At 64.3% G+C, this 55424-nt stretch carries 53 protein-coding genes and 1 pseudogene (2 of these 54 only partly in view); 34 read left to right on the top strand and 20 right to left on the bottom strand.

Features of this window, described 5'->3' with window-relative positions:
- Positions 1 to 505, top strand: the 3' portion of a protein-coding gene (locus tag ABID59_RS26055; protein ID WP_187434642.1) for a hypothetical protein. The gene continues 32 nt to the left of window position 1, outside the view; 505 of the gene's 537 nt are visible here — the last part of the coding sequence; its start codon lies beyond the left edge, outside the window; the stop codon is at positions 503 to 505.
- Between the two features lie 27 nt (positions 506 to 532).
- On the opposite strand, the gene ABID59_RS26050 is transcribed toward ABID59_RS26055, so the two are convergent.
- Both ABID59_RS26050 and ABID59_RS26045 read right to left on the bottom strand, forming a co-directional pair.
- Positions 533 to 2008: an FAD-binding oxidoreductase gene (locus ABID59_RS26050; RefSeq protein ID WP_354085280.1), complete on the bottom strand. Its 1476-nt coding sequence runs from the start codon at positions 2006 to 2008 to the stop codon at positions 533 to 535.
- 965 nt (positions 2009 to 2973) lie between these two features.
- Entirely contained in the window at positions 2974 to 4170 is a 1197-nt protein-coding gene (locus ABID59_RS26045; protein WP_354085279.1) for a patatin-like phospholipase family protein, read from the bottom strand.
- Positions 4171 to 4390: 220 nt separating this feature from the next.
- On the opposite strand from ABID59_RS26045, the gene ABID59_RS26040 reads away from it, so the two are divergent.
- The 3 genes from ABID59_RS26040 to ABID59_RS26030 all read left to right on the top strand — a co-directional run bounded on the left by ABID59_RS26040 (position 4391) and on the right by ABID59_RS26030 (position 7729).
- On the top strand, positions 4391 to 5173 hold the full coding sequence (locus ABID59_RS26040) for an acetoacetate decarboxylase (RefSeq protein WP_148749441.1): 783 nt from the start codon (positions 4391 to 4393) through the stop codon (positions 5171 to 5173).
- A 110-nt stretch (positions 5174 to 5283) separates the two neighbouring features.
- Positions 5284 to 6303: a transporter gene (locus tag ABID59_RS26035; RefSeq protein ID WP_354085278.1), complete on the top strand. Its 1020-nt coding sequence runs from the start codon at positions 5284 to 5286 to the stop codon at positions 6301 to 6303.
- A gap of 22 nt (positions 6304 to 6325) precedes the next feature.
- Entirely contained in the window at positions 6326 to 7729 is a 1404-nt protein-coding gene (locus tag ABID59_RS26030) for a carbohydrate porin (RefSeq protein ID WP_354085277.1), read from the top strand.
- Here ABID59_RS26030 and ABID59_RS26025 read toward each other — a convergent pair.
- The 3 genes from ABID59_RS26025 to ABID59_RS26015 form a co-directional block, all read right to left on the bottom strand.
- Complete coding sequence (locus ABID59_RS26025) at positions 7726 to 9021, bottom strand: MFS transporter (RefSeq protein ID WP_354085276.1); 1296 nt, start codon at positions 9019 to 9021, stop codon at positions 7726 to 7728. The genes ABID59_RS26030 and ABID59_RS26025 overlap by 4 nt on opposite strands.
- Positions 9022 to 9135: 114 nt before the next feature.
- Positions 9136 to 10332, bottom strand: a complete 1197-nt coding sequence (locus ABID59_RS26020; RefSeq protein ID WP_354085275.1) for an acetyl-CoA C-acyltransferase — start codon at positions 10330 to 10332, stop codon at positions 9136 to 9138.
- Between the two features lie 129 nt (positions 10333 to 10461).
- Complete coding sequence (locus tag ABID59_RS26015; protein WP_354034014.1) at positions 10462 to 11232, bottom strand: enoyl-CoA hydratase; 771 nt, start codon at positions 11230 to 11232, stop codon at positions 10462 to 10464.
- A gap of 154 nt (positions 11233 to 11386) precedes the next feature.
- Between ABID59_RS26015 and ABID59_RS26010 the strand changes: the two genes are divergently transcribed.
- A complete protein-coding gene (locus tag ABID59_RS26010) occupies positions 11387 to 11926 on the top strand; it encodes a PaaI family thioesterase (protein WP_354034016.1) in 540 nt (179 codons plus the stop codon).
- Positions 11927 to 11985: 59 nt separating this feature from the next.
- The gene (locus ABID59_RS26005; protein ID WP_354085274.1) at positions 11986 to 12606 is read left to right on the top strand and encodes a TetR/AcrR family transcriptional regulator; all 621 of its coding nucleotides are present in this window, start codon (positions 11986 to 11988) and stop codon (positions 12604 to 12606) included.
- Between the two features lie 114 nt (positions 12607 to 12720).
- Here the strand turns inward: ABID59_RS26005 and ABID59_RS26000 are convergent, their stop codons facing one another.
- The gene (locus ABID59_RS26000) at positions 12721 to 13629 is read right to left on the bottom strand and encodes a LysR family transcriptional regulator (RefSeq protein WP_148749447.1); all 909 of its coding nucleotides are present in this window, start codon (positions 13627 to 13629) and stop codon (positions 12721 to 12723) included.
- A 98-nt stretch (positions 13630 to 13727) separates the two neighbouring features.
- Here ABID59_RS26000 and ABID59_RS25995 point away from each other — a divergent pair, with 98 nt between their 5' ends.
- The 8 genes from ABID59_RS25995 to ABID59_RS25960 all read left to right on the top strand — a co-directional run bounded on the left by ABID59_RS25995 (position 13728) and on the right by ABID59_RS25960 (position 22961).
- Entirely contained in the window at positions 13728 to 15224 is a 1497-nt protein-coding gene (locus ABID59_RS25995; RefSeq protein WP_148749448.1) for a CoA-acylating methylmalonate-semialdehyde dehydrogenase, read from the top strand.
- 149 nt (positions 15225 to 15373) lie between these two features.
- Positions 15374 to 16519 carry an isobutyryl-CoA dehydrogenase gene (locus ABID59_RS25990; protein WP_354085273.1) on the top strand — a complete coding sequence of 382 codons (1146 nt, stop codon included), beginning with the start codon at positions 15374 to 15376 and terminating at the stop codon, positions 16517 to 16519.
- Positions 16516 to 17583 carry an enoyl-CoA hydratase/isomerase family protein gene (locus ABID59_RS25985; protein ID WP_354085272.1) on the top strand — a complete coding sequence of 356 codons (1068 nt, stop codon included), beginning with the start codon at positions 16516 to 16518 and terminating at the stop codon, positions 17581 to 17583. The genes ABID59_RS25990 and ABID59_RS25985 overlap by 4 nt, the downstream gene beginning before the upstream one ends.
- Positions 17580 to 18500 (top strand): 3-hydroxyisobutyrate dehydrogenase, encoded by a 921-nt coding sequence (gene mmsB, locus ABID59_RS25980; protein ID WP_354085403.1) that lies wholly within the window; start codon positions 17580 to 17582, stop codon positions 18498 to 18500. Before ABID59_RS25985 ends, mmsB begins: the two co-directional genes overlap by 4 nt.
- Complete coding sequence (locus ABID59_RS25975; RefSeq protein WP_354085271.1) at positions 18500 to 20215, top strand: AMP-binding protein; 1716 nt, start codon at positions 18500 to 18502, stop codon at positions 20213 to 20215. The genes mmsB and ABID59_RS25975 overlap by 1 nt, the downstream gene beginning before the upstream one ends.
- A 6-nt stretch (positions 20216 to 20221) precedes the next feature.
- The gene (locus tag ABID59_RS25970; RefSeq protein WP_354085270.1) at positions 20222 to 20701 is read left to right on the top strand and encodes a MaoC family dehydratase; all 480 of its coding nucleotides are present in this window, start codon (positions 20222 to 20224) and stop codon (positions 20699 to 20701) included.
- 119 nt (positions 20702 to 20820) lie between these two features.
- Positions 20821 to 21738, top strand: coding sequence for an SDR family NAD(P)-dependent oxidoreductase (locus tag ABID59_RS25965; protein WP_354085269.1), 918 nt, complete (start codon positions 20821 to 20823; stop codon positions 21736 to 21738).
- A complete protein-coding gene (locus ABID59_RS25960) occupies positions 21735 to 22961 on the top strand; it encodes a BaiN/RdsA family NAD(P)/FAD-dependent oxidoreductase (protein WP_354085402.1) in 1227 nt (408 codons plus the stop codon). The genes ABID59_RS25965 and ABID59_RS25960 overlap by 4 nt, the downstream gene beginning before the upstream one ends.
- Here ABID59_RS25960 and ABID59_RS25955 read toward each other — a convergent pair.
- Positions 22956 to 24173 (bottom strand): MFS transporter, encoded by a 1218-nt coding sequence (locus tag ABID59_RS25955; protein ID WP_354085268.1) that lies wholly within the window; start codon positions 24171 to 24173, stop codon positions 22956 to 22958. The genes ABID59_RS25960 and ABID59_RS25955 overlap by 6 nt on opposite strands.
- A gap of 93 nt (positions 24174 to 24266) precedes the next feature.
- Here ABID59_RS25955 and ABID59_RS25950 point away from each other — a divergent pair, with 93 nt between their 5' ends.
- Positions 24267 to 25169, top strand: a complete 903-nt coding sequence (locus tag ABID59_RS25950; RefSeq protein WP_354085267.1) for a LysR family transcriptional regulator — start codon at positions 24267 to 24269, stop codon at positions 25167 to 25169.
- Here ABID59_RS25950 and ABID59_RS25945 read toward each other — a convergent pair.
- From ABID59_RS25945 to ABID59_RS25935, 3 genes are read right to left on the bottom strand one after another with little or no spacing between them, the layout of a single operon-like run.
- Entirely contained in the window at positions 25166 to 26245 is a 1080-nt protein-coding gene (locus ABID59_RS25945) for a D-TA family PLP-dependent enzyme (protein WP_354085266.1), read from the bottom strand. The genes ABID59_RS25950 and ABID59_RS25945 overlap by 4 nt on opposite strands.
- A 3-nt stretch (positions 26246 to 26248) precedes the next feature.
- Complete coding sequence (locus ABID59_RS25940; protein WP_354085265.1) at positions 26249 to 28060, bottom strand: ABC-F family ATP-binding cassette domain-containing protein; 1812 nt, start codon at positions 28058 to 28060, stop codon at positions 26249 to 26251.
- Positions 28061 to 28062: 2 nt separating this feature from the next.
- The gene (locus ABID59_RS25935) at positions 28063 to 28566 is read right to left on the bottom strand and encodes a YaiI/YqxD family protein (RefSeq protein WP_354085401.1); all 504 of its coding nucleotides are present in this window, start codon (positions 28564 to 28566) and stop codon (positions 28063 to 28065) included.
- A 106-nt stretch (positions 28567 to 28672) separates the two neighbouring features.
- On the opposite strand from ABID59_RS25935, the pseudogene ABID59_RS25930 reads away from it, so the two are divergent.
- Positions 28673 to 29475: pseudogene (locus ABID59_RS25930) on the top strand (hypothetical protein).
- A 158-nt stretch (positions 29476 to 29633) separates the two neighbouring features.
- Here ABID59_RS25930 and ABID59_RS25925 read toward each other — a convergent pair.
- Positions 29634 to 32003, bottom strand: coding sequence for a xanthine dehydrogenase family protein molybdopterin-binding subunit (locus ABID59_RS25925; protein ID WP_354085264.1), 2370 nt, complete (start codon positions 32001 to 32003; stop codon positions 29634 to 29636).
- A 210-nt stretch (positions 32004 to 32213) separates the two neighbouring features.
- Here ABID59_RS25925 and ABID59_RS25920 point away from each other — a divergent pair, with 210 nt between their 5' ends.
- Both ABID59_RS25920 and ABID59_RS25915 read left to right on the top strand, forming a co-directional pair.
- Entirely contained in the window at positions 32214 to 33287 is a 1074-nt protein-coding gene (locus tag ABID59_RS25920; protein WP_354085263.1) for a Ppx/GppA phosphatase family protein, read from the top strand.
- A gap of 1 nt (position 33288) precedes the next feature.
- Entirely contained in the window at positions 33289 to 33975 is a 687-nt protein-coding gene (locus ABID59_RS25915) for an RlmE family RNA methyltransferase (protein WP_354085262.1), read from the top strand.
- A 106-nt stretch (positions 33976 to 34081) separates the two neighbouring features.
- On the opposite strand, the gene ABID59_RS25910 is transcribed toward ABID59_RS25915, so the two are convergent.
- Positions 34082 to 35572: an MFS transporter gene (locus ABID59_RS25910; RefSeq protein ID WP_148749466.1), complete on the bottom strand. Its 1491-nt coding sequence runs from the start codon at positions 35570 to 35572 to the stop codon at positions 34082 to 34084.
- A 372-nt stretch (positions 35573 to 35944) separates the two neighbouring features.
- Here ABID59_RS25910 and guaB point away from each other — a divergent pair, with 372 nt between their 5' ends.
- The 3 genes from guaB to ABID59_RS25895 all read left to right on the top strand — a co-directional run bounded on the left by guaB (position 35945) and on the right by ABID59_RS25895 (position 39182).
- Complete coding sequence (guaB, locus tag ABID59_RS25905) at positions 35945 to 37438, top strand: IMP dehydrogenase (protein ID WP_354085261.1); 1494 nt, start codon at positions 35945 to 35947, stop codon at positions 37436 to 37438.
- Positions 37439 to 37693: 255 nt separating this feature from the next.
- Complete coding sequence (gene curA / locus ABID59_RS25900) at positions 37694 to 38731, top strand: NADPH-dependent curcumin/dihydrocurcumin reductase (RefSeq protein ID WP_354085260.1); 1038 nt, start codon at positions 37694 to 37696, stop codon at positions 38729 to 38731.
- A 151-nt stretch (positions 38732 to 38882) separates the two neighbouring features.
- On the top strand, positions 38883 to 39182 hold the full coding sequence (locus tag ABID59_RS25895; RefSeq protein ID WP_354085259.1) for a hypothetical protein: 300 nt from the start codon (positions 38883 to 38885) through the stop codon (positions 39180 to 39182).
- Positions 39183 to 39191: 9 nt separating this feature from the next.
- Here the strand turns inward: ABID59_RS25895 and ABID59_RS25890 are convergent, their stop codons facing one another.
- A complete protein-coding gene (locus ABID59_RS25890; RefSeq protein WP_354085258.1) occupies positions 39192 to 40034 on the bottom strand; it encodes a metallophosphoesterase family protein in 843 nt (280 codons plus the stop codon).
- A gap of 282 nt (positions 40035 to 40316) precedes the next feature.
- Here ABID59_RS25890 and ABID59_RS25885 point away from each other — a divergent pair, with 282 nt between their 5' ends.
- Both ABID59_RS25885 and ABID59_RS25880 read left to right on the top strand, forming a co-directional pair.
- Positions 40317 to 40739, top strand: a complete 423-nt coding sequence (locus ABID59_RS25885) for an MAPEG family protein (protein WP_354085257.1) — start codon at positions 40317 to 40319, stop codon at positions 40737 to 40739.
- Positions 40740 to 40773: 34 nt separating this feature from the next.
- Entirely contained in the window at positions 40774 to 42075 is a 1302-nt protein-coding gene (locus ABID59_RS25880; RefSeq protein ID WP_354085256.1) for an RsmB/NOP family class I SAM-dependent RNA methyltransferase, read from the top strand.
- Positions 42076 to 42290: 215 nt separating this feature from the next.
- Here the strand turns inward: ABID59_RS25880 and ABID59_RS25875 are convergent, their stop codons facing one another.
- The 3 genes from ABID59_RS25875 to ABID59_RS25865 form a co-directional block, all read right to left on the bottom strand.
- Positions 42291 to 42500 (bottom strand): cold-shock protein, encoded by a 210-nt coding sequence (locus tag ABID59_RS25875; protein ID WP_148749473.1) that lies wholly within the window; start codon positions 42498 to 42500, stop codon positions 42291 to 42293.
- A 254-nt stretch (positions 42501 to 42754) separates the two neighbouring features.
- Positions 42755 to 43087 carry a DHCW motif cupin fold protein gene (locus ABID59_RS25870; RefSeq protein WP_354085255.1) on the bottom strand — a complete coding sequence of 111 codons (333 nt, stop codon included), beginning with the start codon at positions 43085 to 43087 and terminating at the stop codon, positions 42755 to 42757.
- A 157-nt stretch (positions 43088 to 43244) separates the two neighbouring features.
- Positions 43245 to 43616, bottom strand: coding sequence for a nuclear transport factor 2 family protein (locus ABID59_RS25865; RefSeq protein WP_148754210.1), 372 nt, complete (start codon positions 43614 to 43616; stop codon positions 43245 to 43247).
- A 151-nt stretch (positions 43617 to 43767) separates the two neighbouring features.
- Between ABID59_RS25865 and guaA the strand changes: the two genes are divergently transcribed.
- From guaA to ABID59_RS25835, 6 genes are all read left to right on the top strand, one after another.
- The gene (gene guaA, locus ABID59_RS25860) at positions 43768 to 45366 is read left to right on the top strand and encodes a glutamine-hydrolyzing GMP synthase (protein WP_354085400.1); all 1599 of its coding nucleotides are present in this window, start codon (positions 43768 to 43770) and stop codon (positions 45364 to 45366) included.
- Positions 45367 to 45409: 43 nt separating this feature from the next.
- Positions 45410 to 45877: a DUF262 domain-containing protein gene (locus tag ABID59_RS25855; protein WP_354085254.1), complete on the top strand. Its 468-nt coding sequence runs from the start codon at positions 45410 to 45412 to the stop codon at positions 45875 to 45877.
- A gap of 109 nt (positions 45878 to 45986) precedes the next feature.
- Positions 45987 to 47195: an RNA-binding domain-containing protein gene (locus ABID59_RS25850; RefSeq protein WP_354085253.1), complete on the top strand. Its 1209-nt coding sequence runs from the start codon at positions 45987 to 45989 to the stop codon at positions 47193 to 47195.
- Positions 47196 to 47752: 557 nt separating this feature from the next.
- On the top strand, positions 47753 to 48085 hold the full coding sequence (locus ABID59_RS25845; RefSeq protein WP_148754215.1) for a hypothetical protein: 333 nt from the start codon (positions 47753 to 47755) through the stop codon (positions 48083 to 48085).
- A 94-nt stretch (positions 48086 to 48179) separates the two neighbouring features.
- Positions 48180 to 48497, top strand: a complete 318-nt coding sequence (locus ABID59_RS25840) for a hypothetical protein (RefSeq protein WP_354085252.1) — start codon at positions 48180 to 48182, stop codon at positions 48495 to 48497.
- Positions 48498 to 48700: 203 nt separating this feature from the next.
- Positions 48701 to 49582: an AraC family transcriptional regulator gene (locus tag ABID59_RS25835; protein ID WP_354085251.1), complete on the top strand. Its 882-nt coding sequence runs from the start codon at positions 48701 to 48703 to the stop codon at positions 49580 to 49582.
- Between the two features lie 188 nt (positions 49583 to 49770).
- Here the strand turns inward: ABID59_RS25835 and ABID59_RS25830 are convergent, their stop codons facing one another.
- From ABID59_RS25830 to ABID59_RS25825, 3 genes are read right to left on the bottom strand one after another with little or no spacing between them, the layout of a single operon-like run.
- Positions 49771 to 50442 carry an isoprenylcysteine carboxylmethyltransferase family protein gene (locus tag ABID59_RS25830; protein WP_354085250.1) on the bottom strand — a complete coding sequence of 224 codons (672 nt, stop codon included), beginning with the start codon at positions 50440 to 50442 and terminating at the stop codon, positions 49771 to 49773.
- A 31-nt stretch (positions 50443 to 50473) separates the two neighbouring features.
- Positions 50474 to 50626 (bottom strand): GFA family protein, encoded by a 153-nt coding sequence (locus tag ABID59_RS37465; RefSeq protein ID WP_488226228.1) that lies wholly within the window; start codon positions 50624 to 50626, stop codon positions 50474 to 50476.
- Positions 50627 to 50669: 43 nt separating this feature from the next.
- Entirely contained in the window at positions 50670 to 51809 is a 1140-nt protein-coding gene (locus ABID59_RS25825; RefSeq protein WP_354085249.1) for an FAD-dependent oxidoreductase, read from the bottom strand.
- A 76-nt stretch (positions 51810 to 51885) separates the two neighbouring features.
- Here ABID59_RS25825 and ABID59_RS25820 point away from each other — a divergent pair, with 76 nt between their 5' ends.
- The 3 genes from ABID59_RS25820 to ABID59_RS25810 all read left to right on the top strand — a co-directional run bounded on the left by ABID59_RS25820 (position 51886) and on the right by ABID59_RS25810 (position 53689).
- On the top strand, positions 51886 to 52602 hold the full coding sequence (locus ABID59_RS25820) for a TetR/AcrR family transcriptional regulator (protein ID WP_148754220.1): 717 nt from the start codon (positions 51886 to 51888) through the stop codon (positions 52600 to 52602).
- A gap of 62 nt (positions 52603 to 52664) precedes the next feature.
- Entirely contained in the window at positions 52665 to 53327 is a 663-nt protein-coding gene (locus ABID59_RS25815; RefSeq protein WP_354085248.1) for an SRPBCC family protein, read from the top strand.
- On the top strand, positions 53327 to 53689 hold the full coding sequence (locus ABID59_RS25810) for an ArsR/SmtB family transcription factor (protein ID WP_148754222.1): 363 nt from the start codon (positions 53327 to 53329) through the stop codon (positions 53687 to 53689). Before ABID59_RS25815 ends, ABID59_RS25810 begins: the two co-directional genes overlap by 1 nt.
- A gap of 36 nt (positions 53690 to 53725) precedes the next feature.
- On the opposite strand, the gene ABID59_RS25805 is transcribed toward ABID59_RS25810, so the two are convergent.
- Positions 53726 to 54235: a peptide deformylase gene (locus tag ABID59_RS25805; RefSeq protein ID WP_148754223.1), complete on the bottom strand. Its 510-nt coding sequence runs from the start codon at positions 54233 to 54235 to the stop codon at positions 53726 to 53728.
- A 77-nt stretch (positions 54236 to 54312) separates the two neighbouring features.
- Between ABID59_RS25805 and ABID59_RS25800 the strand changes: the two genes are divergently transcribed.
- A complete protein-coding gene (locus ABID59_RS25800; RefSeq protein WP_148754224.1) occupies positions 54313 to 54897 on the top strand; it encodes a TetR/AcrR family transcriptional regulator in 585 nt (194 codons plus the stop codon).
- Between the two features lie 126 nt (positions 54898 to 55023).
- Positions 55024 to 55424 carry the 5' portion of a DUF308 domain-containing protein gene (locus tag ABID59_RS25795; protein ID WP_148754225.1) on the top strand. It continues 178 nt past the right edge of the window, so only the first 401 of its 579 coding nucleotides appear in the window; the start codon lies at positions 55024 to 55026; its stop codon lies beyond the right edge, outside the window.

The following is a 55424-nucleotide window of genomic DNA, read 5'->3' as shown; positions in this document are numbered from 1 at the left end:
CTTTGCCGTTAGCTCCATCGCCTCGGAAGCGCGACCGTACCACCTTCAACAAGCTTCCGAATGCAATGTGACCATGCCCTGCGACTTCTCGTATTCGCAAACGCGCCGCGAGCGAGTGTCCAGGAGCTCACTGCAGGCGTACCGTTCGATGCGACTGACAGTGACTGACGCCGGTGGCGCCGCCGCGGCGGCGAATGTCTCCGGCGCGCAAATCGTCGGCGGCAGGCCGGCCGGTTGCCCGTCGTCCTTCTGCGGCTGCGGCGCGGCCCTGCGCGTGTTTGGTCATATCGTGCCGGAATTGAATCTCGCGGCCAATTGGCTGCGCTTTCCGCGGACATCGCCGGCGCCGGGAATGGTTGCGGCGCGACACGGCCACGTCTTCGTCCTGGAGCAGCCGCTGGGAGGCGACATGTGGATGGCCTATGACGCCAATTCGGGCGGCCATGCCACGCGCATGCACGCGCGTTCGCTACGGGGCTACACCGTCGTCAACCCGCGCGGCTGAAATGACAGGGAGGGTGCCCGGCCTTCATCACAGCCGCAGCACCTTCCCCGGATTCATGATGTTCTGCGGGTCGAGCGCGCGCTTGATGGTGCGCATGATGTCGAGCTCGGTCTTGGAGCGGTAGTGGCTGAGCTCGTCGAGCTTTTCGATGCCGATGCCGTGCTCGGCCGAGATCGAGCCGCCCATGGAGGTGATGAGATCGTTCACGGCGCGCGTGATCGCGGCGGTGTATTGGTTCAGGGCCTGCTGATCCATACCCTTCGGCCCCATGAACGAAAAATGCAGATTGCCGTCACCGATGTGGCCCAGCGGATAGGGGCGAATGGACGGGAGAATATCGAGCGCGGCCTTGAGCCCCTTGTCGATGAACTCCGGAATTTTGGAGATCGCCACCGACACGTCGTAGCTGAGCCCCGGACCCTCGGCGCGTGAGGCCTCGGCCATGGCCTCCCGGATGCGCCACATGTTGCGCGATTGACCGACGGTCTGCGCGATCGCCGCGTCGAGCACGCGACCGGCCTCGAGCTGGTCGGCGAGAAACTGCTCCAGCTTCTCGGACATGCCATCGGCCCCGTCCTGCCGCGGGCGCGAGGACGACCATTCAAGCAGCAGGTACCACGGCGTATCCGCCTTGAGTGGATCCTGGACGCCGGGGATGTGGCGCATCACGAGGTCGACGGCCGCACGGCTCAGCAGCTCGCAGGACCCGACATTGTCCTCGGAGGCCGCATGCGCGTCGGACAGGATCTCCAGCGCCGCGCGCGGATCGCGGACAGCCAGCCACGCCGTGCAGACGTCCTTCGGCGCCGGCCATAGCTTGAGGACGGCCTTGGTGATGATGCCGAGCGTTCCCTCGGCGCCCATGAAGAGGTGCTTGAGGTCGTAGCCGGTGTTGTCCTTCTTCAGCGCACGCAATCCGTTCCAGACCTCGCCGTTCGGCAGGACGACCTCGAGCCCGAGCGCGAGGTTGCGCGCGTTGCCATAGCGCAGCACCTGCACGCCGCCGGCGTTGGTCGAGAGATTGCCGCCGATCATGCAGGAGCCCTGGGCGCCAAGGCTCAACGGCAGGAACCTGTCGTGCTCGGCCGCGGTCTCCTGAAGCGTCTGCAAAACGCAGCCGGCCTCGACCGTCATCGCATAGCCGACGGGATCGACGTCCAGCACGCGGTTCATGCGGCCGAGCGACAGCACGATGCCGGTGTGTGCAGGCCAGGGCGTGGCGGCGCCCATCAGCCCGGTGTTGCCACCCTGCGGCACGATCGCGACGCCGTGCTCATGGCAAAGCCGGACCACTTTCGAGACTTCCTCGGTGCTGCCAGGACGTATGACGGCCCCGGCGCCACCAGCCAGCAGCCCCCGCCAGTCCGTGACGAACGGCTGCTTGCCGTGCTCGTCTTCGATAATGCCCTTCGCGCCCACGATCGCGCGCAACGCGTCGCGTAGCTGGGCGGTCAAAGGCGCGGTCGGAATGGCGGGTACGGGCGACGGGAAGGCAGTCGGCATTTTGTTTCCCCTGGCGCATCTTGGTGTGCACTGCGCGCGCGAAGCGCTTGGACCGCATTGTCCACGTTTGGGCCGCGAAGTCTATCGGCAACACTTGAACGATTTCAGCAAGGCGGGTTGTCACATGCCCGCGCCCGTCGGGCAAAACACCCTGTCAATCCCTCCGTGCAAAAACATTCTTGTTTACCGAAATTCGGTTATAGCGCATATTGCGTCCATCCCGCCCGCCACAAGGGGCGTTTCGCGATCGTCACGAGACGCGGGCAGGGAGGCGGTGGCCGCGACTGCGTCGGCGCGCATTCCAGGCTGCAGGGCGAGGCTCCTTCAGGGGTGTTCCGTGAGCAGCATGAGCGCGGCACGACACGGCGCTGACAGCGTCTTCGTCCGGCCCGGATGGCGAGCGCACGCCAGCCATCGGGGCGAGGGGCGGAGATGTGCGCGGACGGCAAAATCGTGTGGTCCTGGCGCCCGGAGCCTGTGCGTCAAGTCTTGTGGTGAAGTGCGCTGTCCAACCGGGCTCGCAGATCAGTCATCCGCAAGGTGACGGGGGCAATAGTGCATCGCTCCCCGGGGAGAGCGCGACATAAGCCGTAAAGCCATTCGCGCAGGGAAGGCCGGGCGTTCCGGCGTCACCTGTTGTCCACCCCGTGCGCGTTTTTCCGCACACGGGACGCGGGTGCCAGCCGGCGCCCGGCCTTCCCTGCGCCCTTTCCATCAGAAGGGCGCGCAGATGAGAGCAAAGCTCGGGCGAAATGAGCCGCGAGGATGCGAAGGTGTGTCTGCAAGCGAAAATGCGAATTGGGTGAGCGCAACGATGCGTCATACTCCGTCATTGCGAGCGCAACGAAGCAATCCAGACTGTCTCCGAGGAAAGACGCTGGATTGCTTCGCTGCGCTCGCAATGACGATGGGAGGCAGCTCTCGTTCCACGCTCGATCAGGCTCGCAATGACGAGGAGAATAGGACTACGACGCGCTCTCCGTCTCCCGGTGCACGTCGTGCACGACGAGGCCCATGCCTTCGTCGGGCATCTTGATCCAGTCGCGGCGCTTCAGGGTGCGCTTGGTGTCCTCGTAGCCGCTCGTCCAGTGCTCGCGCATCGAGGTGCCAGAGAATTCGTGGTCCTTGGCGTCGCCCTCATAGGCCTTCTGCTGATAGATCAAATGCAGGATCGCGATCTCCGGCATGTTGCGCAGGCTCGTCTTGAGGCTGCGATCCTCGTCGGACAATTGCTCGTCCGGAATCTTCGCGAGCGCCTTGTAGAGCAGCACCTTGAGATTATGCGTGCGGCGGTAGACGTCGGTATTGTGGCGGGTGCGCGAGGAATACATGATGTCCTTGTGGCGGGCCATCACATCCTGGATCGAGCGCGGCAGCACGCCGCGCGCGCTGAACAGGTCGACCTGGAACACCAGCGAATTGAGCGCGTCCTCCTGGTCGAGCAGATGCTGCAGCGGCGTGTTGGAGACGATGCCGCCGTCCCAGAAATGATCGGTGCCGATCCGCACCATCGGCAGCGCCGGAGGCAGCGCGCCGGACGCCATGATGTGCTCCGGCTCGATCTCGTCATGGGCGTTGTCGAAATAGATGAAGTTGCCCGAGAGCACGTTGACCGCGCCGACCGCGAAGCGGATCTTCTTCTCGTTGATGAGGTCGAAGTCGACCAGCTCCAGCAAGGTCGCCTTGAGTGCCGCCGTGTCGTAGTAGCTCGTCGCTGTTCTGGCGCCGACGGCGCTGAACCAGGGATTGACCTGGTGCGGGGTGAAGAAGCCCGGCTGGCCCATCGCGGACGTCATCCAGGAGCTGTAGAGGTTGCGCCACTGGCGGAAAATGTCGCCGTCGGGTGTGTAGTGCCAGATCTTGCGATTGGTGATGCGCTCCCAGAACACGCGCAGCGCATCGAGCCGCTTCTCCGGCCTGTTGCCGGCGATGATCGCCGAGTTGATCGCGCCGATCGAGACCCCGGTGACCCAGTCGGGCTCGATGCCGGCCTCGTGCAGCGCCTGGTAGACGCCGGCCTGGTAGGCGCCGAGCGCGCCGCCGCCTTGCAGGACCAGCGCGACGCGGTCGCAGCGCTCCGGCCGCCAGCCCCGTGCGGGCGGCTGGCGGGTCTGATGTGTCTGTTGCGACGTCTGTGTCGCCTGCGACGTCCGGGCGTCCATGATGATGCCTCCTGCCTTCATTGGACGATTGCGGCCGGTGGTGACGGCGTGATGACAAAGCCGGCCGATGCATCTTTTGCATGCAGGTCAGTTGGGGCGGGAATGGCAGGAGGTCGTGCGGCTGACGGAAATCGGTCACATCGCAGTCAATGACGGCGGCTAGCAATTTGCGTAAAGTCGGAACTTGCCGGACATCACAGCATCACCAGAGGAGACAGCGATGCGCAGGGAAGATTTGCTGAGGCTTCCGTCCATGCCGGCCGCCGGGCCGAGCTATCCGGCCGGGCCGTACCGCTTCGTCAACCGCGAATTCCTCGTCATCACCTACGAGACCGATCCGGACCTGATCCGTGCCGGCCTGCCTGAGCCGCTGGAGCCGATCGACCAGCCGATCGTGCACTACGAATGGATCAAGATGCCGGACTCCTCCGGCTTCGGCAGCTACACCGAGTCCGGCCTCGTGATTCCAGCGCGGCTGCACGGCGAGGAGGTCAACTTCGTCTCGCAGATGTATCTCGACGATGATCCGCCGATCGCGGCCGGCCGCGAGATCTGGGGCTTTCCCAAGAAGTACGCCCATCCAAAACTCGAGATCGTCAAGGACACGCTGACGGGCACGCTTGAATATGCCGGCCAGCTCGTCGCCATGGGCACGATGGGCTACAAGCACGAGAGCATGGCCGGCAACGGCGATCTTACCCGCGCCACGCTGTCGAAGACGCAGATCAATCTGAAGATGATCCCGGGCGTCGACGGAAATCTCGAGGTCTGTCAGCTCGTCGCCATCAACCTGATCGACATCGTGCCGAAGGGCTCCTGGATGGGTCCCGGCCGGCTGCATTTGGTGCCGCACGTCAACGCCCCGGTCGCGGATTTTCCGGTCCGCCGCTGTATTGGCGCGCATCACTACATCGCCGACCTGACGCTGCCGTTCGGCCGCGTGGTGCACGATTACATCAAGGAAGCGGAGACTGAGGCTGCGACGGGGTTGGCGGCGGAGTAGGGCGGCGCGCCATCATCAAACTGTAACACTGGCGTAATTGACTGCACCGGAGGACCCGGAGGAGGCCAGTAACGGCCCCCGGGCATGGGCTGCAATGATTTGGGGTCAGCATGGCCGAGCCGGCAAAGCTTGTCAGCGCGACATCGGATGTCGCGCCTGTCATTCCTGGACTGGTGTGGGCGTTTCGTTTGCATGGTGACGGCAGCGCCGAGGCGCTGCCGATCGATCAGCCGATCGAGTTCAGCCATGATGGCCGGCTCTGGCTGCATTTCAATTTGACAGATGGTCGCGTGCGGCCGTGGATCGCGGTATCACAGCTGCCGCCCCTGGCGCGCGACCTGTTGTTGTCGAGCGACACGTTCCAACAGCTTCACGTCATCGACCATTGCGTCTACGGCGTGTTCTCCGATCTCGTCCGCGACATCGATGCTGCTACGGAAGAGACCGCGTTTCTGCGCTTCGCCATGACCGAGCATCTCTTGGTCTCGGGCCGCCATCAGGCGCTGTGCTCGGCGGATGCGACGCGGCGTGTGCTCGAGGGCGGCTACCGCGTCGACAATGTCGCGCATCTCCTGGAAAAGATCGTCGACGAGGTCGCCGACACGCTCGACAGGATGGCCGACAAGCTCGGCCAGGAGATCGACGGCATCGAGGAACGCATTCTCGCCGACGACGCCAAGCCGGAGATGCGCCGCACGCTCGGAAGGTTGCGCCGGACCTGCGTGCGGCTGCACCGCCAGCTCACCGGCCTGCGCGTGCTGTTTCATCGGCTCGACCAGAAGAACACCGATCATCTGTCGCCCGGCTTGCGCATCCAGGCCGGCAAGCTCGCCCAGCGGCTCGACGGTCTCGACCACGACATCGTCGAGCTCCGGGAGCGCAGCCGCCTGCTCGAGGAGGAGCTGCGCTTCAAGAACGAGGAGGAGAGCAACAAGCACCTCCACACGCTCTCGATCGTGACGACGCTGCTGCTGCCGCCGACGCTGATCACCGGCATCTTCGGCATGAACACCAAGGGCCTGCCGCTCACCGACGTGGACGAGGGCTTCCTCTGGGCGGCGGCGCTGATGGTGAGCTCGATCGGCCTTGCCTACCTGTTCATGCGGCGCACCGGCATCTTCAAAAAGTAGCGCATGCAAGCCGGTGTCAGCCGTGAGTGGGATTGCCCAGACATTTGCGTTGCGACGTTCGGTCGTGATCGCGGCGATGTTGCTCGCGAGCACCGGCGCGTTCGCCGGCGCCAAGGATGAGAGCGCTGCCGACTGGCTGTTCCCAAAATGGTTCAACGAGTGGCATGACGGTCTCGCAAACAAGGGGCTCAATTTCGGCGCGACCTACATTGCCGACAACATCGGCAATGTCTCGGGCGGGGTCTCGCGCGGCGCCATCCATTTCGGCCGGCTCGATCTCTCGGTCGACGCCGATCTCGACAAGCTCGTCGGCTGGACCGGCGGCCGCATCTTTGCCAATGGCTACATCATCTACGGCCGCGGGCTCAGCCGGAATTACATCCATAATCTCGCTACCATCAGCGAGATCGAGGCACTGCCTGACCAGCGGCTCTACAACGCCTATTTCGAGCAAAGCTTCTTCAACGACCGGCTGAACATCAGGGCCGGCCAGCAGGCGGCCGACGTCGAGTTCTTCGACAGCCAGACCGATGACCTCTTCATCAACGGCACCTTTGGCTGGCCCGCGATCAAGGCGTCAAACCTCCCGGCCGGAGGCCCGGCGCCGCCGATTGCGGTGCCCGGTATTCGCGTCAAGGCTCAGGTCGCGGACAACGTCACCGTCTTCGGTGCTGTGTTCAACGGCAATCCAGCCGCGCCCGGCGGCGGAGATCCGCAGACGCGCGACAATCATGGTCTGGCGTTTCGCGTCAACGATCCGCCCTGGCTGATCGGACAGGTCCACTTCGACTATCATGTCGACATCGGCGGAAGCACGCTTGCCGGCAATGTCACACCCGGAGGCTGGTATCATTTCGGCGATTTCGACAGTCAGCGCTTCACGGCGGACGGCTTCTCGCTTGCAGACCCGACCGGATCCGACATTCCGGCGAAGCTTCGCGGCAATTACGGAATCTATGCGGTCGTCGAGCAGGCCCTGTGGCGGCCGCCGGGGACAGAAACCGAAAAGACCGTGTCGGCCTCGATCCCCGGCGTCACCGCCTTCGGCCGCGTCGCCTACAGCCCGCCCGACCGCAATCTGATCGATCTCTATCTCGATGGCGGCGTCGGCTTTGTCGGCTTTACGCCCGGCCGTCCGCTCGACCGGTTCGGGGTCGGGGTGGCCTATATGCGGATTTCGGGCGCAGCACGAAGCCTCGACGTCGATACGCAGTTTTTCAACGGCATCCAGAGCCCGGTGCGCAGCAGCGAGGCCTTGCTCGAAATCATCTACGAGGCGCACATCAGGCCGGGCTGGCTGATCGCGCCTTACTTCCAATATGTATTCAGACCGTCGGGCGGCATCCCCAACCCGAACGATCCGACCGGCGTGTCGCGGATCGGTGACGCCGCTGTATTCGGCGTCACCACCACGATCAAGTACTAGGCCATCGCGGGTTTTGCTTGCGGCTTCGGCTGCCGCGACAGTGCCAGCACGATCAGCGAGGCGAACACGCAGAGCGCGCCGGCCACGAAGAAGGCGGGCAGGTAGCTTTGCAGCAGCGTCCGCGACAGGCCCGCGCCGAAGGCGGCGGTGCCGGCGCCGAGCTGATGGCCGGCAAAGATCCAGCCGAACACCAGATTGGCGCGTTCGGGCCCGAATTTCTGCGCGGTCAGCCGCACCGTCGGCGGCACGGTCGCGATCCAGTCGAGGCCGTAGAACATCGCGAAGATCGACAGGCCATAGAACGAGAAATCGCTGAACGGCAGGAAGATCAGTGAGAGCCCGCGCAGGCCGTAGTACCAGAACAGCAGGAAGCGGTTGTCATAGCGGTCCGACAGCCAGCCCGACATGATGGTGCCGAAGAAATCGAAAATGCCCATCGCCGCCAGCAGGCTCGCCGCCTGCACCTGCGGGATGCCGAAATCGAGGCACATCGGAATCAGATGCACTTGCACGAGGCCGTTGGTCGAGGCGCCGCAGACGAAGAACGTTGCAAACAGGATCCAGAACGCGCTCGACTTCGAGGCGTCGCGCAGCGTGCCGAGCGCAACACCCGTGATCGAGCCGTGGTTTACCGGAGGCGCGGCCAGCGGCTCGGTGCCTTCGTCGCCGAAGGGGCGCAGGCCCAGATCGCTCGGGCGGTCGCGCATCACGAGCAGCACCGCCAATGCGGAAACGCCGAGCATGATGCAGACGAAGCCGAGCGCAAGGCGCCAGCCGAAGCGTTCGGTGAGGCTTGCGAGCAGAGGCAGGAACACGAGCTGGCCGGTGGCGACACTCGCGGTCATGATGCCGACGACGAGGCCGCGCCGCGCGGCGAACCAGCGCGTCGCGATGGTGGCGCCGAGCACCAGCGCGGTCATGCCGGTGCCAATGCCGATGACAACGCCCCACAACGCCACGAGCTGCCAGACCTGCGTCATGCCGAGCGAGAGCACCAGCGCCGAGACGACGATGAGCTGGGCGGTCAGCGTGACGTTACGCAGGCCGTAGCGGTTGAGCAGGGCGGCCGCGAACGGCGCCATCAGCCCGAACAGGATGAAGCGGATCGAGAGCGCGGAGGAGATCTCTGCAGTGCTCCAGCCGAACTCCTTCTGAAGCGGAACGATGAACACGCCGGGTGCGCCGACCGTGCCGGCGCTGATCAGCGCGGCGAAGAAGGTCACGCCGACCATCACCCAGCCATAGTGGATGTTGTGACGGCCGAGTGCGGCCGAAAGCCAGTTCGAAATCATCGCCCCTCAATCCAGCTTGGCGGGTTTCGGAGGACCCGCGTCATAGTTGTAATCTGGCACGGAAACGGGAGGTCTGAAATGACAGACTTCCCTCAATTCAGGACGTCGCGGCCGCTAGTGCGCGAGACGTTCCACCGCGATCGCAGTGGCCTCGCCGCCGCCGATGCAGAGTGCCGCAACGCCGCGCTTGAGGTTGTTGGCCTCGAGCGCATGCAGCAGCGTCACGATCAGTCGTGCGCCGGTGGCGCCGATCGGATGGCCGAGCGCACAGGCGCCGCCATTGATGTTGAGCTTGTCGCGCGGGATGCCGAGATCGCGCTGCGCTGCCATCGCGACCACCGCAAACGCTTCGTTGATCTCAAAGAGATCGACATCGCCTGCGCTCCAGCCGACCTTGTCGAGTAGCTTGCGGATCGCCGGGATCGGCGCAGTGGTGAACCATTGCGGCTCCTGGCTGTGGGTGGCATGCCCCTTGATCACGGCGAGTGCGGGCAGGCCGTTACGATCGGCGAGCGAGCGCTTCGTCAGCACCAGTGCGGCGGCGCCATCGGCATTGGCGGAGGAGGCCGCGGGCGTGATCGTGCCGTTGGCACGGAACGCCGGCTTCAATCCGGGAATCTTGGCCGGGTCGACCTTCAGTGGGTGCTCGTCATTGGCAATCACGCGCGGTCCGGCCTTCTCGGTCAGCGTGATCGGTGCGATCTCCGCCTTGAAGGCACCACCCTCGACCGCCTTGCGCGCGCGACTCAGCGTCTCCATCGCATAAGCGTCCTGGTCCCTGCGGGTGAACTGATAGGCCTCGGCCGTCGCCTCGCCGAAATCGCCCATGGAGCGGCCGGTCTCGTAGGCGTCTTCCAGGCCGTCCATCATCATGTGGTCGATGATGCGGTCGTGGCCGGCGCGATAGCCGCCGCGCGCCTTCGCCAGAAGATACGGCGCGTTGCTCATGCTCTCCATGCCGCCGGAGACGACGATCTCGGCCGAGCCGGCGCGGATGATGTCGTGCGCCAGCATGGTCGCCTTCATGCCGGAGCCGCAGACCTTGTTGACCGTGGTCGCCCCGGTGGCGTCAGGGAGACCTGCGCTCCGTGCCGCCTGGCGCGCCGGTGCCTGGCCCTGGCCTGCGGGCAGCACGCAGCCCATGAACACCTCGTCGACCTTCTCGGGCGCGAGCTTGGCGCGTTCCAGCGCCGCATTGATCACGTGCGATCCGAGCTTGTGCGCGGCAAGCGGCGACAACTCGCCCATGAAGCGGCCGAGCGGGGTGCGGGCGGCGGAGACGATGACGACGGGATCGGCGGCTTCGGCCATGACGAGACTCCCTGGCGATGGCGACTGAGATTATGGTCATCATATGATGCGGCGCAAAAAATGCAACCGCGCGAGCATGAGAAATTGTCGTGGATTGGATGAGAATTGGTCGTTCGAACGGAGGAGTCGCTACCGCTTCCGGTTCACAAACGCCTGCATCAGCCGCGTGGGCTCGTCCGTCAGAAACGACTCGCCGAACACCTTGACGCTCAAATTCACCGACTCCGTCAATGGCAGCTCCTCCCATTGCCGCAGCAGCGCCTTCTGCGAACGCAGCGCCTCGGGGCCGCATTCGAGCAGCGCGTTCACGAGATGCTCGATCTCGGCATCCAGTCCGCCGGCCGGCGCGATTCTGTCGATCAGGCCCCAGGCCAGCGCCGTCGGCGCGTCGATATTCTCCGCGGTCATCACCAGCCAGCGCGCGCGGGCCCAGCCGATCAGGCGCGGCAGCAGCGCGGCGTGGATCACCGACGGAATGCCGACGCGCACCTCAGGCATGCCGAAATGCGCATCATGCGCGGCGATGCGGAAATCGCAGGCCGCGGCGACTTCGAGCCCGCCGCCGAGGCACCAGCCGGGCAGGCGCGCGATCACGGGGGCCGGGAAGTGGCGTACCGCTTCGCAGAGATCGCGCAGGCGGCTGATGAACGCTTCGGCCGATGTCTGGTCGAGCTTGGCCATCTCCTTGATGTCGGCGCCGCCGATCATGCTCTTCTCGCTCTGGCCGCGTAGCACCATGATTCGGATGCTGCGGTCGCTGGCAAGCTTTTGCAGGCCTTCGCGCACTGCATCGGTCACGGGCGATCCCAGAATATTCAGCGGGCCGGCATTGCAGATCGCGACATGGACGACGCCACGGGCATCGCGCGTCACGCCGCAGTGGTTGTTGAGCATTTCCATCGTGGGATCTCTGAGTTTCGTGGATGCGCGCGGGCGCACCGGTCGGGTTCACTTCCGGGCCGAAATGCATTGCTTGTCAAGCGGGCATAGGCGGTGGAGTTGCCAGCGCGAAGTCCGCAGCATAGTATGATATTTATCATACAAAGGGATGGACATGACCGAACTCGCTCAACTCGACCTGTTTTCGCCAGCGCAGCGGCGCGAGCGCGTGGTGGATTGGCAGGTGCCGGCGCCGGTTGCGAAAGCGGCCATGGGCCTTTCCGGCATCGACGCCATGCGCGGCATCCGCGACGGCTGGCTGCCGCCCCCACCCTTCGCCAAGCTGATCGGTTTCGTCATGGCCGTGGTCGAGCCGGGCCGGATCGTGATGGAACTGGAGCCGCGCGAGGATCTCGAAAATACCATCGGCCTCCTGCACGGGGCGACCGCCGCCGCGCTCCTCGACACGGCCATGGGCTGCGCGATTTCCACGCGGCTGGAGGCCGGGCAGTCGTCGGTGACGCTCGACCTGAAAATGACCTTTCTGCGTCCGCTCTCGGTCCGGTCGGGGCTGATCTCGGCCGAAGGCAAGATCATCAAGCTGGGGCGCCAGAGCAGCTACACCGAAGGCTTCGTGCGCGACGGCAAAGGCGCCCTCGCAGTCCATGCAACTGCAACCTTTTCCATGATCGGCAACAATTTTACCGGGAATTAATGCGCCGCCGGACCGATATTCGTGTTATGAGATGACCTCCGACATCCAATGAGAGCCGCATGCGCTATTCCCGGGAACACAAGCAGGAAACCCACGACCGCATCGTGAAGAAGGCGTCCGTGCGGCTGCGCGAAAAGGGTGCCCACGGCATCGGCGTCGCCGACCTCATGAAGGAGGCGGGCCTCACCCATGGCGGCTTCTACGCGCATTTCGATTCGCGCGAGGCGCTGGTGATCGAGGCCTTCGGCTACGCCATGGACCGCGCAATGGAGCACTGGCGCAAGCAGTCCGACCAGGTCGCGCCCGAAAAGCAGCTTGCCCAGATCGTTGAGACCTATCTCTCCACATTGCACCGCGACAATCCCGGCCACGGCTGCTCGATCCCCGCGCTCGGCGCCGAGGTCGCCCGCGAGAGCCCGAAGACGCGAAAAGCCTTTGCCGGCAAGCTCGACGAGATGGTCGAGATGATCACCGATTTCATCCCCAATTTGCCGCGCAAGGCCGCGCGCAAGCAGGCGATCGCCACGCTGGCCACGATGGCCGGTACCATGCTGCTGGCGCGGATCGCCGGCTCCAGCGAGCTGTCGGACGAGGTGCTGAGGGCCGGGAAGGACAGCGCGCTTGAGGGGGCGAAGCGTGAGCCTGCGAAGGCTGCACCGGCCAAGAAGAAGCAGAACTAGAGCGGTGCGGTAGGGTGGGCAAAGGCGCTCTTGCGCCGTGCCCACCATCTCTCCGCGTTCGCGTTTGGCAATGGTGGGCACGCTTCGCTTTGCCGCACCCTACGGGAGCCGCGTCTATCGCCCCGCAAACAACGCCCGCTCGCGCTCCACGATCTCGCCGATGTAATCCGCCACCGCCCTGATCCGCGCGAGATCCTTGCTGTCGGCGTGCATCAGCATCCAGAACGTGCGCGTGATCGAAACCTCCTCCGGCAGCACCGCGACAAGCTGCGGATAGTCGCTCGCCATGAAATGCGGCAGCACCGCGATGCCGAAGCCTGATAGCGTGGCGTTGAGCTGCGCGATCAGATTGGCGCTGCGGAAGCGCGCCGAGATGCGCGGCGACACCTGCGGCAGATAATCGAGCTCGGGCGTGAACAGCAGCTCCTCGATGTAGCCGACGAAGCGGTGCTGCGGCAGCACCTCGCGCGAGGCGATCTTCGGGAAACGGTCGAGATAGGCCGGCGAGGCATAGAGCCCGAGGCGGTAATCGAGCAGCTTGCGGCCGACGATGCGGCCTTCCTTCGGCATGGTCAGGCTGATCGCGATATCGGCCTCGCGCTTGGAGAGACTGAACAGCCGCGCGGTGGCTACAAGTTGCAGATCGAGATCAGGATAGCGGTCGGCGAAGGGCGCCAGCCGCGGTGCCAGGAAGGCGGTGCCGAACCCGTCAGGCGCGCCGATCCGCACCGTCCCGGTCAGTCGTGCCACGGAGCCGCCGACCTGCTCCTGGTTGGCGACGATGGTCGATTCCATCGCCTCGGCGCTGTCGGCGACGCGCTGGCCGGCCTCGGTGAGGAGGTAGCCGGTCTTGCGCCGGTCGAACAGCTTGGCTGAGAGGTGCTTTTCCAGCCGGTCCACACGGCGGATCACCGTGGCATGGTCGACGCCGAGCTGTTTTGCCGCAGCCGACACCGAGCCGCCCCGCACGATGGCCAGCACGAAGCGGAAGTCGTCCCAGTCGATGTGACCTTGATCCAGCATTTTCGCACATCTATGGTGCATTATCTCAGACTTGAATCCTATAAAATGCAGGTCGATAGGATTTGTCAAAGCGGATCAGGCCTGAAGGAGTTCATTCCATGCGCGCAGTCGGACATTTCATCGGTGGCAAGGAGGTCAAGGGCACCTCGGGCCGCACCGCCGACGTCTTCGAGCCGATGACCGGTGATGTCCAGGCCAAGGTCGCGCTGGCGTCCAAGGCCGAAGTCCGCGCCGCCGTCGAGAACGCGCGCGCAGCACAGCCCGAGTGGGCCGCGACCAACCCGCAGCGGCGCGCCCGCGTCATGACGAAATTCGTCGAGCTGGTGCAGCGCGACTACGACAAGCTCGCCGAGTTGCTCGCGCGCGAGCACGGCAAGACCGTGCCCGACGCCAAGGGCGACATCCAGCGCGGTCTCGAAGTCGCCGAGTTCGCCTGCGGCATCCCTCATCTGATGAAGGGCGAATACACCGAAGGCGCCGGCCCCGGCATCGACATCTATTCGCTGCGCCAGCCGCTCGGCGTCGTCGCCGGCATCACGCCGTTCAACTTCCCGGCGATGATCCCGATGTGGAAATTCGCGCCCGCGATCGCCTGCGGCAACGCGTTCATCCTCAAGCCGTCCGAGCGCGATCCCGGCGTGCCGATGATGCTTGCCGAGCTGATGATCGAGGCGGGCCTGCCGGCCGGCATCCTCAACGTCGTCAACGGCGACAAGGAAGCCGTCGACGCCATCCTCGACGATCCCGATATCAAGGCCGTCGGCTTCGTCGGCTCCACGCCGATCGCGCAATATATCTATGAGCGCGCCGCCCAGACCGGCAAGCGCTGCCAATGCTTCGGCGGTGCCAAGAACCACGCCGTCATCATGCCGGATGCCGACATGGATCAGGCCGTCGACGCTCTGATCGGCGCGGGTTACGGCTCGGCCGGCGAGCGCTGCATGGCGGTTTCGGTCGCCGTGCCCGTCGGCAAGACCACCGCGGACCGCCTCATGGAAAAGCTGATCCCGCGCGTCGAGTCCTTGAAGATCGGCACCTCGATCGATCCGTCCGCCGATTACGGTCCGCTGGTGACGCGCGAGGCGGTCGAGAAGGTCAAGAGCTACATCGATATCGGCATCAAGGAAGGCGCGACGCTCGCCGTCGACGGCCGCGGCTTCAAGATGCAGGGCTACGAGAAGGGCTTCTATCTCGGCGGTTCGCTGTTCGACAACGTCACCAAGGACATGCGGATCTACAAGGAAGAGATCTTTGGCCCCGTGCTCTCGGTCGTGCGCGCACACGACTACAAGGAAGCGCTGGCGCTGCCGTCCGACCATGACTACGGCAACGGCGTCGCCATCTTCACCCGCGACGGTGACGCCGCGCGCGACTTCGCGGCCAAGGTCAACGTCGGCATGGTCGGCATCAACGTGCCGATCCCGGTGCCGATCGCCTATTACACCTTCGGCGGCTGGAAGAAGTCGGGCTTCGGCGATCTCAACCAGCACGGCCCGGACTCGATCCGCTTCTACACCAAGACCAAGACGGTGACCTCGCGCTGGCCGTCCGGCGTCAAGGAAGGTGCGGAGTTCTCGATCCCGCTGATGAAGTAATCTCCTCGGCCGTCATTGCGAGGAGCCCGCGACAAAATTGCGAAGCAATTTTGCGCTGGTGCGACGAAGCAATCCAGCATCTTTCCGCGGAGGCGGTCTGGATTGCTTCGCTTCGCTCGCAATGACGAGAGAAAAATGAGCAACCCAGCATGCAGTTCGCTCTGAACGAGGATCAGGTCGCGGTTCGCGATATGGCGTTGGCGTTTGCGGCGGAAAAGATCGCGCCGCACGCGCTGCGCTGGGACGAGGAGAAGCATTTCCCCGTCGAGGTGATGCGCGAGGCAGCCACCCTCGGCATGGGCGGCATCTATATCCGCGAGGATGTCGGCGGTTCCGCCATGACGCGGTTCGACGCGGCGCTGATCTTCGAGGCGCTGGCGACGGGCTGCCCGACCACCTCGGCCTTCATCTCCATCCACAACATGGCAAGCTGGATGATCGATGCCTACGGCAGCGACACCCAGCGCCACACATGGCTGCCAAAGCTCTGCACCATGGAGCTGATCGCGAGCTACTGCCTGACCGAGCCGGGCGCCGGCTCGGATGCGGCCGCGTTGCGCACCCGCGCGGTGCGCGACGGCGATCACTATGTGCTCAACGGCCAGAAGCAGTTCATCTCCGGCGCCGGCGGCACCGATCTCCTGGTCGTGATGGTCAGGACCGGTGGCGATGGCCCCGGCGGCATCTCGACCCTCGTTATCGACGGCAAGACGCCGGGCGTCTCGTTCGGCGCCAATGAGCGCAAAATGGGCTGGAACGCGCAGCCGACCCGCGCCGTGATTTTCGAGAACGCCCGCGTGCCTGTTACCAACCGGCTCAGCGAGGAGGGCGTCGGCTTCAGGATCGCGATGGCCGGCCTCGATGGCGGCCGCCTCAATATCACGGCTTGCTCGCTCGGCGGCGCGCAGACCGCGCTCGACAAGGCGCGCAGCTACATGAAAGAGCGAAAGGCGTTCGGCAAACGCCTCGACGAATTTCAGGCGCTGCAGTTCCGCCTCGCTGACATGGCGATCGAACTGGAAGCGGCGCGCACCTTCCTGTGGCGTGCCGCGGCGGCGCTCGACCGCAAAGACCCCGACGCCACCATGCTGTGCGCGATGGCAAAACGCTTCGGCACCGATGTCGGCTTCGAGGTCGCCAACCACGCCCTCCAGCTTCACGGCGGCTACGGGTACTTGAGCGAGTACGGTATCGAGAAGATCGTGCGCGATCTGCGCGTGCACCAGATCCTCGAAGGCACCAACGAAATCATGCGGCTCATCGTGGCGCGCAAACTGATCGAGGGCGCGCGATGAGTTCGGTGGAAGAGGGCGACCTGATCGTTCGCCGCGAGGGCGCGGCGGGCGTGATCCGGCTCAACCGCCCCAAGGCGATCAACGCCATGACGCTGGAGATGTCTGAAGGTATCGATGCGGCGCTCGACAAGTTCGAGGTCGATCCGGAGGTCGCCGTGATCATCCTGGAAGGCGCGGGCGACCGCGGCCTGTGCGCCGGCGGCGACATCCGCGGTCTCTGGGAGAGCTCGCGCGAAGGCGGCGATCTCGGCGCGCGGTTCTGGCGCCAGGAATACGTCATGAATGCGCGGATCGCGAAATATCCGAAGCCCTATGTCGCCTTCATGGACGGCCTCGTGATGGGCGGTGGCGTTGGCCTGTCCGGTCATGCCAGCCATCGAATCGCCACTGATCGCACCAAATTGGCGATGCCCGAGGTCGGGCTCGGCTTCTTCCCGGATGTCGGCGGCACCTGGCTGCTGTCGCGCTCGCCGGGTGAGATCGGCACTTATTTCGGCCTGACCGGCCAGACCATGAACGGACCCGACGCGATCCATGCAAAATTTGCGGATGCCGTGGTGCCTGCGGCGAAATGGCCTGAGCTGCGCGCGGCGCTGACGAAGGTTCGTGAGGGCGTGACTGCGGCTGATGTCACCAAGCTCATCAACGGAGTTGCAACCGGCGAAACCTCAGGGCCGGTGGCCGCAAAAGAACCGATCATCGACGCGTTATTCGGCTTCGACCGTATGGAAGACATCTTCGGCGCGCTCAAGCGCGATGGCTCGGAGTTTGCGCTGGCGACGCTGAAGACGCTTAATGAGAAGTCGCCGCGCGGCATGGTGGTGACCCTAAAACTCTTGCGGCTGGCGCGCAGCGCGTCGAGCCTGGAACAGTGTCTGGTGCGCGAATATCGCGCCGCGCTGGAAGTCTTCCGCAGCGACGATTTCCGCGAGGGCGTGCGCGCGGCCGTGATCGACAAGGACCGCAATCCGAGCTGGTCGCCGCCGCGGATCGAGGATGTGACGCCGCAAATGCTCGCGCGGTATTTCGCGGAGATCGGCGCCGACGAGCTGAAGTTCAACTGACAACGTTACAAGCGGAGGAAACGAAGATGGCCACGATCGCATTCATCGGTCTCGGCAACATGGGCGGCCCGATGGCCGCCAATCTGGTCAAGGCCGGCCACAAGGTGGTGGCCTTCGATCTCGCTGAGGCCTCGCGCAATCAGGCCAAGGCCGACGGCGCCAGCATCGGCGAAAGCGCTGCGAGTTCGGTGAAGGGCGCTGACGTCGTCGTCACCATGCTGCCGGCCGGCAAGCATGTGCTCGGCGTCTGGAACGAGGTGGTGCCCGCCATGGCCAAGGGCGCGCTGATCATCGACAGCTCCACCATCGACGTCGAAAGCGCGCGTCAGGCGCATGCGCTCGCGGCTAGGCATGGCGTGCTCTCGGTCGATGCGCCGGTCTCCGGCGGCACCGGCGGTGCCAAGGGCGCCACGCTCACCTTCATGTGTGGCGGCGCGGAGGGCGCGTTCGCGGCGGCAAAGCCGGTGCTGGAGAAGATGGGCAAGAAGATCGTGCATTGCGGCGGCAGCGGCGCCGGCCAGGCGGCAAAGATCTGCAACAACATGATCCTCGGCATTTCCATGATCGCGGTCAGCGAGGCCTTTGTGTTGGCTGAGAAGCTCGGGCTCTCGCATCAGGCGCTGTTCGACGTCGCCTCGACCTCGTCGGGTCAGTGCTGGTCGCTCACGACCTATTGCCCGGTGCCGGGTCCGGTGCCGACCTCGCCCGCCAACAATGATTACAAGCCCGGCTTCGCTTCGGCGCTGATGGTGAAGGATCTGACCCTGGCGCAGGACGCTGCGAAGGCCGCCGGCGCAGCAACGCCGCTCGGCCAGCACGCGCAGGAGATTTACCAGGCCTTCGACAGGGCGGGTCAGGGCGGGGTGGATTTTTCCGGAATTATCAAGCACGTTAGGGGGCTGACCGGGAAAGCTTAATGACGACATTTCAGGAAGCGCGCGCGTTTCTGCTGCACAACCGCACGGATTACGAGACAGCAGTCAGGGATTTCCGCTGGCCCGATCCGGTTGCTTTCAACTGGGCGCTCGACTGGTTCGACGAGCTGGCGAAAGATGCGGAAGCCAAGGACAGACCTGCGCTCTGGATTGTCGATGTCGCGCAGGACAAGCAGACCAAACTGTCTTTCGCGGCGCTCTCGAAGCGCTCCAACCAGGTCGCCAACTTCCTCAGCGCGCAGGGCCTGAAGCGCGGCGATCATCTTCTGCTTCTCCTCGGCAATGTGGTTCCGCTGTGGGAGACGATGCTCGCCGCGATGAAGCTCGGCGTCGTCGTGATTCCCGCGACCACGCTGTTGACCGCCGAGGAACTGCGCGACCGGCTCGATCGCGGCAAGGCCAGGGCGGTGGTGGCGGCCGAAGATCAGGTCGCGAAATTTGCAAGCCTCGACGCCGAGAACGTCGTGCGCATCGTGGTCGGCGCGGCCTCCGACGGCTGGCTCGCCTATGATGAGGCAACGAAAGCGCCGGAAAGTTTTGCCGCTGACGGTCCGACCAAGGCCGACGACCCGATGCTGCTCTATTTCACCTCGGGCACGACGGCAAAACCAAAGCTGGTGCGGCACAGTCAGCGCAGCTATCCCGTCGGGCATCTCTCGACCATGTACTGGATCGGGCTGAAGCCCGGCGACGTCCATCTCAACATCTCGTCGCCCGGCTGGGCCAAGCATGCCTGGAGTTGCTTCTTCGCACCATGGAATGCGGGTGCAACCGTGTTCGTGGTCAACCAGCCGCGCTTCGATGCCAAGGGCCTGCTCGCCACAATCGGCCGCTGCGGCGTCACCACGTTGTGCGCGCCGCCGACGGTGTGGCGGCTGTTCATTCAGGAGAACCTGGCGTCGTTCAAGGTGAGCTTGCGCGAAGTCTGCGGCGCCGGGGAGCCGCTCAATCCGGAAGTGATCGACCAGGTCCAGGCAGCCTGGGGCCTCACCATCCGCGACGGCTACGGCCAGACCGAGACCGCGGCGCTCGCCGGCAACTCGCCGGGGCAGAAGATCAAGGTCGGCTCGATGGGCCGGCCGCTGCCGGGCTATCGCGTGCGGGTCAGCGATGCCGATGGCCATCCGGCGCGGGAAGGCGAGGTGGCGCTGCTGCTGGGCGCTGACCGTCCGGCCGGCCTGATGCAGGGCTATCAGGGCGACGGCGGCGAGCTCTCGGGCGCCGAAGGCGAGCTCTATCGCAGCGGCGACGTCGTATTCGAAGACGAGGATGGCTATCTCACCTTCGTTGGCCGTTCCGACGACGTGTTCAAATCCTCGGACTATCGCATCAGCCCGTTCGAGCTGGAGAGCGTGCTGCTCGAGCATGAACTCGTTGCGGAAGCTGCGGTGGTGCCGAGCCCGGATCCGATCCGGCTCGCGATCCCCAAGGCCTTCGTGCTGCTGACCTCGGGCGCGGAGCGAACGCCGGAGACGGCGCTCTCGATCTTCAAGCACCTGCACACGCGGCTTGCGCCGTTCAAGCGCATCCGCCGGCTCGAGATCGTCAGCGAGCTGCCGAAGACGATCTCTGGCAAAATCCGTCGCGTGCAGCTACGACGGCTCGAACGCGACGATGATCGCAACGATCCGCTGCGCGGCCGGGAATTCCGCGAGGAGGATTTTCCGGAGTTGCCGAAAACAAGAAGTGAGACCTGACGCGACATGAACGAAATCTGGAAGAAGCCGCCGATCACGTTGGAAGCCTATCAGGCCATGGTTGGCAAGGAGATCGGCGTGTCGTCCTGGCACCTGATCGATCAGCCCCGCATCGATAGCTATGCCGAGGTGACCGAGGATCGCCAGTTCATCCATGTCGACCCCGAGAGAGCGAAGAAGGAGACGGCATTCGGCACCACCATCGCGCACGGCTTCCTGACGATGTCGATGATGTCGGTGATGTCCTACGAGGTGATGCCGGCGATTGCGGGTACCACGATGGGCGTCAATTACGGCTTCGACAAGCTGCGCTTCATCTCGCCGGTCCGCTCGGGCAAGCGCGTCCGCGGCCGTTTCGTGCTGGCGGAAGCCAAGCTGCGCAAGCCCAACGAGTTGCAGTCCCGTACCAGCGTGACGGTGGAGATCGAAGGCGAGGACAAGCCCGCGCTGGTCGCCGATTGGCTGGGCTTGATCTATTTCGCGTAAGTCAGCCGGACGTGGCCGGGCTTGACCCGGCCTTCCATCGCTGCTCAAAACCCTCTCGATTTTGATAGATGGCCGGGTGAGGACCCGGTCATGACGCCTCACATCCAGGAAGCACACCCATGGCAATCAGGTTCGACGGACGCGTCGCCATCGTCACCGGCGCGGGCAATGGTCTCGGCAAGGCGCATGCGCTGGGCCTGGCGAGCCGTGGCGCGAAAGTCGTCGTCAATGATTTCGGCGGCGCGCGTGACGGCAGCGGTGGTTCGCTCTCGCCGGCCGAGACCGTGGTCGAGGAGATCCGCAAAGCCGGCGGCACCGCGATGGCCGACGGCGCCGACGTCTCCAATTTCGAGCAGGTCACCGCCATGGTCGAGCGCGCCACCAAGGAATGGGGCAGCGTCGACATCATGTGCGCCAATGCCGGCATCCTGCGCGACAAGTCGTTCGGCAAGATGGAAGCGGCCGATTTCCAGAAGGTGCTCGACGTGCATCTCGTCGGCACCTTCTATTGCTGCAAGGCGGTCTGGGCCGGCATGCGCGACCGCAACTACGGCCGCATCGTGCTGACGACCTCGTCCTCCGGCCTCTATGGCAATTTCGGCCAGGCCAATTACGGCGCGGCGAAGTCCGGTATGGTTGGCCTGATGAACGTGCTGGCCGAGGAAGGCCGTAAGACGAACATCCGCGTCAACATCATCTCGCCGACCGCGGCCACCCGCATGACGGAAGAGCTGCTGCCGCCGCAGGCGCTGCAATTGATGAAGCCGAACGCGATCACGCCCGCCGTCGAGTACATGCTGAGCGAGGACGCGCCGACCCGCACCATCATGGGCGCCGGTGCCGGTTCCTTCGCCGTGATCAAGATTGTTGAGAGCGAGGGCATCAATCTGCCGGAGTCCGACTGGACCCCCGATGCGATCGCCGCGCATTTCGCCGAGATCAGCGACATGTCGAAGGCCAGAGCGCTGACCGGCGCGTTCGAGCAGACGCAGAAATACGTGGCGCAGGCCGCGGCACGGGTGGGGATCAAGCTCTGACTGACGTCGCCGTCATCGGTGCCGGTCCCGCCGGGCTGATGGCGGCGGAGGCGCTCGTGTCGGGTGGCGCCCGCGTCACCGTCTATGACGCCATGCCGTCGGCGGGCCGCAAATTCCTGATGGCCGGCCGTGGCGGGCTCAATCTCACCCACAGCGAGCCGCTGGCGGATTTTCTTGCGCGCTACCGGGAAGCAATGCCGGATCTGCGCGCGGCGATCGAGGCATTTCCGCCCGATGCGCTGCGCGACTGGAGCGCGGCGCTCGGGCAGCTGACCTTCGTCGGTAGTAGCGGGCGAGTGTTCCGAAAAACGTTCAAGGCCTCGCCCCTGCTGCGCGCCTGGCTGCGGCGGCTCGATGCGGCCGGCGTGCAATTCGCGTTTCGGCATCGCTGGACCGGATGGGACGAGGCGGGCCGGCTCCAATTTCAAACGCCCGATGGCGCGCGTGCCATCGCCCGGAGAGCAACCGTGCTCGCGCTCGGCGGCGCGAGCTGGCCGCGTTTGGGTTCGGATGGCGCGTGGGTCGATTGTCTCGCCGTCAAAGGCGTCGCCGTCTCAAAACTCAGGCCGGCCAATTCCGGCTTCACGGTCGCATGGTCCGACGTATTTCGCGATCGGTTCGAAGGCCAGCCGCTGAAGGGCGTGGCGCTGACGGTCGCCGCGCACACGGTGCGCGGCGAAGCCATGATCACCCGCGGCGGCATCGAGGGCGGCGCGATCTACGCGCTGTCGGCGGAGCTGCGTGAGGCGGTGCTAGGGATCGGGCAGGCGACGTTGATGATCGCCTTGCGGCCCGATCTCGACGCCGCCGCGCTGACCACGCGGCTGTCGGGCACGCGCGGCAAGCAATCGCTGGCGAATTTTCTGCGCAAGGCGGCACAATTGTCGCCGGTCGGCATCGGGTTGATGCAAGAAGCGGCCATTGCGTCTGGCCGGTCGCTGGCAGCGTTTGCGCCTGCGGAGCTCGCGCATCTGGTGAACGCGATCCCGGTTCAGCTCACCGGTGTTGCCACGATCGATCGCGCCATCTCGTCCGCGGGCGGGATTGCCTTCGATCAGCTCGACGAGCATTTCATGCTGAGCAAACTGCCCGGCGTGTTCGCCGCCGGCGAGATGCTGGATTGGGAAGCGCCGACCGGCGGCTATCTACTGCAGGCGTCGTTTGCGACCGGTGCGGCGGCGGGCAGGGGCGTGTTGGAGTGGCTTGCGTCCTCCTGTTCATGACGTCCCCGTCCTTGTCACGAGATCCGTGAGGAAACCGAGCACACCAAAGCTCGCCGCCACCACGCAGACCGCGGTCCAGCCGCCAAAACTCCAGGCCAGCGAGGCCGCCGCTGAGCCGATACCGCCGCCGATGAAGAACAGCGCAACGAACAGGCCGTTGATGCGGCCGCGCGCCTCGGGCCGCAGCAGATTGACGGCGCGGCGGCCGAGCGTCTGGTCGGCGGTGATGCCAATGTCGAGCAGGATCGTCCCGAGGCTCAGCACCAGCAGAGCCGCCACGCGCGATTCCATCGTACCGGCCCAGGCGCAGAGCGCGAGCGAGCCGATGATGCCCAGATGTGCGGCGAAGAACAGCGGACGTGCCCAGCCCTTGTCGCCCCAGCGGCCTGCAAGCGGCGTCGCCGCGGCGCCCGCGACGCCGATCAGCGCGAAAGCAGCTATGCCCTTGGCGTCGAGCGCAAACGGTGCTTCCGGCAGGCGCAGCGCGACCGCGGACCAGAATGCGGTGAAAGATGCCATGACCAGCGATGCGGTCCAGGCCCGCACGCGCAGCACCGGCTCTTCCCGCAGCAATTTTGGGAACGAGCGCAGCAGTTCGCCGTAGCCGACGCGGGCCGCCGGTTGCAGCGTCGGCAGATAACGGCCGAGCGCGCCGGCGAGGAACGTCATCAGGATGGCTGAGGCAAGATAATAGGCGCGCCAGCTCCAGAGATCGGCGATCAGGCTCGCCGCGGGCCGGGACAACAGGATGCCGATCATCAATCCGCTCATCACCTCCCCGATGGCCTGGCCGCGGCGCTCGGGCGCCACCATCGAGGCCACGAGCGGGACCATCATCTGGATCGCGGCGCAGGACGCTCCGAGGACGAAGGTGGCGGTCAGGAGCAGCGAGGGCGTTGGCGCGAGTGCGGTTGCGAGTGCTGCGAGGATCGCGCAGCCGAGCGTGCGCAGGATCAGCCGCCGGTTCTCGATCAGATCGACCAGCGGCACCAGCAACAGCAATCCGAGCGCATAGCCGAGCAGTGTCAGCGTGCCGACGAGGCCTGCCTGCGAAGTGGTCATGGACAGGGATCGGCCGATCAGTCCTACGAGAATCTGCGGCGCGAACAAATTGGTGACGACCACGCCGGTGGTGATGGCGCCGAGCCAGATCAGCGGTCGCTCGGCGAGTTGGTTTCGGGATGCGAGCTTGGTGGTTTCGGAGATGGTCATGGGACCTCGCGGGCTGGATGCGGGTTCCTCTTTAAGGCGGGCTGGCAATATGCTACAATTCAATTAAGCCTATAAAGAATATGCGAGTTCGTTATGAACACCCATGACCTCGTCGCGTTCGTTGCCGTGGTCGAGACCGGATCGATCGTTGCGGCCTCGATGCGCCTCAATCTCACCCAGCCTGGCGTGACCCGGCGCATCCAGAATCTCGAGGAGATGCTGGGCGCGCAGTTGTTGGACCGCCTGTCGAAGCCGCTGAAGCCCACGGCCGCAGGTCATGAGGCCTATGAGCAGGGCCGGCGCCTGCTGAGGATGCTGGATGATCTCAAGGCCGGCGTCGCTGATGATGGCGTCGTACGCGGCGAGTTCAGGCTCGGCCTCACGCCATTTCTCTCCGAGGCCGGACTCAGCGCGCCGCTCGATGCGGTGCGTGCCGAATTTCCGGCGCTGAGCGTGCGGGTCGTCTCGGGCTGGTCGCCCAACCAGGTCGAGAGGGTCAGCCGCAATGAACTCGATGCCGCTGCGATCTGCCTGCCCGACGGGGCAGTTCCGCCCGCCGATCTCGTCGCCGACGATCTCGGGTCGCAGCCGGTGGTGTTCGTCGTCGCGCGCGAGATGAAGATTCCGCGCACCGTCGACCTCGAGCGTCTGTCGCAGCTCTCATGGGTGATCAACCAGGACGGCTGCGGATTTCGCGACACGCTCAAGCGTCGCTTCGACTCTGAGCATTTGCCGTTCACCGTCGCCGTGGAGGCGCTGGACAGCGAGCTTCGGCTGTCGCTGGTGTCACGCGGTCTGGGCGTCGGACTGGTCACACCGATTGCGCTGAAGCGCAGCGCGTTTCGAGACAAGCTCAAGCCGGTCGCTGCGCGCGACTTCAATCCCGCCGTGCGTGCATGGCTGGTGCATCGCCCACCGGCCGGCCGTCTGACCGGCCCAATCAAGCTGTTCCGCGACGGCCTGGATCGGGAGCTACAAGCTCTAATTCACGCCTAGCGCAGCTTCCCACGCGCCGCCACCGGCAGCGTGCCGATGATCTCCTCGCCGCGGACCATCACGACCTCGTCCATCATGTTGACGACGACGCAGACGTGGTTCGGCACGATGCGGACGACGTCGCCGACGTTCGGTCGTGTGTTGCTGCGGGAGAGGTCGAGGAAGCCGTGCTCTTCGGCGAAGCGCGCGATCTTGGCTTCCGGGTGTTCCAGGATCAGGCCGTGGCCGTCGAGGCCGCCGGTGTCCGAGGTCAGCGTCTTCGAGCCGGCGTCGAGGATGCCGCGCTCGGGTGCGGCGCGGCTCACCACCGTCGAATAGATGTGCAGGGCGCAATCGTCCCAGGTGGCGGAGCCGGCGGCGACCTGCATGCGGTCGTTGTAAATGTAGGTGCCGAAGCGGTGCTCGGTGCCGCCCTTGAGCTTGCCGATGTTCTTGAGGTTCGGCGTGCCGCCGGTCGAGACGATCTTTGCCTCGAGCCCGTGCGCGCGCACGCCGGCCAGCGCCTCGTCGAAGAATTTCTGGGCATCGCCCCAGCCGGTCTCGGTCGGGTAGAGCATGAAGCCGGCAAACTCCAGTCCCCTGGACGCCGCGATCTCGCGCGCGAGCGCAATCGCCTCCGCCGGCGTCTCGACGCCCGCGCGCTTGCGGCCCGTGTCGCATTCGACCACGACCGAGAGCGGACGGCCCGAGGCTGCTGCAGCCTTGGGGAGGCCGGCAACGACGGTCGAATTGTCGGCGGCGACCGTCATGTTGGTTTTGGCATTCAGCGCGCCGAGGCGCGCCATCTTTTCCTCGCCCAGCAGATTGTAGCTGATCAGGATGTCGTCGATGCCGGCATTGGCCATGATCTCGGCCTCGCCTATCTTCTGGCAGGTGATGCCTTTGGCGCCGCCCGCGACCTGCATCTTCGCAATGGTCGGATTCTTGTGCGTCTTGATGTGGGGACGGTTGGCGATGCCGGCGTCGTCGCAGGCCTTCTGGATCCGCGCGATGTTGCGCTCGACCTTGTCCATGTCGATGACGGCGCAGGGCGTACCGTATTCACGGGCGAGTTTTGCGGCAAGAGCAGTTGTCATGGGTTATGCCTGTTCGATTTCTTCGCGGAGCATTTCAAGTTCAAGCCAGCGCTCTTCGGAGGCGGACAATTCGTCGTGCGCCTTGGCGATCGCGGCGGAGGTGTCGTCGAATTTTTTGCGATCCTTGACATAGAGGTTGGGATCGTCGAGCAGGCGTTGCAGCTTGGCGATATCGGCCTGCAATTTTTCCATCTTCTTCGGCAGCGTTTCCAGCGCATGCTTCTCGTTGAAGCTCAACCGCCGTTTTGACACGGCGGCGGGAGCCGCGGCCCGCTCTTCCTTCTTCTCGGCCGGGGCTTGCGGCTTCGCAGTCTCGCGCTTCAGGTCGGCGCCGCGCTGGGTGAGCATGTCGCTGTAACCGCCGGCATATTCGACCCACTTGCCGTTGCCTTCGGGCGCGATCACGGAGGTGACGACGCGGTCGAGGAAATCGCGGTCATGGCTGATCAGGATCACGGTGCCATCGTAGTCGCCGAGCATGTCTTCGAGCACGTCGAGCGTTTCGAGATCGAGATCGTTGGTCGGCTCGTCCAGCACCAGCAGGTTCGACGGCTTCGCCAGCGCGCGCGCCAGCATCAGGCGGCCGCGCTCGCCGCCCGAGAGCACCTCCACCGGCGTGCCGCGCTGCTCCTGGGCGAACAGGAAGTCCTTCATGTAGCCGACCACATGCTTCGGCTTGCCGCCGACCATGATCTGGTCGCCGCGGCCGCCGGTCAGCGCCTCGGCCAGCGTCGACTTGGGATCGAGGCTTTCGCGGTGCTGGTCGAGGGTGGCCGTCTCCAGATTGGCCCCTAACCGCACGGTGCCGGAATCCGGCTGTGCGCCGCCGGTGAGGAGATTGACCAGCGTGGTCTTGCCGGCGCCGTTGGGACCGATGATGCCGAGCCGGTCGCCGCGCTGGATGCGGGTGGAGAAATTGTCCACGATGACGCGCTCGCCAAAAGCCTTGGTGATGCCCTTGGCCTCGATCACCAGCTTGCCGGATTGCTCCGCCTCCGACGCGGCGAGACTCGCGGTGCCGGCGGTGCCGCGATAGTTGCGGCGCTGGTCGCGCAGCGCATGCAGATTGCCGAGCCGCTTGACGTTGCGCTTGCGCCGCCCGGAGACGCCGTGGCGCAGCCAGTGCTCCTCGTCGACGATCTTGCGGTCGAGCTTGTGCTGGTCGCGCTCTTCTTCCGCCAGCACCTCGTCGCGCCAGCTCTCGAACGAGGCAAAGCCGCGATCGATCTGCTTGATCCTGCCGCGGTCGAGCCAGGCGGTGGAGCGCGAGAGATTGGTGAGGAAGCGGCGGTCGTGGCTGATGATCACCAGTGCGCTGCGGCGGCCGTCGAGCTCCTTTTCCAGCCATTCGATGGTGGCGAGATCGAGATGGTTGGTCGGCTCGTCCAGCAGCAGGATGTCGGGTGAGGGTGCGAGCACCCGCGCGAGCGCCGCGCGGCGGGCCTCGCCACCGGAGACGTTGGCCGGGCTCTCGTTGCCGGTCAATCCGAGTTGCTCGACCAGGTAGCGCGCCTGGTATGGATCGTCACCCGGTGCGAGGCCCGCCTCGACATAGGCGAGCGTGGTCTTGTGGTCGCCGAAATCAGGCTCCTGCTGCAAATAGCGAACCGTCGCGCCCGGCTGCACGAAGCGTGTGCCGCCGTCGGGCTCGACCAGGCCGGCGGCGATCTTCAGCAATGTCGACTTGCCCGAGCCGTTGCGGCCGATCAGGCAGACGCGCTCGGATGGTGCGACATTGAGCTCGACGCCGCTCAAAAGCGGCGTGCCGCCGAAGGTCAGCTTGATGTCCTTGAGTTGGATCAGCGGCGGCGCCATGACTAGCCTTGACTCGAATTCTGGCTCATTGCGGCCTGGTCGGCGCGGCGGCGCTGGATCCGGCGCAGCGTCTGGTCGAGCGCCGAGAGGAATGTTGAGCGGTCGCGCGGCGCGAACGAGCGCGGGCCGCCGGTCACTTCGCCGGCTGAGCGCAGATCCGTCATGAGATTGCGCACCGCCAGCGTCATCCCGATCGATTCCTCCGTGAACGGTTTGCCGTTCGGCGCGATCACGTCGGCGCCCGCCTTCACGCAGCGGCTCGCCAGCGGAATGTCGGAGGTGATGACGACGTCGCCGGGCTTGGCCCGTTCTGCAATCCAGTCGTCGGCTGCGTCCATGCCAGCGCCGGCGGCGATACGCTCGATGAGCGGATCGCTCGGCACACGAATAAAGTTGCCGGCGACCACGCTCACGGGGACGCCGTGGCGGAGCGCGACGCGGTAGATTTCGTCCTTCACCGGGCAGGCGTCGGCGTCGACATAGATGCGGGTGGGCGTGTCAGTCATTCGCCGCGTGGTACCCCATTCGGGCCGCAAAGGCGAGGGGATTGACCAGTGTTCCCCGGGCCCTACGATCAGGCCCGAAACAACAAGAATACAGGGAATATGGCCCATGCCGAACCGGCTCGAAACCTACCGCGTCGAGGGGCCTACAACACCGCCAAGCAATCCGAAAACAAGATGCATGACGATACGGTGGCGCGCCGCTTCGGCTTTTCCGGTGGCCTGGTTCCGGGCGTCGATGTCTTCGCCTACATGATGCATGTGCCGGTGGCGCGCTGGGGCCGCGATTTCCTCGCGCGCGGGCTGGTCGAGGCGCGCTTCATCAAACCGGTCTATGACGGCGAGACTGCCGATATCGATGCGACCGAGCACAACGGCCTGCTCACGATCGAGGTCTTCAGCCGCACCGAGCTTTGCGCCACCGGAACGGCGTCGCTGCCGGCGACAGCGCCTGCGGTGTCATTGGGAGACTATGTCGAAGTGCCCGCGGTGGCCGAGCGCAAGCCGGTCAGCCCTGAAATCTTCGAGCTCGGCAAATGGCTCGGCACGATGCCGCGACGCTGGGCCGGGCAGGCAGCGAGCGACTATCTCGCCGATGTCAGGGAGGCCGATCCGATTTTCGCACGCGAGGGGCTCGGCCATCCCGGCCTGATCCAGCGCGTCATGAACCGCGTGCTGGTCGACAACACCATTCTGGGCCCGTGGATCCATGTCGGCAGCCGCATGCAGCTGTTGTCGGCTGCACGCGCCGGCGATGAGATCGTTGCGCGGGCGAAGGTGACCGCGAACTACGAGAAGAAGGGCCACCGCTTCGTCGAGCTCGACGCGCTGGTCGTCGCCAATGGCACGACGCCGTTGGCGCACTGTCTGCACATCGCGATCTACCAGCCGCGGGAGCAGGCGGCGGCGTAGGGAAGGGACACAGCGCGTCCACATATTCTCTGTCATTCCCCGCGAAGGCGGGGAATCCAGTAGGCTGCGGCCCATCCGTGAATCACGACTGCCTCGGCGTGCTGGATCGCCCGATCAGTCGGGCGATGACAGCATTGTTGTTGAGGCAGAAGTGCCCGTTACGCCTTGCCCTTCGCGTCCTGGATCGCCCGCCACACCCGCTCCGGCGTCAGCGGCATGTCGATGTGCTTGATGCCGTAGTCGGAGAGCGCATCGAGCACCGCGTTCACCACCGTCGACAGGCTGCCGGCGCAGCCGGCTTCGCCGCAGCCCTTGGTGCCCAGGGGATTGCTCGTGGCCGGCACCGGGTGATCGCCCACCTCCATGTACGGCACATCCTCGGCACGGGGCAGCGCATAGTCCATCAGCGAGCCGGTGATGGGCTGGCCGCTCTCGTCATAGCGGACGTGCTCCATCAGCGCCTGGCCGATGCCCTGGACGACGCCGCCGTGGAGCTGGCCCGCGACCAGCATCGGATTGATCACCGTGCCGAAATCGTTCACCGCGCTGTAACGCACGATCTGCACCACCCCGGTGTCAGGATCGACCTCGACCTCGGCGACATGGCAGCCGTTCGGGAAGGCCGACGGCACTGGCTCGCTGGTGTGGTCGACGTCGAGTGAGTCAGGCACGCCGTCCGGCACCTTGGCGTCATGCAGCTTCTTGGCGAGCTCCATGATGTCGATGCTGCGGTCGGTTCCGGCGATGGTGAAAGCACCGTCGGCGAACTCGATGTCGGCCTCCGACGCTTCCAGCATGTGCGCGGCGGCGCGCTTGCCCTTCTCGATCACGAGGCGCGAGGACTCCACGATGGCTTGTCCGGTCGCGGTGATCGAGCGCGAGCCGCCGGTGCCGCTGCCGGCGTGCACGATATCGCTGTCGCCCTGCACGAGCTTCACGCTCTCGAAGGGAACGCCGAGCTGCGCGCTCAACACCTGCGCGAACGGCGTGGCGTGGCCCTGGCCGTAGTCGAGCGTGCCGGTGATGAGCTGCACGCTGCCATCGGGATCGAACACGATCTTGCCGAGCTCAGGGCTCGGCGGCGCCGTGACCTCGAGATAGGAGCCGACGGCGATGCCGCGCAGCTTGCCGGATTTCTTGCTCTCCTTCTTGCGCCTGGCGAAATTCTCGTGGTCGGAGATTTCGAGCGCCTTGGTGAAGACCGCCTGGAAGTCGCCGCTGTCATAGGTGACGCCGGAGGAGGCCGGAAACGGCATCTGGCTCGGCTTGATGAAGTTGCGCTTGCGCAGCGTCAGCCGGTTGATGCCCATCTCGTCGGCGGCGCGGTCGATCAGCCGCTCCATGTAATAGTTGGCCTCGGGCCGGCCGGCGCCGCGATAGGCGCCCATCAGCGTGGTGTTGGTCAATACGGTCTTGATGTCGATCGTCATCAGCGGTGTGCGGTAGACGCTGGAAAAATTCTTGCCGGTATTGAGCGAGAGCGGGCTCGGTGAAACCCCGGTGATGTAGGCGCCGAGATTGCCGTAGCCCGAGAGCTTCGCCGCGAGGAAGTGCCCCTCGGCGTCGAGCGCGAGCTCGGCATGGATCTTTTGCGCGCGGCCATGGCTGTCGGACAGGAAGCTGGTGGAGCGCTCGTCGAGCCACTTCACCGGGCGTCCCAGCGCCTTCGCCGCGTACAGGATGCACATGTATTCGGGATAGTTGACGTTCTTCATGCCGAAGGAGCCGCCGACGTTGGCGGTGAGGATGCGCACCTTCTCGTTCGGCACCTTCAGGTTCTTGGCGAGGTTGGCGCGGTTGCCGGCGACGCCCTGCGTCGGCATCTGGATGGTGTAGCGCTCGGTCTTCCTGTCGTAGGAGGCAAGGCCGACGCGCGGTTCCATCGAGACCACGGCGACGCGGGTGTTCTCGATGTCGACCTTGGTGACATGGGCGGCGCTGGCGAAAGCGGCGTTCACCTTTTCCGTGTCGCCATAATGATAGTCGAGCGCGACGTTGTTCGGGATGTGGTCGTAGAGTTGCGGCGCGCCGGGCTTGGTGGCCTCCTCGGGATCGGTCACGGCCGGCAGCGGCTCGATATCGAGCTCGACCGCCTCGGCCGCGTCGCGCGCCTGGGCCAGCGTATCGGCCACCACGAAGGCGACGGGATCTCCGACGAAGCGGACCTTGTCGGTCGCCAGCGGCTGGCGGTTGGTCTGGAGCAGGGGCGAGCCGTCACGGCTCTTCAGCGGCAGGCCGCAGGTGAAGGGGCCATACCCGGCCGCGTCGAGGTCCTTGCCGGTCCACACGCCCAAGACGCCCGGCATCGCTCTGGCGGCGTCGGTATTAATCCTGCGAAGGATGCCGTGGGCATGGGTCGAGCGGACGACCACGCAATGGACCTGGCCGGGCAGGTTGAAATCGTCGGTGTAGCGGCCCTTGCCGCGCACGAGCGTGTCGTCCTCCTTGCGGCGGACCGGCTGCCCGACACCGTATTTTTGCAGTGCAATAGCGTTTTCGAGCGTCGAGGATTTGGTGTGTTCTTGCATGGGAATGACCTGAAAAGCCGGCAATTGCGCGTTTTTGGGCGCCTTTTGGGACCGGACCCCATTGAAATAACCCACCGACCCGTTCACGACAACGCACGAATGGACATGGTCCCATGTGATGCGTTGTTGCGCAGGCCTGCCGCGCTGCTAATGTTTCAGGCGAAAAAGCAATTCCAGATCGGCCCAACCGGCCGCGGAAAGACAGTTTGTATGAATGACCACACGCGGCTCCGCGACGGCCATGGGCCGCACGGTGGGCTCGAGGGGTCGATGGCGGCGGTGGCGTTGGCCCCCGAACCGGCCGTCGCCGCGCAAGCGCCGGGAACCGGCGTCTACGCGGCGCTGGACCTCGGCACCAACAATTGCAGGCTCCTGATCGCCTGTCCGACCCACGACGGCTTTCGCGTGGTCGATTCCTTCTCGCGCATCATCCGGCTCGGCGAGGGCGTCTCGGCGACCGGCTCGATCAGCGAGGCCGCGATCGATCGCGCCATCGCCGCGCTCAGCATTTGCCGGGACAAGATCAACCTGCGCAAAGCCAAGCGGCTGCGGCTGATCGCGACCGAAGCCTGCCGCGCGGCCTCGAATGCGGAGGGCTTTCGCAGCCGCGTCGCGGCCGAGACCGGCATCGACCTCGAGGTGATCGACCGCGAGACGGAAGCCTCACTCGCCATGCTCGGCTGCTCGCCACTGGTTGATCCCAGGGGGCGCGGCGCCATCCTGTTCGATATCGGCGGCGGTTCCACCGAGCTGGTGCGGATCGAGCGCGACCCGCAAAATCCGGAGCCGCGCATCAAGGCCTGGATGTCGATCCCGCTGGGCGTGGTGACGCTGGCCGAGCAGTTTGGCGGCCGCGACGTTACGCCGGAGATCTACGCCGCGATGGAGCAGGAGGTCGCCAACCATGTCGCGCCGTTCGCGCAAGCGCATGGCCGCGATCTCGTCGACATGCATCTGCTCGGCACGTCGGGCACCGTGACCACGCTCGCCGGTATCCATCTCAATCTCGCGCGCTACGACCGCCGCCGCATTGACAGCATCTGGATGAAGGACACCGATATCACCGCGACCATCAACAAGCTGCTCGGCATGAGCTATGAGGAGCGCGCCAACAACAGCTGCATCAGCTTCGAGCGCGCCGATCTGGTGCTGGCCGGCTGCGCCATCCTCGATGCGATCCGCCGCGCTTTCCCGCTGCCGCGCCTGCGCGTCGCCGACCGTGGCCTGCGCGAGGGCATGCTGGTCGAGATGATGCGCGAGGACGGCGCGCTCGGGAGCTGGTGAGATGGCCAAGGACACCACCGGCCGCTTGCACGTCCAGGTCAAGACCGGCGGCAAGCGCAAATTGTCATCAAAGCTCTGGCTGGAGCGGCAGCTCAACGATCCCTATGTCGTCAAGGCCAAGGCTTTGGGCTATCGCTCGCGCGCTGCGTTCAAGCTGCTCGAGATCGATGACAAATATCGCCTGCTGAAATCAGGCATGGCCGTGGTCGATCTCGGCGCCGCCCCCGGCGGCTGGAGCCAGATCGCCGCCAAGCGCGTCGGCTCGATCGACGGCAAGGGCAAGGTCGTCGCGATCGATCTGCTGGACATGCCCGAGATTGCCGGCGTCGACTTCGCCCAGCTCGACTTCATGGACAACGACGCGCCGGCGAAGCTCAACGCCATGCTCGGCGGCGGCGCCGACGTCGTGATGTCCGACATGGCCGCCAACACCACCGGCCATCGCAAGACCGACCAGCTCCGCATCGTCGGCCTGATCGAGACCGCGGCGGCGTTTGCCTGTGACGTGCTGAAACCGGGTGGGGCGTTCCTGGCCAAGACCTTCCAGAGCGGCGCCGACGCCGATCTGCTCGCCCAGCTCAAGCGCGATTTTGCCACAGTGCGTCACGTCAAGCCGGCCGCGAGCCGGCAGGATTCCTCGGAGCGCTACGTGCTCGCGACAGGATTTCGCGGTGGGGCGAAGGCGTAACCACAAATTCCGTCATTGCGAGGAGCGAAGCGACGAAGCAATCCAGAAGCCTTCCGCGGAAAGATTCTGGATTGCTTCGCTTCGCTCGCAATGACGAGATCAGCAACTACCCCAGCCGCTGATCCCGCATGTCCTGCGTGTCTTCCGTCGCCACCTTGACGGCGGCGGTTGCCGCGCTCTTGGCTGCGCCCTTGCGGCTTGCGATCTCCACCGCCTTGCGCCCGGAGATCTCGTGGCCGGCGTCGGCGGGCATCTGCCAGAAGAACCAGCTCGACGCCGCCGAGGTCAGCGCCACCACGACGAAGGCCGGCGAGAACACCGTGGCATTGAGCTCGCTGACATGGCTGAGCCACATCGTGGTCTCGACCGAGGCGGCACCGACCGCGACGCCGGCGGAGATCGCGAGCTGCTGGTTGACGCTGACCAGCGTGGTGGCGCGGCTCATCTGCGCACTCTCGACGTCGGCATAGGCCACCGTGTTGATCGCGGTGAACTCGAGCGAGCGAAAGAAGCCGCCGACCACCAGAATCACCAGGATGATGAGCAGCGGCGTCGTCACCGTGAACAGCGCGCAGACGGCGAGGAAAAATGCGCTGATGATGGCGTTCACCGTCATCAGGTTGCGGAAGCCGAAGGTGCGGATGATCCGCGCGGCCAGCGTCTTCATGCCCATCGCGCCGAGCGAGGAGCCGAAGGTGACGAGGCCGGAATGGAATGGCGACAGGCCGAAGCCGATCTGCATCAACAGCGGCAGCAGGAAGGGCAAGGCGCCGATGCCGAGCCGGAACAGGAAACCGCCGAGCACGGCCGCGCGCAGCGTCGGCAGGTTCAGAAGCGAAAAGTCCAGCACCGGCGATCCCGTCCGCCGGGCATGGATGACGTAGAGCGTCATCGAGATCGCGCCGCCCGCGATCAGGGCCGCGACGATGCTCCAGGGCAGCAGGTTGAGCCCGGCCACGGAGAGACCGAATGCGATGCCGGCAAGCCCGATGCCTGCCAGCACCATGCCGTAGAGATCGAACGGTTCGCGGTTCTCGCTCTTGATGGGATCGATGAACTTCAGCGCCATGAAGATGCCGAGCAGCCCGATCGGAATGTTGATCAGGAAGATCCAGTGCCACGACGCGTACGTCGTGATGAAGCCGCCGAGCGGCGGGCCGATCACGGGACCGATCAGGGCAGGGACCGTCACCCAGGCCATCGCGTTGACCAGCGCGCTCTTGTCGACGGAGCGCAGCAGCACGAGGCGCCCGACCGGCGTCATCATCGCGCCGCCCATGCCCTGGAGGATGCGCGCGATCACGAAGTCGGTGACCGAGGTCGAGAGCGCACAGCCGACCGAGCCGACCATGAACACGCCGACGGCGATCGCGAACACCATGCGCGCGCCGAATCGATCGGCGGTCCAGCCGCTCGCCGGGATGAACACCGCGAGCGACAGGAGGTAGGACGTGATCGCGAGCTTCAGAGTCAGCGGGCTGGAGCCGATGTCGGCCGCGATCGCCGGCAGCGAGGTGGCGATCACCGTGGAGTCCATGTTCTCCATGAAGAGAGCGGTGGCCACGATCAGCGGAATGATGCGTTGCTTGTCGACCATGACGGATTGGTAATGGAAATCAGAAGGAAGGGCGGACTTGCGGCTTATCACCACGACTCGGCCGGGACCATTGCGCATCAACGCATAGCACCTAAATCCTGCGCTCCGTTCCTTCGCCGTTCCAGGGCGCCCCATGGCGCGAGCCCGGAATGACGGTGGGGCCACCGCCCGGCTGCCCCCGCCGAATTTACCTAAAAAGCCCGTGCATGGCTGGCCAGCGGTCCGATTTGCTTTGATTCGTCGCGCGGCCGTGCTATCGACCCGCGTCAACCCCACCGATGGGCTCCGATTCTCCGGCGATGCCGCAAGGTACGCCGAGGGCGGCGCTCATCCATACTTATTTGCGGCACGGCCGCAGGAAGGAGTTGGCAGATGGCCACGGTGCAACTTCAGGGCATCCGCGAAGCCTTTACGTTCGACGACGTGCTGTTGAAGCCGGGTCTGTCTGACGTCATGCCGGGCGAGGTCGACATCCGCTCCCGTGTCACCCGCGCCATTCCGCTCAACATTCCGATCATGGCCTCCGCAATGGACACCGTGACCGAGGCCCGCATGGCGATCGCCATGGCGCAGGCCGGCGGCCTCGGCGTCATCCACCGCAATTTCGATCCCGAAGGCCAGGCCGCCCAGGTGCGGCAGGTCAAGCGCTACGAGTCGGGTATGGTGGTGAACCCGCTCACCATCAGCCCCGAGGCCTCGCTCGACGATGCGCTCAAGCTGATGAGCGATCACGGCATCTCCGGCATTCCCGTTGTTACCGGTGCCGGCAAATCGACGCCGGGCAAGCTGGTCGGCATCCTCACCAACCGCGACGTGCGTTTTGCCACCGACCGCCGGCAAAAAGTCTCCGAGCTGATGACGCACGAGAACCTCGTCACGGTGCGCGAGAATGTCAGCCAGGATGAAGCGAAGCGGATGCTCCATCACCATCGCATCGAGAAGCTGCTTGTCGTCGACGATCAGTATCGCTGCGTCGGCCTGATCACCGTCAAGGACATCGAGAAGGCCGTCGCCCATCCGCTCGCCTGCAAGGATGCGCGGGGCCGCCTCCGCGTCGCCGCCGCCACCACCGTCGGCGACACCGGCTTCGAGCGCACCGAACGGCTGATCGATGCCGGCGTCGACCTCGTCGTGGTCGACACCGCGCACGGCCATTCCCGCCACGTGCTGCACGCCGTCAACCGAATCAAGCGTCTGTCCAACTCCGTGCAGGTCGTCGCCGGCAATATCGCAACCGCCGAAGGCGCGCAGGCGCTGATCGATGCCGGCGCGGACTGCATCAAGGTCGGCATCGGCCCGGGCTCGATCTGCACCACGCGCATCGTCGCCGGCGTCGGCGTGCCCCAGCTCACCGCGATCATGGATGCGGTCGAGGCAGCGAAGAAGTCGGACATCCCCGTCATCGCCGATGGCGGCATCAAGTTCTCCGGCGATCTCGCCAAGGCGCTCGCTGCCGGTGCTGATATCGCGATGGTCGGCTCGCTGCTCGCGGGCACCGACGAGACGCCGGGCGAAGTGTTCTTGTGGCAGGGCCGCTCCTACAAGGCCTATCGCGGCATGGGCTCGGTCGGCGCGATGGCGCGCGGCTCGGCCGACCGCTATTTCCAGCAGGACATCAAGGATGCGCTCAAGCTCGTCCCTGAAGGGATCGAGGGCCAGGTGCCCTACAAGGGCCCGGTCGGCAACGTCATGCACCAGCTCGCCGGTGGCTTGCGTGCTGCAATGGGCTATGTCGGCGCAAAGGACATGAAGGAGCTGCACGACAAGGCGAATTTCGTGCGCATCACCGGCGCCGGCCTGCGCGAAAGCCACGTCCACGACGTGACCATCACGCGCGAGGCGCCGAATTATCCGGGCGGAGGTTAGTCTACCTCCACTCTCGTGCCCCGGACGCAGCGCAGCGCCTCTTCAGCGGTGCGCTGCAGAGCCGGGGCCCATCGTTGGGCGTGGTTGCATTTGGCGATCTGGGTCCCGGCTCTGCGCAGCAGCGCAAGAGCGCTGCAGCGCGTCCGGGACACGAGACGTGTGTATGGCCTGCGACCATCCAATCCATCGCTTTTGTATTGACGCAGCTACCTCCCTCCGCTTCCGTCGTCGAAAGACAGTCAGGAGGAAGCCATCATGTCCCAAAGCTCATCCCAGCAAGGCAAGCGCATCGTTCTCGCCGCACGTCCCGTCGGCGAACCCAAATCATCCGATTTTCGCCTTGAGGAATTTGCCGTCCCGACGCTTGGCGCAGGCGAGGTCCTGCTACGCACGATCTGGCTGTCGCTCGATCCCTATATGCGCGGGCGGATGAGCGAGGGGCCGTCCTATGCCGCGCCGGTGCCGGTCGGTGGTGTGATGGAAGGCGAGGCGGTGAGCGAGGTCGCGGCCTCCAACAATCCTGATTTCGCGGCAGGCGACATCGTGAGGATCCGTTCGGGCTGGCAGACGCACGCGATCTCGAACGGCAAGGGCCTGATCAAGGTCGATCCCAGGTTCGGTCCGATCTCGACCTCGATCGGTGTGCTCGGCATGCCCGGCATGACCGCGTATACGGGCCTGCTCGACATCGGCAAGCCGCAAGAAGGCGAGACCGTCGTCGTCGCCGGCGCTTCCGGCGCGGTCGGCTCGGCCGTGGGGCAGATCGCGAAGATTAAGGGAGCACGCGCGGTCGGCATCGCTGGCGGCAAGGACAAGTGCGACTACGTGGTGAAGGAGCTCGGCTTCGATGCCTGCGTCGATCACCGCGATCCTGATCTCGCCGCGAAGCTGAAGGACGCCTGCCCGAAGGGGATCGACGTCTATTTCGAGAATGTCGGCGGCGCGGTGTTCGAGGCGGTCTTCCCGCAGCTCAATCAATTCGCGCGCGTGCCGGTGTGCGGCCTGATCGCGCATTACAACGACACCGAGGCCAAGCCGCCGAAATGGGCGGCGTCGATGATGCGCGCGACGCTGACCAAGCGGCTCACCTTCCGCGGCTTCATCGTCTCCGACTTCGCCTCGCGCCATGGCGACTTCCTGCGCGACATGTCGGGTTGGGTCCGTGACGGCAAGGTGAAGTACAAGGAGTTCGTCACCGAGGGCCTGGAGAGCGCGCCCGCCGCCTTCATCGGGCTCTTGAAGGGCGCCAATTTCGGCAAGCAGCTGGTCCGGGTCGGGCCGGACAAGGCCTGATTTGGCACAACCAGCCCCCTTCAGGGGGCTGGTTGGTTAAAAAAGAATCACCGATTGGCCACACCAGCCCGCAAAAGCCGCCTGTGTGACCGGCGGTTCATTGACGGAAAAGCGAAGGCATTGAATCATCGCGCATATTTTGGGTGTTGCGATGTTAGAGATCGGTATTTTCTGCGTAATCCTTTTGGCTGCCGGCTATTGGGCGGCCATGTATGTCATGGGCCGTCGCGACGACGTCATCCATGGCAAGTTCGTGCACACCGACGATGAGGGTGCGTTCACGCAACCCGCGATGCCGACGCCTCCGCCGCGCTTCCCCAAGCGTCCGCTCAAGGCAGCCGAGTCCGTCAAGTCTGTGCCTGTGAATGATCGGGTCGCTCAGCCGGTGAGCAGCCAAGCGCTGCAGTCGTTGCTCGCTGCGATCCAGCAGGATCTCAAGAGCGTCGCGTAAGACGCGGTGCTAGTGCTCGCCGCCCATCTGGGCGAACAGCTCTTCGATATCCACATCGATCTGGCCTGCGGCGCGGACGTGGCGGACTTCGAAGCTGTCAGGCGCGAAGCGGTACTCGACGAGGCCGGTCTCCTTGATCGCGATCCGGTCCTGGCGTGAATCGTTGATCTTGAAGCCGGCCGACGGCGCCCAGACGTGCCGCGTGTGGCGGAACGTGAAGTCGCGACGCTGGTGCACGTGACCGCTCGCGATGAGGCGGAGATCGACATGCGCAAACATCTCGATCAACCGCGCGCGCGCCGGCTGCGGCACGTAGCGGATCGAGGTCTCCGGGGCTTCAGGCTCGTCCGGCAAATGGAGAAACACCGGCTTGTGCAGGAACAGCGCGACCGGCTTGCCATTCACGCGTGCGATTTCCCGGGACAGCCAGTCGAACTGCTCGGCCTCGAACGCGAGCCCTGAATTCATCACCAGCGAGTTGAGGCCGATGAAGCGCCAGCCGGCGGCCTCGAACGACCAATGGTCCTCGCCGATGATGTCGCGGAATTGCTGGCGGTGCGCTTCCGCGATCGGTGGCTTTGGTGCGGGCCCGAGTGCGGTCGGATTGTCGCCGATGTCGTGATTCCCTGGAAGATAGCGACAGTCGACGGCGAGGGCGTCGTGCAGGCTCTTCGCAAACGTGACGTCGTCGCGACTTGTGGGCCCGTCGAAGGAGACATCGCCGGTGTTGATGACGAGATCAGGCCTGTCGGCGTCGATGTGCTCACTGACGCGATGAAAGTTCGCGATCAGGCCGGGAAAACGCCGGCCGAGATGCGTGTCGGAAATCTGGGTGAGGCGAAATTCGGACATGGGCGAAGTCTCGCCCGCGCAGACGTCGGAACGATGACGCGCGCGCAAAATCCGCGACCGAACAAAGTTTAAAGCACGCGATAGCGGATGGTGTAGGCGTCCTGCGGCGCGACAGGGCGTGTCAGCGGCGGCGTGTCTCGCCGGGCTCCAGGGGGCCAAGATCGCTGCAATGATCGGCAGTTGGTTGCCCAATCGGGAACGCCGGTTCAACTCGTCGATTGTCAGCGCCAGAAGTCGCGGCTAATGACGGTCCGCGGCACGCCGCCTTACGGGGAAGTTCCGATGTCCGTCCAAATGGTCTTGTTGCCTGTCTTCGTGCAGGTCGGTCTCACCTTCGCGCTCCTGATCGGCATGGTGTTCGGGCGCCGGAATGCGCTGGTCTCGGGCGAGACCAAGATCCGCGACATTGCGCTCGGCGAGCCGAACTGGCCAAAGGGCGCCACCCAAATCGGCAATTGCTACCGCAACCAGTTCGAGCTGCCGGTGCTGTTCTACGCCCTGATCGCGCTGGCATTGCCGCTCCGCCATGCCGATCTCTTCATCGTGCTGATGTCCTGGGTGTTCGTGGTGATGCGCTTTGCCCATGCCGGCGTGTTCGTCAGCTCGAACGATCTCGGCCGGCGCTCGTCGCTCTGGCTCGCCGGCGTGCTGGTGCTGCTGGCGATGTGGATCTACTTCGCACTGAAAATCCTGTTGCTGATCTGACGGTTGACCGTCGGATTTGATTTGAAAGATTCAAATGACTCCCGCTGCCCGGCTGTCCGCAGCCATCGAACTGATCGACACCATCGAACGCGACCGCGTGCCCGCGGCGAAAGCGCTGAAGGAGTGGGGCACCGCGCACCGCTTTGCTGGCTCCGGCGATCGCGCCGCCATTGCCGGCCTGGTCTGGGACGTGCTGCGCCGCTATGCCTCCAGCGCGTTCCTGATGGATTCCGATACCGCACGCGCGCGCCTGATCGGCATGCTCCGCCTCGAGCGCAACATGGACACCGCAACCATGGAGGCTCTGTTCGATGGCGGCCGGTTCGCGCCGGCGCCGCTGACCGAGGCCGAGCAGGCGGCGCTCAGCCATCGCTCCCTGAAAGACGCGCCGGCGGCAATTGCCGGCGATTATCCGGACTGGCTCGATTCCCATCTGGCCAAAGTGTTCGGCGAGGACCGCGCGGCCGAGGCCGTCGCGATGGCGAGCCGGGCGCCGCTCGATCTGCGCGTCAACACGCTAAAATCCAATCGCGACAAGGTGCTGAAGGCGCTTGCTCATCTTCATGCGAAACCGACCCAATGGTCGCCAAATGGCCTGCGCATCGAGCTTTCGGCCGATGCGCGCAACCCCGGCATCCAGGCCGAAGAGGATTTCATCAAGGGCGGCGTTGAAGTGCAGGATGAAGGATCGCAGCTTGCGGCCCTTCTCACCGCGGCAAAACCGGGCGAGCAGGTGATCGATCTCTGCGCCGGCGCCGGCGGCAAGACGCTGGCGCTCGCCGCGATGATGCAGGGCAAGGGCCGGCTGATAGCGACCGACAGCGACAAGCGCCAGCTAGTGCCCATCCACGAGCGCCTGTCGCGCGCCGGCGTCCACAATGCCGATGTCCGTACGCCCAAGGGCGAGGCTGATCCGCTGGCCGATATCAGCGGCACCGCCGATCTCGTTGTGATCGACGCGCCCTGCACGGGAACCGGAACCTGGCGCCGCAACCCCGATGCCAAATGGCGCATGCGACCGGGCGCGCTGGAGGTTCGCCTCAAGGACCAGGCCGAGGTGCTGGAGCGCTCCGTACCGCTGGTGAAGGGGGGCGGCCGCATCGCCTACATCACCTGCTCGGTGCTGGCTGAGGAGAACGGCGAGCAGGTGAGGGCGTTCGTCGGCCGCCATCCGGAGCTCGTGGTGGTGCCGCCGGAGCAGACCGCGAGCGTGCTCTGGGACAAGGCCGAGGCGTTTGCGCAAGCCGCGCTGCAATCGGACGAAGGCTGGCTGATGACCCCGCGCCGCACGGGGACCGATGGGTTCTTCGTGTCGGTGCTGAGGAAGGCAGGCTGAACTATCCCCCGTCATTCCGGGGCTCGCGAAGCGAGAGCCCGGAATCCATCGGGCCGCAGGCATTGCCGTGAAATGGATTCCGGGCTCGCCCTGCGGGCGCCCCGGAATGACAAGCGGGCAAACAAAAACCCCGCGAACCGGAGGCCGGTCGCGGGGTCTCTGAACTCAACGATCTGCCGGTACGTCCGTGGTCAGATCGCGAATTGCGCGGTCAACTAGCCGGCGCGGAGGTTGTCGGCCGAGGACTTGCCGCTGCGGCGATCCGCAACGATGTCGAACGAAACCTTCTGGCCCTCGTTGAGGGTGCTCAGACCAGCGCGTTCAACGGCGCTGATGTGAACGAAGACGTCCTTCTGGCCGTCATCCGGCTGGATGAAGCCAAAGCCCTTTTGGTTGTTGAACCACTTCACGGTGCCCATTGCCATAGTCATTTCCTTTCAATTGACGATGCACTCAGGGGGACAAATGCACATTGCTGCGCCCATCGTCCCGGTTGGTCGATTTTGGAGAAATACCTGAAACGTGCTCGTCCATTGGAAATGAGACGGAGCGGCCCAGTCGTTCGGCCAAGGATCGATCATCACAATCTAGCGATTTTTTGGGGCAACTTCAAGGCGGCACGCGCTCACAGCGAGCGCTGCGCATTTTGCTATTTTGCGCTGCACACCGCTCGGTTCCATCAGTCCACGATGAAAAGAGTAGCGCCCACAGCCGTCGATGAGCGATGCGCGGCGTCGCCAAAGTCCGAGACCTGGTAGCTCATCCCCGGCGTAAGCCTGAATTTGCGCCCGTCGCGCAGCTCGCTGTCGAGCTCGCCCGCGAGCACGTAGAGCACGTGGCCGCGGTCGCACCAATGATCGGCCAGATAGCCCGGCGAATACTCCACCATCCGCACCCGGAGATCGCCGATGTTGAGCGTGCGCCACAGCGCGTGCCCGGTTTCACCGGGATGCGTGGTGGCCTCGACCTTGCTCCAGTCGGTGACGGTGAAGGGCGAGGTGGGGAGCTTCATGGGAGGATCCTGTAGGTGAGCAATGTTGCTTGGGGCATGCTCTTTGCAATAAACTCCGTCATTGCGAGGAGCTCTTGCGACGAAGCAATCCAGACTGTCGCCGCCGAGAGATTCTGGATTGCTTCGCTGCGCTCGCAATGACGGGGAGGGAGCGACGTCAATCCGGCAGATGGTTCGCCGATCCCTGCACGATCAGCCCCGCATCATTCACCCGCAGGTATTCGCAGATCCGCTTGCCCCGCTCGTTCTCGTAGAACACCACCACGCTGTCAGGGCTGACGAACACGTCAATCAGTGAAAAGTGCAGGTCCGGCAGCAGCCCGAGCGCCTTGCCCCAATAGGCGCGCAACGCGTCCTTGCCGCGCACGGTGCCGCTGGCGCCGAATCCCATCGCGGGGATCCGGTCCGACGTCATCACGGCCGCGTCGTCGTAGAGCGTGAGCACGCGCTCGAGATCGCGCGTGTTCCAGGCCTCGACCCAGGTCCGGCCGAGCGCGGCTAGCGTTGATGGCTGATGGTGCTGTGACATGGCGTTTCTCCCTGATTGGCCCCGGTTTGGTGGAGGGGGGCAATTAGGTCAATAATACTTACCTATATCCATTTGTCCATGCCCAAAGAAGAATGTGGGCGCCCAGCCCCACGCGGTTGCGAGGAGGGGCGTGGTCGCGTATCTGCTTGCCATGACAGCAGCACAGAACGACCGCTCCGCGTCGACGCCCTCCGTGGCCTCGGCGCACGACAAGATTCTCATCGTCGACTTCGGCAGCCAGGTGACGCAGCTGATCGCGCGTCGCGTGCGTGAGGACGGCGTCTATTGCGAGATCGTCCCGTTCAACAAGGCCGAGCAGGCCTTTTTGGAGATGAAGCCGAAAGCGGTGATTCTCTCCGGCGGCCCGGAGTCGGTGCATGAGGCCGGCTCGCCCCGCGCGCCGCAAGCGATCTTCGCCTCCGGCGTGCCGGTGATGGGCATCTGCTACGGCCAGATGACCATGGCGGAGCAGCTCGGCGGCACCGTCGAGGGCGGCCATCACCGCGAATTCGGCCGCGCCGATGTCGAGGTCAAGGCGCCGAGCAAGCTGTTCGAGGACGTCTGGTCACCAGGCGGCAAGAACCAGGTCTGGATGAGCCATGGCGATCGCATCACAAAAATGCCGCCGGGCTTCTCGGTGGCCGGCACCTCTCCGAACGCGCCGTTCGCGATCATCCAGGACGAGACGCGCAAATATTACGGACTGATGTTCCACCCTGAAGTGGTGCACACGCCCGACGGCGCCAAGCTGATCCGCAATTTCGTCCGCAAGATCGCGGGCCTCACCGGCGACTGGACCATGCGCGCCTTCCGCGAGGAGGAGATCGCCAAGATCCGCGCCCAGGTCGGCAAAGGCAAGGTGATCTGCGGCCTCTCCGGCGGCGTCGATTCAGCCGTCGCCGCCGTGCTGATCCACGAAGCCATCGGCGACCAGCTCACCTGCGTGTTCGTCGACCACGGCATGCTGCGCCTCGACGAAGCCAAGACCGTGGTCGATTTGTTCCGCCACCACTACAACATCCCGCTCGTGCACGTGGACGCCTCGAAGCAGTTTTTGGGCGAGCTCGAAGGCGTCACCGACCCCGAAACCAAGCGCAAGACCATCGGCCGCCTCTTCATCGAGGTGTTCGAGGCTGAGGCCAAGAAGATCGGCGGCGCGGACTTCCTGGCACAAGGCACGCTCTACCCTGATGTGATCGAGAGCGTCTCCTTCACCGGCGGTCCCTCGGTGACGATCAAGTCGCACCACAATGTCGGCGGTCTGCCCGAGCGCATGAACATGAAGCTCGTCGAGCCCCTGCGCGAGCTGTTCAAGGACGAGGTGCGCAAGTTAGGGCGCGAGCTTGGTCTTTCCGAAATCTTCGTCGGCCGCCACCCGTTCCCGGGCCCCGGCCTCGCCATCCGCTGTCCCGGCGACATCACACGCGACAAGCTCGACATCCTGCGCAAGGCCGACGCAGTCTATATCGACCAGATCCGCAAGCACGGCCTCTACGACGACATCTGGCAGGCCTTCGCCGTGCTGCTCCCCGTCAAGACGGTGGGCGTCATGGGCGACGGCCGCACCTACGACTACGTCGTCGGCCTGCGCGCCGTCACCTCCACCGACGGCATGACCGCGGACTTCTACCAGTTCGACATGAAGTTTTTGGGCGAGACCGCCACGCGCATCATCAACGAGGTGAAGGGCGTGAACCGGGTGGTGTACGACGTGACCAGCAAGCCGCCTGGGACGATTGAGTGGGAGTAGGGCTGAGCGAAACTCAGTTCTTTGAATCTGAAGCGGGGGGTTTATGGCCGATCTAGCGTCTCAACCTACGTCTGTGCAGACCATTTATGGTTGGTACCGCGACGGCAAACTTTTGGTGAACCGACGCTACCAGCGAAAGCTCGTCTGGACACTGGAGGAAAAGCAGAAGCTCATCGAATCGCTCCTGAAAAAATACCCCGTGCCAGCGATCTTGCTCGCAGAGCGCGATGGAGCGCCGGGGACTTATGAGATCATCGACGGTCTACAGCGTTTGCACTCGATAGTTTCGTTCATTGAAAACGCCTTTCCCCGGTTGGAGGGCGATTATTTCAACGTCGATTCGTTTCCAACCGCAAAGTCTGCGGCGGACGAAGGTCGCTTCGCCAAGGCAAAAGATGCCAAGCTGATAACAGCGAAGGAGGTGTCCACTCTGCTCGACTATTCGTTGGCCATGTCCGTAATGCGCAACGCAACGGACAGCGAAATCAACGACGTCTTTGATCGGGATTAACACGTACGGTCATCGGCTGAGCGACCAGGAGCGTAGGCAAGCTGGTGTGCAAAATGAATTCTCGACGACCGTCAGAAAGCTTGCAAGCCTCCTAAGAGGAGATGTGTCTTTGGATATTCTCCCGCTTGAAGCAATGCCGTCCATCAGCATTGACCTTCCGATGTCGAACCACGGCTATGAAGTTAAGGCAGATGAGGTTTTTTGGGTAAATCAGGGGGTTCTCAAATCCACAGATCTTCGCGATAGCCTTGATGAGCAATATATTGCCGACATTGTGGCTTGCATCGTTGGTGGTCAGCTTATTGAACGATCCAAAGATGCGCTTGATGACATTTACGTCAGCGGAACAAGCGAATCTGAACGCATCCTGAATGCACTGGAAGTATACGGCGCGGATAAAGTCAGCGACGAAATCAAGTTTTGCATCAGCGAATTGCTGAAAGTATGCGACGCGGGTCAACGCATTAAGCTTCGCACGCTCATTTTCACGAAGACGAATACGAACGCGTTCCCCTCGGTCTTTGCAATTCTGCTGATAGCCTTCCACGAGCTGATTGTAGGAGAGAATAAGAAGATTGCAAATTATGGGGAGCTACAGAAGGCATTGAATGATATTTCTAGTCGAATTGAAACTGGACGAAAGGCAACCGCTCCGGAGGAGCGGCGCAAGAATATAGATGCGGTGAAAGGACTCATTAGCTCCGATTTTGTGAAGACGACAAAGCTGTCGGAGATGATTTACTCTAATCACACGACTGTCGACATCGAAAGCGTCATTCGTCGTTCGGAAATTGAGTTGGCGAACTATGAATTGAAGCAGGGGCTTCTCGTTCTTGATGTGAATGGAGTTGAAGACCCTCAGATGATCGATAAGGTCATTAAGACTATTTGCGCGATCGCAAATATCGGCCCCAAGAGCTCGGGGAAAATCTTGATCGGCGTTACAGACAAGAAAGCCGATGCTGATCGGGTCAAGAAGATCGATTCGGTCGAGGCAAAGAAGATCGGCAAAAGATTTGTCGTTGGGGTGAACCGAGAGGCCAAGCGGCTCGGAATTTCAGTCGAAAAGTACTTCACCAAGTGGAAGGAGGGAATAAAGAAATCGGGGCTATCGCCTACGCTGCGGGACAGTGTGCTCTCTAGTATGGATTTCAATTCGTTTTATGGGTTGGGTTTGATTGCCATCACAATTCTTCCTCAAAAGGAATTGTCGTACGTTGATGACGAGGTTTATTGGCGGAACGGAGATTCGACAGAGCGCGCCACGACTCCCAAACAGATCGCAGGAATCGCCTCACGATTTGCATCACCTGCTTAGGCCGTAAGTTGGTTGAGCGTAGCGAAACACATCGCAATCGAAAACGGGAGTGCTGGTTATTGTTCGACTCTTTCCATCCTCCGAGTTCTCTAATCGTGCCCTCGAAGAATGCGTTCGCTCGATGAATGCTCTGAGAATTCGGTCGGAATGCAATACTAGCGCGTAGGGTGGGTAGAGCGCAGAGGCTGGGCAAGTATTCGATCCGCTCTCGAAGGGGCGGAAATCTATTCTTGTTCGCAACAGGCAACGCGACAAAAATTCTGCTGCGATGTTCGCTTTCGCCACAACAGCGAACGATATTCTACGGGCGAATGGCGATCGCGAATACTTGCCCAGCCTCAAGGGCTCTACCCATCCTACAAACTACTGATCGAGAAGCTCAAGCTCACGATCAAGAAGCTGCGGCACGGGCGGTTCGCATAGTCGCCCGAGCGAGGCCCGTTGCTGGACCAGTTCGAGCTACAGCTCGCCGACCTGGACGAGAACGCGGCCACCCATTATTTTCGGAAGTGGTTTTGGAGTCTCGCCGGTTGAGCCTAATCGAGAAGGAGGCAAACATGCCGATCATCCGTGTGTCCGTGATCCGCTGCGAGCCGCAGCATTTCGCCGAAATCAAGAAGATGATGGCGGACTCGCTTGCCGTGCTCGAACCGGGCATCCGCGCGATGCGCGGTCTCATCCACTTCTACGCGGGAGAAGATGAGGCGGTGAGCTCGCTGGTCAATGTCAGTCTGTGGCGCACCCTGGAGGATGCAAAGCAGCTCGACACATTCCAGCCGATGCTCGATCTCGGCAAGGCGTTCGTGGGCAAGGGCGCTACGTTCGAGCGCCCTGTCATGAATTACGCCTCGCAATGGGAGTTCGGGCCGGAGCGCTCGTCGCCAGATTGATCGCGGGGGTACGGTCACAGTGCACTTGACCCCCGCGGCGTTGCTAGAGCGGTGAAATCTTGCAGCCCTTTACATATAGGCGCATGTAGTCACCATGACTCACATCAGCATCCGCGATCTCCAGAAGATATCCGGCGAGGCCATCGGTGCGCTGCCGGGGGCCGAAATCTGTGAAGTCGGGCGAGCGGACGTGGGGCTGCTCGTTCCCCTCAGGTCGGCTGATCCGGATCGCCTTGCTGCCGTGTTGAAACGGGCAGCAGCGCTGGCCAAGGGCCGCGATGTGCGGGCGGACGACGCGGCGCTGGCGGCGTTCGGCGATGTCGATCCGGTCGATTGGTCGATCGCGGCCGTGAACGCCCTGACGGGCAAGCCCGGCAAGTCCCGTAACAAGTCCCGCAAGTCGAAGCGGTGAGACGGCCCTCGACGACGATCGTCATCGACGCGGTCATTTTGGTTGCCGCGGCTCGAGCGCGATCCTGAAGGCCGCCGGGTGTGCGATTCTTGTCACGACCGATCCGCGAGATCGTCGAGGACGCCGAGCATCCCAAACCGCAAGATCGGTCGAGCGCGTCACGGCCATCCCGGCCTAACTCAAGCCGCCACGGAGGAGGGACGATGACGGCGGCACTGCGAAACTATCAGGCCCGGATGCGGCGGGTGCTGGATCATATCGACCGGCATCTCGACGCGGATCTGGACCTGGCCAGCTTAAGCGCTGTCGCGGCGTTCTCGAAATTTCATTTCCACCGGCAGTTCACGGCGACCTTCGGGCTGTCAGTGCATCGCTATGTCCAGCTGGCCCGTCTGAAGCGTGCATCGCATCAGCTGGCCTACAATGACGCCTTGGATGTCACCGAGATCGCGATGGATGCCGGTTACGATGCACCCGACGCCTTTGCCCGCGCCTTTCGGCAACGGTTCGGGCAGTCGCCGTCGTCGTTCCGGAAATCGCCGGACTGGGAGCCGTGGCTTGCGGCCTTCGGGCCTCTCGACAATGCCAGGAGCAAGCTCATGCAGAAGAACTTCAGCACTGACGACGTGACGATCCGCGATGTACGGCCCACCAGGGTGGCGATCATGGAGCATCGGGGCAGCCCTGAGAAACTCGGTGACACGATCCGGCGGTTTATCGCCTGGCGCAAGGCGGCCGGCCTGCATCCCAGCACAAGTCCGACCTTCACTGTCTGGCATTCCGAGGGGCGTCTGGTGCAGCAGGACGAATATTGGATAGACCTTTGTGTCGGGACCGACCAGCCGATCGCGGCGAATGGCGAAGCGGTCAAGGCCGGCGAGATCCCCGGCGGCCGCTGCGCGGTGCTGCGCGTCGTCGGCTTCACCGACAATCTGGAGCCTGCCGCGCTCTATCTCTATCGCGACTGGCTTCCGGCCAGCGGCGAGGAAGCCCGCGACTTCCCGATCTACTGTCAGCGGCTGAGGCTTTTCCCGGAGGTGCAGGAGCATGAGACGGTCGCGGACGTGTTCTTGCCGCTGAAGTGATGCGCTGCCGTAAGGCGGATTAGCCCGCGGCCGCGCGAAGCGCGGTCCGCCGGCGTAGTCCGCCATCTCTCATCACGTCGCGCTGATGGATGGCGGATTACGCTGCCGCTAATCCGCCCTACGGGTTCTGAGCTGCGCTCGACGACGGCGCCCCGTCCATGCAGCGCGATAGTCGCCGGCTTCGACACCTACCAGAACATCGGCACCAATCGGTAGCCCACGCGGTCGCAGTATTCGTCGTAGCCGGCTAGATGAGCCAGCAGGAGCGCCTCCTCGCGCATCAGTCGCCACACGAGAACCGGGACCAGCAGTGCGACTGGGAGAAGCCCAAACCACGAGCCCAGTGCCAGAGGTATCCCCGCAACCATGACCAGCGCACCCGAGTACATCGGGTGGCGTACGATCGCATAGGGACCAGTGACGATCACCTGCTGGCCCTCTGCGATCTCGATGGTTCCGGCAGTGAACGTGTTCTCCCGGAAGGTGAGGAAAACAATCAGGAAGCCGATAGCGATCATCCCCGCACCAGCCAGCGAAACGGCGAGGCTCACGTGTGACCAGCCGAAGCGCATGTCGAGCCCCGGTACGGCAAAGGTCGCCAGGAATACGAGTCCTGCCAGTGCCTGGACGACACTCTGGATCGGATCGGGCTCCGAACCCGGTCCCGCCTTCACGCGCCGTTCCAGCAGCGCCTTGTCGTGAAACCACAGCCAGACGGTGATCGCCGCAGCGCATCCGAAAAACACAGCCAAGGTCATCCAGGCGCGCCCGAAGTGCAGTGTCCCCGCCGAGCCGAAAAGCACGACGGCGATGGTCGCGAAAAGGAAGATGAGTCCAGCAAAGGCACGCACGAGCAGCATCCTGCTATGGTCGTGCTTTGGACCGCAGAATTCAAGATCGGGACCGCAACACGGCCGGTGCATCCGGCAGCGCTTCGATCTTGCCTGCGCCCTTCCGGCGGTCGTCGCAATAGCAGACGGCGCTGACGATCGGATGACCGAACGCTCTGACTTCAACAGCCCCGCAGGCGCATGCTGCAGTCATGACGGGAGCAGGGGGGCATGTTGGCAATCACCATGAGGATGGATCATTCCGGCATCCTCTCGCGCATCCCGGTGAAGAAGTCCACCAGGCCAAACGGCGCGCGTTCGCCGAGGCAGAGCTCCAGGATTTCATGCGCGCCGATAGCGGCCGCCTGGCTGCGTGGGAACAGCGCGGCTTCGTAAGTCGCCAACGCCGCTTCGATGTCGTCGGGGTGTGCAGCGATGGCCTTGCTCAGTTCCGCGCCGTCGAGCATCGCGAGGTTCGCGCCGTCGCCTGCCGGCGGCATCAAATGCGCGGCATCGCCGAGCAGCGTCACTCCACGCCCGCGCGCCCAGCGATGGTCGTTGGGAAGTGTGTGGAGCATGCGCAGCACCGGCGGCGTGTCGGCGTCGGTGATCAGTGCCGTGAGCGCCGGCGCCCAGCCGGCGAATTCGGCTGCGATGCGCGCCGTCGCAGTGGCGACATCGGTGAAGTCGATCGCGGTAAACCATTCGGCGGGACGGCTCAGCGCGATGTAGGCATGAAGCGCGCTGTCCGGCTCGCGGTGCGCGAAGATGCCCTTGCCAGGAGCGTGCGCGAATAGCGCGCCGCCGCCGACCGCCTCGGCCGCAGCACGATGCCGTGCGTCCGCATCGTGCAGATAGGTCTCGATGAAGGACGTACCGGCATAGTTGGGCGTCGCGTCCGACAGCAGCGGCCGCACCTTCGACCACGCACCGTCGGCGCCGACGAGGAGCTCGGTGCTGACGCTCAAACCGTCGGCGAATGTCAGCTCGTGCCGCCCGCTGCCGCGTGCAACGATCCTCGCAAGCTTCTTGTCCCATCGGATTGTCTCCGGGGGCAGGGAGTCCAGAAGGATGCGCCTCAGCGCGCCCCGGCGCACCTCGGGCCGCCCGCCCGTGCCGTTGTCCGCCTCGTCGAGCAGCACCTTGCCGTGCTGGTCGAGCACGCGCGAGGCCTGGCCGCCCTCGTGGATGAGTGCGCGGAATTGCTCGAACAGGCCAGCCGCCTTCAGCGCGAGCTGCCCGCTGTCGTCGTGGATGTCGAGCATCCCGCCTTGCGTCCGCGCCATCGCCGATACCTCGGCCTCGTAGACGGTGACGGGAATGCCATGCAGGTGAAGCACGCGGGCGAGGGTGAGGCCGCCGAGGCCTGCACCGACAATCGTGACCGGAGGCGCCATCGGGTCCTTTACCAAAGTCAATGGAACGTCGTTCCATAGTATTGGAACGTCGTTCCAGTCCTGTCAAGATGACGACATGGCGAAGAAGACTCACCGGATTGAACGGCGCACCGATGCGCTCTCGCGGGAGCGGATCGTCGCGGCCGCGATCGAGATCCTCGACAGCGGCGGCGAGGGTGCGCTGACCGTCCGCGCGCTCGCGGCGCATCTGGCAACCGGCAGCGGGGCGATCTACTGGCACGTTGCCGACAAGGGCGAGCTGCTTGCGGCCGCGACCGACGAGGTCATCGCCCGTGTGATGTCCGAGGTAGCCGGTGGCACTAAGCCTCGCGAGGCGATCCGCGCGGTGGCACTCGGCCTGTTCGACGCGATCGATGTCCACCCCTGGGTCGGTACGCAGCTCTTTCGCGAGCCGTGGCGGCCCGCGATGCTGGAGATCATCGAGAGCGTCGGCGGACGGCTCCAGGCGCTCGGTGTGCCCCATGCCGCGCAATTCGATTCCGCATCGGCGCTGGTGCACTACATCCTCGGCGTCGCCGGACAGAACGCCGCGAACGCCCGCGTTCATGCCCCCGATACGGATAGATCGGCTTTCCTCACCTCCGTCGCAGCGCAGTGGGATGCGCTCGACCCCGCGAAATATCCATTCGTGCGACAGATGGCGACGCAGTTGCGCGACCACGATGATCGCGCGCAGTTCCTGGCCGGCATTGATTTGATCCTGGCGGGGATCGGCACGGTCCGGTCGGGCGGCGCCGACGAGCCGCCCGACGCTGCACCAATATCTATATAAGACTTGACTTATATTAGTGTAGATCGATATTCATCCGTGCGCACCGATAAGGGAGGATCGTGATGGAGATCGACGTCGCCAGGGTCTTGGGACTCGTTACGCGTTCGGTGACGAATTTCGAGAAGGACGGGAAGGCGGCCAGTGCGGTGACACTGACGCGGCTTTACGACACGAGCGTTGACGATCTCTGGGACGCCGTGACCAGTAGGGAGCGCATTCTGCGCTGGTTCTTGCCGGTCGAGGGAGACCTCCGGCTCGGCGGAAAATACCAGCTCAAGGGCAATGCGGGCGGCACTGTCACGGCGTGCACGCCGCCGACCCATTTTGCGGCGACGTGGGAGTTCGGCGGCGCGGTGAGCTGGATCGACGTCACGTTGACCGCAGAACGAAGTCAGGCGCGTTTGACGCTGGAGCACACCGCGATCATCGAGGATCATTGGAATCGGTTTGGTCCAGGTGCGGTCGGGATCGGTTGGGACCTCGCCATTGCAGGACTTGAGCGATATCTTGCGACCGGGGCATCGGTCGACCATGAGACGGCCGAGGCGTGGATGGGCTCTTCCGCGGGCAAGGAATTCATGACGATTTCAGGCGAATATTGGCGCGTAGCGCACGTCGCAAGCGGGGTCGATCCCGACACGGCGAAGCAGCGCTCGGACCGCACCATCGCCTTCTATCGTGGCGAGATGCCGCCTGACATCGCACATCCGGGCACAGGAAGCTGATGCACATCTTCGAGGTTCTCGCCGATCCCGTGCGCCGCCGTATTCTCGAACTGCTGGCGCCCGGCGAAATGGCGTCCGGCGAGGTCGTCGAGGCGATCGGGGCCGAGTACGGGATCACGCAGGCGGCCGTGTCGCAGCATCTCAAGGTGCTACGCGAGAGCGGCTTTGCAACGGTTCGGGCGGAGGCGCAAAGACGGCTCTACTCGGTCGACCCTGCGGGGCTTCGGGCGGTGGATTCGTGGATCGGCCAGTTCCGGAATTTCTGGGAGCCGAGGCTCGATGCGCTGGCAACCGAGATCGCGCGCGGCAAACGCGAGCGTCGCAACGCGCCAATGACCAGGCGGGGCGGGAAGAGGGCCTGAGGTCGCGGAGCGGATTACACCTTCGGCTAACCCGCCCTAAGGGGCCGATGACCCTCGTGACATCTTCTCGACCTTCCTTACCAGCCGCTCGCGCTTCAGCCGCGACAACCGCTGGATCCAGAACAGGCCATCGAGTTGATCGATCTCGTGCTGATGGCAGACGGCGCGCAAGCCATCCGACTCCTCGCTCTGCGTGGTGCCGTCGAGATCTTGATAGCTGATCCGCACGCGGGCGTGGCGCTGGACCTCGTCGTTGATGCCGGGCATCGAGACGCTGCCTTCGCGGTGCATGATCATCTCGGGTGAGGCCCATTCGATGTGTGGATTGACGTAGGTCTGCGGGCCCGTCTTGGCGTCGAGCTCGAGCACGACGACGCGCAAGGACACGCCGATATGCGGCGCCGTGATGCCGATGCCGGGCGCGGCGCGCATCGTCTCCAGCAGATCAGCTGCGAGCTCGCGCAAGCCGTCGTCGAAGGCGGTGACGGGGCGGGCGGGCATGGCGAGCCGGCGGTCGGGATAGCGCACGATCGGGCGAATGGTCATTGAAGGCTCCTACCACTCACGGGGGAGTGAAGCATCTCGTTCTTGACGCCCTACCAACTGGAAGGTAGTCATTCTCCATGATCAACGTTTCCTCGACCGCCGAAGACATTCTGGCCAGCGCCCGCGCGCTGATCATCGCGGGCGGCTACAACGGCTTCAGCTATGCCGACGTCGCCGAAATCGTCGGCATCCGCAAGCCGAGCATCCACCATCATTTCGCCAGCAAGGTCGACCTGGTTCGCACCCTGGTGTCGCGCTATCGCGAAGAGGCCGCGGCGGGGCTGGCGGCGCTCGAGCGCAACATCCCTGATACGCGCGAGCAGCTCAGAAATTATGTCGGATATTGGGAAGCGTGCATCACTGACGCGACGGCGCCCTTCTGCGTCTGTGCGCTGCTGGCCAGCGAGCTTCCAATCCTGCCGGAGGAGGTGGCGCTCGAAGTCCGCTCGCATTTCCGTTTCCTGGCGTCCTGGCTGGCATCGGTGATGGAGCGCGGCAAGCGGAAGGGGCAGCTCAAGCTCTCCGGAACGGCACGGGTCGAGGCTGAAGGATTCATGGCGACCATTCACGGCGCGATGCTGTCGGCGCGCGCCTATGGCGATCCCAAGATGTTCGGCGTGATCACCGCTCCGCTGCTGGATCGGCTGTCCACGAAACACTGAGAGACATCGGCAAGACGATATCGGCAAGACGGTATCAGCAAGACGACAACGGCACCCGCAGGCATGGGGTGAAGGCATCTTGCTGCGCGCGGAGACTACCAACTAGTAGGTAAAGGACTGAAAGCAATGACTCATCATCAAATGGATCTCGTTCGTGCCGACCGCGAGCAATGGCTCAAGCAATACTACTTCCTCCGCGCGGCATTCTCCGTCGCCTGGGTCGTTGCCGCGTTTGCCGTCGCGCCGTCGTCCCCGGCAATCGCCGGCGCCTTGCTCGTGCTCTATCCGGCATGGGACGCGGCCGCCAATTTCGTCGACGCCTTGCGCAGCGGCGGGCTCACGCAAAACCGCACGCAGGTTCTCAACGTTGTGGTCAGCCTCGCGACCACCATCGCGGTCATCGTCGCCTTGCGAACGGGCATGAACTGGGTGCTCGGCGTCTTCGGTGCCTGGGCGATCCTGTCCGGCTTGCTCCAGCTGGGAACCGCGATCCGGCGCTGGAAAAGTTTTGGCGCGCAATGGGCCAT

This window comes from Bradyrhizobium sp. S3.3.6 (assembly GCF_040546905.1).
In the GTDB taxonomy this organism is placed as follows: domain Bacteria; phylum Pseudomonadota; class Alphaproteobacteria; order Rhizobiales; family Xanthobacteraceae; genus Bradyrhizobium; species Bradyrhizobium cytisi.
This window is presented reverse-complemented; position numbering and strand designations above follow the sequence as displayed.

Excerpts from the sequence above, each read along its gene's own strand:
- ABID59_RS26050 (WP_354085280.1), bottom strand. The coding sequence starts at position 2,008 with ATGCCGACTGCCTTCCCGTCGCCCGTACCCGCCATTCCGACCGCGCCT.
- ABID59_RS26045 (WP_354085279.1), bottom strand. The coding sequence starts at position 4,170 with ATGGACGCCCGGACGTCGCAGGCGACACAGACGTCGCAACAGACACAT.
- ABID59_RS26040 (WP_148749441.1), top strand. The coding sequence starts at position 4,391 with ATGCGCAGGGAAGATTTGCTGAGGCTTCCGTCCATGCCGGCCGCCGGG.
- ABID59_RS26035 (WP_354085278.1), top strand. The coding sequence starts at position 5,284 with ATGGCCGAGCCGGCAAAGCTTGTCAGCGCGACATCGGATGTCGCGCCT.
- ABID59_RS26025 (WP_354085276.1), bottom strand. The coding sequence starts at position 9,021 with ATGATTTCGAACTGGCTTTCGGCCGCACTCGGCCGTCACAACATCCAC.
- ABID59_RS26020 (WP_354085275.1), bottom strand. The coding sequence starts at position 10,332 with ATGGCCGAAGCCGCCGATCCCGTCGTCATCGTCTCCGCCGCCCGCACC.
- ABID59_RS26015 (WP_354034014.1), bottom strand. The coding sequence starts at position 11,232 with ATGGAAATGCTCAACAACCACTGCGGCGTGACGCGCGATGCCCGTGGC.
- ABID59_RS26010 (WP_354034016.1), top strand. The coding sequence starts at position 11,387 with ATGACCGAACTCGCTCAACTCGACCTGTTTTCGCCAGCGCAGCGGCGC.
- ABID59_RS26005 (WP_354085274.1), top strand. The coding sequence starts at position 11,986 with ATGCGCTATTCCCGGGAACACAAGCAGGAAACCCACGACCGCATCGTG.
- ABID59_RS26000 (WP_148749447.1), bottom strand. The coding sequence starts at position 13,629 with ATGCTGGATCAAGGTCACATCGACTGGGACGACTTCCGCTTCGTGCTG.
- ABID59_RS25995 (WP_148749448.1), top strand. The coding sequence starts at position 13,728 with ATGCGCGCAGTCGGACATTTCATCGGTGGCAAGGAGGTCAAGGGCACC.
- ABID59_RS25990 (WP_354085273.1), top strand. The coding sequence starts at position 15,374 with ATGCAGTTCGCTCTGAACGAGGATCAGGTCGCGGTTCGCGATATGGCG.
- ABID59_RS25985 (WP_354085272.1), top strand. The coding sequence starts at position 16,516 with ATGAGTTCGGTGGAAGAGGGCGACCTGATCGTTCGCCGCGAGGGCGCG.
- ABID59_RS25975 (WP_354085271.1), top strand. The coding sequence starts at position 18,500 with ATGACGACATTTCAGGAAGCGCGCGCGTTTCTGCTGCACAACCGCACG.
- ABID59_RS25970 (WP_354085270.1), top strand. The coding sequence starts at position 20,222 with ATGAACGAAATCTGGAAGAAGCCGCCGATCACGTTGGAAGCCTATCAG.
- ABID59_RS25965 (WP_354085269.1), top strand. The coding sequence starts at position 20,821 with ATGGCAATCAGGTTCGACGGACGCGTCGCCATCGTCACCGGCGCGGGC.
- ABID59_RS25955 (WP_354085268.1), bottom strand. The coding sequence starts at position 24,173 with ATGACCATCTCCGAAACCACCAAGCTCGCATCCCGAAACCAACTCGCC.
- ABID59_RS25950 (WP_354085267.1), top strand. The coding sequence starts at position 24,267 with ATGAACACCCATGACCTCGTCGCGTTCGTTGCCGTGGTCGAGACCGGA.
- ABID59_RS25945 (WP_354085266.1), bottom strand. The coding sequence starts at position 26,245 with ATGACAACTGCTCTTGCCGCAAAACTCGCCCGTGAATACGGTACGCCC.
- ABID59_RS25940 (WP_354085265.1), bottom strand. The coding sequence starts at position 28,060 with ATGGCGCCGCCGCTGATCCAACTCAAGGACATCAAGCTGACCTTCGGC.
- ABID59_RS25935 (WP_354085401.1), bottom strand. The coding sequence starts at position 28,566 with ATGACTGACACGCCCACCCGCATCTATGTCGACGCCGACGCCTGCCCG.
- ABID59_RS25925 (WP_354085264.1), bottom strand. The coding sequence starts at position 32,003 with ATGCAAGAACACACCAAATCCTCGACGCTCGAAAACGCTATTGCACTG.
- ABID59_RS25920 (WP_354085263.1), top strand. The coding sequence starts at position 32,214 with ATGAATGACCACACGCGGCTCCGCGACGGCCATGGGCCGCACGGTGGG.
- ABID59_RS25915 (WP_354085262.1), top strand. The coding sequence starts at position 33,289 with ATGGCCAAGGACACCACCGGCCGCTTGCACGTCCAGGTCAAGACCGGC.
- ABID59_RS25910 (WP_148749466.1), bottom strand. The coding sequence starts at position 35,572 with ATGGTCGACAAGCAACGCATCATTCCGCTGATCGTGGCCACCGCTCTC.
- guaB (WP_354085261.1), top strand. The coding sequence starts at position 35,945 with ATGGCCACGGTGCAACTTCAGGGCATCCGCGAAGCCTTTACGTTCGAC.
- curA (WP_354085260.1), top strand. The coding sequence starts at position 37,694 with ATGTCCCAAAGCTCATCCCAGCAAGGCAAGCGCATCGTTCTCGCCGCA.
- ABID59_RS25895 (WP_354085259.1), top strand. The coding sequence starts at position 38,883 with ATGTTAGAGATCGGTATTTTCTGCGTAATCCTTTTGGCTGCCGGCTAT.
- ABID59_RS25890 (WP_354085258.1), bottom strand. The coding sequence starts at position 40,034 with ATGTCCGAATTTCGCCTCACCCAGATTTCCGACACGCATCTCGGCCGG.
- ABID59_RS25885 (WP_354085257.1), top strand. The coding sequence starts at position 40,317 with ATGTCCGTCCAAATGGTCTTGTTGCCTGTCTTCGTGCAGGTCGGTCTC.
- ABID59_RS25880 (WP_354085256.1), top strand. The coding sequence starts at position 40,774 with ATGACTCCCGCTGCCCGGCTGTCCGCAGCCATCGAACTGATCGACACC.
- ABID59_RS25875 (WP_148749473.1), bottom strand. The coding sequence starts at position 42,500 with ATGGCAATGGGCACCGTGAAGTGGTTCAACAACCAAAAGGGCTTTGGC.
- ABID59_RS25870 (WP_354085255.1), bottom strand. The coding sequence starts at position 43,087 with ATGAAGCTCCCCACCTCGCCCTTCACCGTCACCGACTGGAGCAAGGTC.
- ABID59_RS25865 (WP_148754210.1), bottom strand. The coding sequence starts at position 43,616 with ATGTCACAGCACCATCAGCCATCAACGCTAGCCGCGCTCGGCCGGACC.
- guaA (WP_354085400.1), top strand. The coding sequence starts at position 43,768 with ATGACAGCAGCACAGAACGACCGCTCCGCGTCGACGCCCTCCGTGGCC.
- ABID59_RS25855 (WP_354085254.1), top strand. The coding sequence starts at position 45,410 with ATGGCCGATCTAGCGTCTCAACCTACGTCTGTGCAGACCATTTATGGT.
- ABID59_RS25845 (WP_148754215.1), top strand. The coding sequence starts at position 47,753 with ATGCCGATCATCCGTGTGTCCGTGATCCGCTGCGAGCCGCAGCATTTC.
- ABID59_RS25840 (WP_354085252.1), top strand. The coding sequence starts at position 48,180 with ATGACTCACATCAGCATCCGCGATCTCCAGAAGATATCCGGCGAGGCC.
- ABID59_RS25835 (WP_354085251.1), top strand. The coding sequence starts at position 48,701 with ATGACGGCGGCACTGCGAAACTATCAGGCCCGGATGCGGCGGGTGCTG.
- ABID59_RS25830 (WP_354085250.1), bottom strand. The coding sequence starts at position 50,442 with ATGCTGCTCGTGCGTGCCTTTGCTGGACTCATCTTCCTTTTCGCGACC.
- ABID59_RS37465 (WP_488226228.1), bottom strand. The coding sequence starts at position 50,626 with ATGACTGCAGCATGCGCCTGCGGGGCTGTTGAAGTCAGAGCGTTCGGT.
- ABID59_RS25825 (WP_354085249.1), bottom strand. The coding sequence starts at position 51,809 with ATGGCGCCTCCGGTCACGATTGTCGGTGCAGGCCTCGGCGGCCTCACC.
- ABID59_RS25820 (WP_148754220.1), top strand. The coding sequence starts at position 51,886 with ATGGCGAAGAAGACTCACCGGATTGAACGGCGCACCGATGCGCTCTCG.
- ABID59_RS25815 (WP_354085248.1), top strand. The coding sequence starts at position 52,665 with ATGGAGATCGACGTCGCCAGGGTCTTGGGACTCGTTACGCGTTCGGTG.
- ABID59_RS25810 (WP_148754222.1), top strand. The coding sequence starts at position 53,327 with ATGCACATCTTCGAGGTTCTCGCCGATCCCGTGCGCCGCCGTATTCTC.
- ABID59_RS25805 (WP_148754223.1), bottom strand. The coding sequence starts at position 54,235 with ATGACCATTCGCCCGATCGTGCGCTATCCCGACCGCCGGCTCGCCATG.
- ABID59_RS25800 (WP_148754224.1), top strand. The coding sequence starts at position 54,313 with ATGATCAACGTTTCCTCGACCGCCGAAGACATTCTGGCCAGCGCCCGC.